Raw genomic sequence first — 56780 nt, forward strand, 5'->3', positions numbered from 1 at the left:
TTTCTATTTCGTTACTCTATCAAGTGGTAATCATCATGGACTTATTATAACACAATTACTTTCAAATTTTCACACTTTACTTTGTGAAAGATATTAATTCGATATATAAAAATCCGCTAGGATACCATAGTTAAAAACTATATCCTAGCGGATGTATAGCAAATATTATTTTAATACTAAATCAGCACTACAGAAATAACTAAAACTAGGTGCACCATTAGAGTACTAGTACCAATTAGGTATCTCTATAAAATAGTTCCCATACTAGACTAATGCCCCAGTATAAATTTACGGATAGATTTAGGCATATAATTAAGAGCCACCGTAGACAAATAGGATAATCCCAACGCCATAATATACATAATTAACACGTTGGCCACCGTATACAAGAGATTATATTTAGCCATCACACCCGAAATGATTAACAACCAAAATGGATGTGATAAATAAATACCATACGATTTATCGCCTATCTCAGACCAAATGGACTCCATCGTCACATTCATAGGTAGCCTTTGGAATAGGAACAAACTAAACATCGTTCCCAATCCTGTATAAAGAACGCCCATAGGACTCATTTGATGTACCGTGTAAATTGCTTCCAACACAGTGTAATGCCATACGTCCATGACATAGTAATAGGAGCCAAGCATCAACAATACGGAGCTTACCGCACTGACGCCTAAAAGGTAACGATAACGCCACATATATTCGCAGACGGTTTCATATCGTTCAGCACATACGGCACCTAAAAGGAAAATCCACACATAATGAATAACCCAATAGTTGAGTCGCATATCAAAAAGATATTTAAGAACTGGCTGATTGCTTAGATTTTCCATTACCCAACGGCCAAGCATGTAAGACGAAACATAATCGATACCAACTTGGATGACAAATAGTAAAACCATCCAAAATATAGGCCGTTTTAAGATGACTTTCACCATTGCCCGCCATAATGGCATCATCACGTAGAACCATAGCAAAATAACCATAAAATATAAATGATACATAGAAGTACCAAAGAGTAGATTTATCGCCAACGGCCCTGGATGTAAATTGCCAAAATTATGAGCTGTCATCCCTGTATATAGCAGGTAAAAGATGGACCACGTAATATATGGAAATAGCACCACCTGAATGCGGCGGTGCATAAATTCCTTATATGAGAATGGTCCCTCTACCGAAGTATGATAAAACAAGCCAAATGCAGAGAGGAAGAAAAACGCAGGCACTCCAAAGCGAGATAGAATTTCTAACACGCTGATGAGTTCTAAATTTACAAAAGGATTTTGCAATGCATAAGATCCTACATGAATGCCAATAACACCGAGCATACAGAGGCCTCGCATATAAGTAATTTCCGGTAAAAACGCTTTTTTCATAGCCATTCCCTATTCACTATTGACCAGGTACAGCGGCAGGTGTTGGTACCACACGTGGACCTTGAGACTCTGTAGCTGGTTGTTTAACTACCGGAGGTGTAGATGCAGGTGTTTGAGGCGTTGCAGCTTTTTCAGGTTGCGCTGCTTGTGCTGGTACAGCCTGACCATTTGCTTTAGCAGCCGCTTCTGCCTTAGCCTTAGCTTCTGCTTCAGCCTTAGCTTTTGCTTCAGCTTCTCGTTTCAAGCGTAATTCTTTTTCAAGAGGTACCACTGGTTTGTCGTAAACGGTAATATCCGTTTCAAATAGACGGCCCCATGGGAATGTAGCTTTTACTGTACGAGGATTAATTTTAAGGTATTTTTCAGCGAAATCTTGAATACGTTCACCTAAATAACTTTCAAGACGTTCATTTAATTCACCAGAGTAACGAACATTGTCTGTTCTGATAGAATCTTGCATACGATAAATATCTTTACGGATATTTGCTTGATATGCCCAGTTGTCCAAATATTGTTGCGTCAACATATCACGATGACCTTCTGGACTCATAGATTTAAGCAATAATCCTTGAGCAATAGCGTAACCTACGGTGTTACTTGCTGTATTCCAACCATTATACGCACCAATTTTGTACAACAAATCTCGTTTGTACATAGCGGATACCAATGTATTATCTGCACCATTATTGAAAGCAATATCTGCAACGCTTACGTTCACACCAGAGTCAACAGCTTGTTGAATACGATCTACGAAAGCATTTGTAGAGTTAGAGATCATTGGGAAGTTTTCGAAGTTTTCAGACTCGCCTGTGCTCGTAGTAAGAGGTGTATTAACAGCCAATAATACAGTTGGTTTGCCTTGTGTCACCATCGTGCCACCTACGGCCTCAACGTGTTGAGCAATTGTTTTATCAATCGTTTGATCTTCGTAACCTGGCAATGTTTTACCGCCACCACCGAGTGGATAAATTACGGAGAATGTAGGTTTTTCTGTGCTCACATCGGTACGGGAACGCGCCATCAACAAGAGACCAAGTTGGTCAGCACCAGGGAAGCTACCGTATTTTTCAACAGAAATATCCTTGGAATATTTGTTGAGGTAACGACCTTCTAATGCGGATTGAGATAATTGAGATGTATCATCATGACCTAATGCAAAGTAGTCGAATACACCACTGCGAGTTTCATCAATCAACTCTTTGTTGATTTTCATATTTTTTTGACGGCGATCAAACCAGTCTTGCAAGTATTCCACAGGAACAGAGGCTTGTAGGCTCATCAATTTTTGAGTTTCTTCTTGCGTTAAAGAGCCAGAATCTAATTTATCTTGTAATGCAGCGATTTGGAAGATAGTTGGGCCATATTCCGCATAGTAGGCCGGTTCAGTGCCGCCACCACTCGCACGTGGGGAACGCATTACGGTACCAAAGCCATAGATGCGTACATTTTTATTACGCGCTTTTAAACCTTCAATACGTTTCAAGCGATTTTGCAATGTGCTAAGAGGAATATTATGTTTACGAGAATCTACAAGACCTCCATAAATAAGAGTATCTGTACTTAATACCATAACATCAGCACGACCTGCATTTTGCTCTACCCAAGCCATAATTTGATCAGCTTGACCTTGGTACGTCTTACCAGAAATCAAATGTTGAGGTGGTGTCAACACAGTCATACCCGCTTCACGAGCTGTATCAACTGTATACTGCAAGCTTACAGGGCGATCATCTTGAGGTACATATAATACGGTTTCTGCATCAATTTTGATGGATGTACCTGTAGCAATGGCTGTAACCATTAATGCTACTTTCAACCATTTATTTGTCATAAAGCAAATCTCCTTCTGTGTACACGAGTACTCTCGACTCGAAAATTAACTCTTATATAATACTCTTTTTTTCTGACACTTTTATGAAATACTTAATAGTATAATTATATCATTTACCTGTTATTTCTCAAATGCAGTGCCTTTAGCTTTAGCGCACTTTGGGTAAGCTCCAATTATATTTAATAGCTAGTAAACGGATAACTAGTACAACGGTAAAAGCACCATATACAGCCTCTCCAACCCAGTTAGAAATAACCATTAAGTAATAAACGATGCCCCCAATAACACTAGGCAGAGCGTACACATCTTCTTTCAAAACAGACGGAATCCGTTGAGCCAGCATATCTCGGATAATACCACCTCCAACGGCAGTAATAGTTCCTAATAAAACAATGAAAATTGGCAACTCTGGATATAGTTTAAACCCTGCAGATGCTCCGGTTACTGTAAAAGATGCCAACCCCACAGCGTCGGCTAATAAATAGCTTGCTCGGCTACGAGGACCCATAGCATGCTTGCGATAACGACTATTATACATAATAAATACGATAATTGTTACGGAAATAACCACAGTTACATATACAATATTGCGTAATGAATTCGGCGGAAAATACCCCAAGAGAACATCCCGTACAATTCCACCACCGATTGCCGTGGCCAGTGCCAATACAGCCATACCAAATATATCCATTCTCCGCGCCACCCCAACAAGTGCTCCGGAGATAGCAAAGGCAATAGTGCCAATCATATCAAATATGTACCAAATAATATCCATAATACCCTCACACAATCTATTCGCATAACTTCGCACACTATGATAGACTTTATGTAAGATATTATACATTAAGAGGTATGAGAATGACAAAAGACATTACACCTATAGAGATTAAAAATATGGATGAGCGCACTCGGGACGAGTATTTCATGGGTTTTGCCCTAGAGGAAGCTCGCAAGGCCTATGACCTAGGAGAAATTCCTATCGGTGCCATCTTGGTACAAGATAACACTATTATTTCACGTCATCATAATCGCCGTGAACTAGATCACGATGCAACGGCTCATGCAGAAGTGCTCGTCATCCGCGAAGCATGCGATGTACTCAAGCGCTGGCGGTTGACTGGTTGTACCCTGTATGTTACGATAGAGCCGTGTCCGATGTGCGCTGGAGCCATCATCAACAGTCGTATTGACCGTGTTGTATATGGTGCAAGTGATTACAAAGGAGGCGCTGTAGAGTCTCTTTTCAATGTACTCTCTCACCCTGGTTTAAATCATGAACCTGAATTAGCATCGGGTGTCCTTGGTGATGAATGTAGTCAAATCATGAAAGACTTTTTTAAAGAGCGCCGTAAAACACGGAGGAGTACCCAAGAGGCTGAAGGGTCCGCACTCGAAATGCGGTAGGTCGGGCAACCGGCGCGGGGGTTCAAATCCCTCCTCCTCTGCCATATAAAATATATAAAGCGCTAACCATGGTTAGCGCTTTTTTGCGAAGGGACCACTACTATGAAAAAATATTACCCTTATCTCATTACGGTGAGTCATATGATTAATGACTCCTGTCAAAGTGTATTGCCTGCCCTCTTACCACTGTTCATCTATACCTATGGACTCAGTTTAGAACAAGCGGGCTTTCTCATCTTAGCCAATACAGCATTATCTTCATTGTTACAGCCATTATTAGGTTATGTCTCTGACAAGATCAATCAGCCACGGCTCATCGCCTTAGGGGTTCTGCTCTCAGCTTGTAGCACAGGTGCCATGGGGTTTGTAACCTCCTATGAAAGCTTGCTTATTTGTGCTACCTTAGCTGGTGTAGGCTCCTCTATCTTCCACCCTGAAGGAGCGAAAATCATGAATCGCCTCGGAGGTGGTAAAAAAGGTAAAGCCATGGGCACCTTCGCCATCGGCGGTAGCTCTGGTTTTGCCATCGGCCCACTCTTTGCGGGCTCTATTGCCTATACAGTAGGTCCTCATGGACTAGCAGCTTTCACCATAGTAGGTCTTATTATCTCAACGGTTTTATTCGTCCTCATGCCGCGCATAGTAACTTGTGCACACACTATCGACCAAGCAGTAGCTATGGAAAACCCTACACTAGTGGCAAAACCACTCAAAAATTACTGGAAATACTTTGGCATCTTGTTTATTATCATCCTAAGCCAATCAGTAAACTTCCGTGTTATCAATGCATTCATTCCTATCTTCTGGACTCGTGAACTCGGCACTAGCCCAGAGCAAGGTAGCTTTGCATTAACCATATTCTTTAGTATCGGTATCTTCATGACATATATTGGCGGTCTATTAGGCGACAAATATGGTCCCATCAAAATCATTAGACTATCCCTATTGATTTGGTTACCAGCCATGTTCCTATTAACAGAAGTGCCAACCTTCTCCCCTGTTATCATGATGCCTATAGCCTATATATTACTACTCATGATTGGCGCTGCTAAAGCTCTTAGCTACAGCCCCGTTATCGTACTAGGCCAAACCTACCTTGCTAAAAGCATCGGCTTTGCGTCCGGTATTACCCTCGGGGTGAGCCAAACTATCGGCGGTATCATCGCACCTGTAGTAGGTAACCTTGCGGATACCTATTCTTTACCTGCCGCTATGATGACACTCGTACCATTCCTAGTAGTAGGTCTTGGGGCTTCATTGATACTTAAAGATCCTAAAAAATTACAATAAACAAAAAAGAACCCTTCACGTGAACTGTACCCCAAAAATTGGACACAATTTTTGAAGGTACAGACCAACGAAGGGTTCTTTTTATATTCAGCTAACCACGTCACTTGCAGTTTAGTGTTTTAGCATTTCATTCAATATAACTACGTCCGTTTCTTTCATGCCTTGTGCCACAGCACCAATACTGCGGATAGTTTCATCAACGGAGTATGCTACAAGTCCATCGCCTTTTTGGTAGTTTTTGTTAAGGCGAGCTTGTTTATATCCCATAAAGGCGCCATCAAGGGAAATTGCAATTTTACCTGCACAGGATGGTTTCGCACCATCACATACGATACCAGATAAACTTGCAAGACCATTTACAAGAGTGTTCTCGATTATATCTTTACTATCACCCTTCAAGAAGGCAATACCTGCTACACTTACCACACCGGCAGATACAACGCCACAGTATGCAGACAATTTACCAATACCAGATTTAACGTAAAGCGTTAGCAAGTTAGCAAAGACGAGAGCGCGATACAATTCATCTTCACTTTTACCAAGTTCCTCGGCAGTCGTAATGATTGGCACAGATACGGTTAAACCTTGGTTACCGGAGCCAGAGCAAATAACAACAGGCAATGGGCAGCCACTCATACGCGCATCAGAGCCAGCTGCGGCACGAGCCTTACATTTCGTTTCGAGAGATGGATTTTCTTCATCTAACAATAACAATTGTCCAATATTAGATCCATAATCATTGGACAGACCTTCCTTAGAAATTGCAGTATTATACTCAACTTGCTGTTTAATTTGAGGTAGGATACCAGAAATATCACCTGTTAAGGAAAATTCGTAAATACTATCGAAGGTCATGGCATATTCTGTTTTAGCCGCTTTCTTGATTTCATTGACTGTTTCAGAGACAATCTCGCCATCTACTGATACATAGGTTACATTCGTATGGTCATTTTCAATGCGAACAACCGCTGTATGTTCATCTGTTTCTGCAGTGATTTCTATATATAGATTATCTACGCCTTCAGCAAGTGAAACGGTACAGAAGTTAGCATCAAGCAATGTACCAAGCCATTTGCGATCTTCGTCTGTAGCAGATTCCAACACCTCAAGTTCACGCTCTGGATGACCTACAATAGCACCCAGTGTAGCGGCCGCCGTTAGTCCTTTTCGCCCCCCAGAATTTGGAATGACTACAGATTTTACATTTTTAATAATATTCGCGCTGCATCTTGCATGAATATGGTTAGGAAACTCATCTAAAACAGAGACTGCCTTCGCAGCCGCATAAGCCAATGCAATTGGCTCAGTACAACCGAAGGCAGGACGCATCTCTGACTGTAACAAAGAAATATAATCCATCTTATACTTCCGCAATAATTTCCACTTCTACAATAACGCCTAATGGAAGGTCTTTTACTGCTACACATGAACGAGCTGGTTTAGAAGTGAAATATTTAGCATACACTTCATTAAATGCTTTGAAATCACCAATATCAGCTAAGAAGCAAGTTGTTTTAACAACCTTGGAAAAGTCTGTACCAGCTTCAGTCAATACGGCTTCAATATTTTTGCATACTTGTTCAGTTTGCTCTACAATGCCCCCTTCAACAACTGTACCAGTTGCAGGATTGAGTGGAATTTGACCAGAAGCAAATAATAAACCGCCAACCACTTTAGCTTGAGAGTAAGGGCCTACTGCTGCTGGTGCTTTGTCTGTAGAAATTGTTTTCATGATAAATCTCCTTTTATAAATAAATATAAATTAATATGACTATATTTAAGGTGCGAAACTCATGTTGATGCCTCGATATATATGACTTACCTCAATATATCACATATTACATAAAAGTACGTATATAACCAATTATTTAATTGATTTGAATGCATTGTCAAATATTGGTTTGAAATAATCACGTTGTACATCAGTTGTTATACCTACATACAACACTGGTTTTCCTGGCTTCAACACAAATGCAGCATTTGCATAGAGTGGAGTTTGTACATTTCCATCTGCATATAACAAGCGAGAGCTTGCTGCATATGTTTGATATTTTGTACCACCCACCGGATGTACTTGTTCTGCATTTTCTACGGTTAGAGTTTTAAGTGTTTTAGGCATAATCGTTGCTTTTTGGGGATCACGACTAGACACATTAATAGGCCCATTCAAAGGAACTACTGTTGTGCTAGTGGGAATCTGTTTATTTATTGTTCCTAATAGAAGTTGCTCTGTTACAGGATCAATTTGACCTTTATCAAGAGCGGCCATTGCCGCTATAAACATAGGGTCATTAGCCTTTTCTTTAGCCACTTGTTGCGCTATTTGTTTAACATCTACAGCTACTACGAATGCATCTTTTTGACCAGTTTTATCTGCCCCTTGCAATTGGTATACATCAAAATTGGTGCCAAAGTTTTGGAAAAATTCCTTTGCCATCATATTCGACATCGTAGATTTTGAAGATTCCTCATTTAATTGTTTTTCTACAAAATCACGTGTATTTGTTTTGGATGCAGAAACAACAGTTACATTGTTAGGCACTACCATGGATCCTGCAATTGTTTGTACATCCTTAGCAAAACCTACGCCAGATACAGTACCCATTAGGCAAGCTGCACAAGCCAATACTTTCAAAGATTTCATATTATTTACCTCCCTTGAGAGATTGTGTTTGATACATATGATTCAACTCATTAGCCCAATAATCATGGCTAGAGTCATCAGACATTAAAAGCTGTAAAGATACACCTTTATCTATAGGAACAGCATAACCAATTAAGGAATAAGTATTTCTAAAGCCATCATATTTTAGACTACCGCGTAAATCGCCTGTCACAGCTGTACCATATCGTGTTTGAACAGGTTTATAGGCCACATGCGTTGCATCTAGGCTTACTTGTTTTGCCATAAAGTCTACATAAGAACGGATCTCTTCTATACTTTTAGGAGATGATTTCTTATCTGTGGCAAGCATTTTATCAAAGACACCTATAATTTGAGAAGGTAACTTATCATTTATCGTTTTTAGATCTTTAGCTAATTTAGCACCTTCAATAGTATTGCTCTTCAGGTCTTGTAATTGTTGTTGGGCCGTCTCTTTGGAGTAAGATTCTACATATTTAGAGATAGAATGCTTTAATGCGGCTTTTTCCGCATCTGACCCCTTCTCTAAAATAGTCTTATTCATACCTATAACTTGATCAATTGCATTTTTAGAATAGTTAATAACAATTAAACCACCTATATGATGACCTTGTTTATCAGTACCTTGCAGTTGATAGAAGGAGTAACCATCAAGAAAATCCCCCTTCACTGGTTCAACAGCTACACCAGTCTGTGCTTTCACAACATTATTAATAGTATCAACAGCAGATTTATTTGCTACTTTGAGAAATTTATCTTGTTCTTGATTACGCAATCTTGCATCAGTAGAAATATGCACAACTTCTACAGCTTTCACAGTTGGGGAAGTACTGCCGTACATACCATAACCTAAATCTACCGTATCAGCACATGCCACTGCCCCCATACCCACAGTTAAACAGGTGGCACAAGCCAATGTCATCAACTTTTTATTGAGAGTTCTCATAAGACACCTCACCTTTTTAACAATACACTATGTATAGATTGTTAGATAATCCGTGCAGTATATATTAAGAGTTTAAAAGATAATCTATACTGCATATATTAATTATTATACTATATCGACATATATAACTGTATAGTATAATTTACAAGCTTACCTTTCTGCTATACAATACATAAATAGACATGTAAAGATGATATATGTATGAGAAATGGAAAGGAGTGCACACTCGGTGTGCTTTTAACATGATACAAGAATTAATTCCCCTCACTAGGCCTCGCACATTAGCGGCTGCATTGGGGCCTACCATTTTAGGTGCCGCCTTTAGTTATTACGCATTTGGTGCTGCTCAGGGTACAGGTCTTGCCATTTTACATACAGTGCTCATATTTTTAGCTGTTGTAACAGCCCAAATTGTAGCTAATTTATGGAATGAATATAAAGACTTTAAATCTGGACTTGATGCTGGTCAAAAGGTAGGTAATGCTGGTTCTATCACACGTGGCGTTATAACACCAGAGCTCATTATAACGATGATTAAAGTACTCATGTTTGTACCCATTATCATTGGTCTTTATTTATCTGCTACTATAACTTGGTACTACATTCCTGTAGGCTTCCTATGTATTCTAATTAGTTTCCTTTACTCTGGCGGTCCAAAACCAATTTCTCGAACACCATTTGGGGAAATTTCCTCTGGTATCGCCATGGGTTTTGCCATCGTACTCATTACAGGCTATGCTTGGACACGAGAATTATCCTTAGCCCTGTTAATTCCTGCAATTCCATCTACATTGCTAGTTGGTTCCATCATGTTGACGAATAATATCCGAGATATTCGTAATGATGAAAGCCATGGACGTCACACGTTGCCAATCGTGCTTGGTCGTGAAAGAGCACTCAGCTTAATGAGTATCTCATATATTTTCAATTTTATTTGGATCATTGCTTGGATTATAGTAGGCCATATGACATGGTTCACCTTATTAGCATTCCTTGCAGCACCACTGGCTTTCAAAACAATTCATACATTATCTACCAATACAGATGAGTTCCAATTAGATAAGGCTATGGGAACTACCGCTGGGGCCGCTATGATTTATCAACTAATGTGGGCGATTGGACTTATCATGGGCAAATTATTTTAAAAATGAACATACTTATATTATAGGTTCTCCATAGTTTTTAGTTATGGAGAACCTATAATAATTCCTTCTTGATAGATAGGAAATTATTTAGTACTATAGATTTAATATTTTATATGTAATTATTGTATAAGGAGTGTGTCTAATGAGAAAATTTTTAGCATTGGCAGCTACTGTAATCCTTGGCGGCGCTTTATTAATCGCAGGCTGTGGTAACGACAACAAACAAGCTGCTAGCGATGGCAAACAAGTATTAAAAATAGGGGCAACAGCAGTACCTCACGCAGAAATTTTGGAACAAGTTAAACCAATCTTAGCAAAAGATGGTATCGAATTAAAAATCACAGAATTTACTGATTACAACACACCTAACTTGGCTTTAGGGGACAAAGAAATTGATGCCAACTTCTTCCAACACGTACCTTACATGGAGGAATTCGCAAAAGCTCACAAACTTGACTTAGTATCTGCCGGTGGTGTTCATCTTGAGCCAATGGGTTTATACTCCCGTAAAATCAAAGATTTGAAAGATCTTCCAAAAGGCGCTAAAATCGCTATTCCTAATGACCCTACAAACGGTGGCCGTGCATTATTGTTATTACAAAAACAAGGTCTAATTACATTAAAAGACTCTACAAACATCTTATCTACAGTGCAAGATATTACTGCGAACCCTAACGAATATCAATTCGTAGAATTAGAAGCAGCACAAGTACCTCGTTCCCTTGACGATGTAGCCTTAGCCGCTATCAACACTAACTTTGCATTAAACGCAGGTCTTAACCCTGGCAAAGATGCATTGGCAATTGAAAATAACGATTCCCCTTACGTAAATATCGTAACTGTACTTAAAGGCAATGAAAATGACCCTCGCATTAAAAAATTGATGGCTGCACTTCATAGTCCTGAAATTATCAAATTCATCCAAGAAAAATACCAAGGTGCTATTGTTCCTGCATTCTAAGGTATACCAAAAAGAGACCACATCAACGTGGTCTCTTTTTTACATGTTATCGGCCCCAAATCTAAAAGGTAATAAACCTTCTAATTCAACAACTGTATAGTCCCCTCTTAAATTCGCCATTATAATACGAGGTATTTCAAATTCAGAAATCACCTGACGACAAGCACCACATGGTGCACAAGGCCCTTCCGTATCAGCAACTACGGCAAGAGCCTTAAAATTTGTATGCCCTTCTGATACAGCTTTAAATATAGCGGTTCGTTCTGCACAGTTCGTTAAGCCATAAGAAGCATTTTCTATGTTACACCCTTCATAAATAGTCCCATCCTCACAGAGAATAGCTGCACCTACGCCAAAATGGGAATACGGACTATAAGTTTTCTCACGAGCAACGATGGCGCGATCTATAAGGTTTTGAATTTCCTGTTCTGTCATATGAGTTTCCTTTTCTATCATATGGATCTCCTCATTCCACTATATCAAGAATCGTATCCGCCATGATTGGTGCAGTTTCGCCAAAGGTAATCGCCTCTAAATATGTCTTTGCAGCATTAGAAAGCAAGCTCTCATCAGAAGCATACAAGGTAGCTATACATTCACCTACTGTAACTGAGTCGCCTGTTTTCTTGTGCATCAAGATGCCCGCACTATAATCGATAGGACCATCCTTAACAGTGCGACCGGCTCCAAGCATAACGGATGCAATCCCACATTGTTCTGTATTCATATGGATAATATAACTATCTTGAGGTGCTATCACATCATAGGTAAACTGGCCGATTATCAATATACTTTCATCATCGATAACGCGGCTATCTCCTCCTTGAGCATCAACCATTAATCGTAATCGTTCTAAGGCTGTACCAGAATCTAGTGCTTGTTGCACACGATTAAGAGCAGTTTCATAATCACACATATGGCTCAATACGAGCATATGAGCAGCCATGATAATACATTCATGCGTTAAATCCTCTGGACCATGACCTTTCAACGTATCAATAACCTCGCGAATCTCCAAAGCATTTCCAATAGCATGGCCTAGCGGTCGATCCATATCCGTCAAAATAGCCTTAATTAAACGGCCATTTCCCTTTCCAATATCTACCATTGCTTTAGCCAATTCACGAGCATCCTCTATGTTTTTCATAAAGGCACCACTGCCAACCTTTACATCTAACAAAATTGCTTGAGCACCAGAAGCCAATTTTTTGCTCATAACAGAGGATGCAATAAGAGGGATACTATCCACAGTTCCCGTCACATCGCGCAAAGCATATAGCTTTTTATCAGCAGGTGCAAGCCCTTCCGACTGACCAATAACAGCAAGACCAATTTTATTAACTTGATTGATAAAAGCATCTTTCTCTAAAGATACCTTTAAATTTGGAATAGATTCCATCTTGTCGATAGTGCCGCCTGTATGACCAAGTCCACGTCCAGACATCTTAGCCACCTTGCCGCCACAAGCAGCTACGAGAGGCGCAATAATAAGTGTGGTCTTATCTCCTACGCCACCTGTACTATGTTTATCTACGGTGATCCCATCAATATTCGATAAGTCTACCATATTACCTGATTGAGCCATAGCCAAGGTCAAAGTTCCTAATTCGCGAGCATTCATACCATTAAAAACTATGGTCATCAAGAGCGCACTCACTTGGTAATCAGGGATTTCTCCATTTACATAGCCATCTATGACAAAGCGGATTTCCTTATCTAATAACGGCAAGTTCGCCCTTTTCTTCAGAATAATATCATACATACGCATAGTTACACCGCCATTCTAAGAAACCACCTAAGCATAGCCTAGGTGGTTTTCTATTATACTTCTTCGTTCAAGTGATTCTTTAATAACTCTACAGCTGCACTGGCTCCAATTCGGCTACAACCTTCTGCAATATAGGCTTTCATATCCGTAATAGAGCGAATACCACCTGCGGCCTTAATCTGTACATTAGGACCAATATGCTTTTTAAAGAGTCTAATATCTTCAAGACTTGCACCGCCGCTACCAAATCCAGTAGATGTTTTAATATAGTCTGCGCCACCATTTGTAATACATTTGCAAAGCGCTACCTTTTCAGAATCTGTAAGATAACAAGTTTCAATGATAACTTTTAAAATCTTATCACCACAAGCCTTCTTAAGCGCCTCAATTTCGCTAGTTACCGCTTCAAAATCACCTTGCTTTACATCTCCAAGATTAATAACCATATCAATTTCAGAAGCGCCCTCTTCAATAGCCTGTTTCGTTTCTGCCACCTTTACCTCTGTTGTTTCATATCCTAAAGGGAAACCGATAACGGTACATATGTTAAGTTCTGGATATGCTTCATGGGCGGATGCTACAAAATCTGGAGGAATACAAACGGATGCAGTTTTATACGTTATACCATCCTCACAAACTTCTTTAATATCATCCCATGTAGCTGTAGGACGCAATAATGTATGATCTACATAAGCTAATAATTCTTTCCCCAACATACTACCTCTCCTTACTAAAAGAACGACATTTGTTCTGGTTCTGGCTCTTTATGTAATGCATCTTGAGCAGAGCGATTTTTATCATCAATGAATGGTTCTAACGGTACGCCTGTAGTCTTTAATAAATCTGGTAAACTATTAACGCCTTTCAACTTAGCAGCTTCTAATACAACCTTTGCACAAGTCTCTGCATCATCCAGTGCATAATGATGTTTAAACTCAACTCCAATATATGCGGCCATTGTATTCAACTTATGATTAACCAAATCAGGCCATACCGCACGTGAAAGTTTAACTGTACATGCATAATCTAGTTCTGGCCAAGGGATTTTATAATAATCTAAAGTAGCACGCAATACGTTCATATCGAATTTCGCATTGTGAGCCACCATAATGTTCCCTTTTAAATGATTTTCATAAATGGCATTCCACAACTGATCAAAGGTCTTTTCATGAAGAACATCCTTCGGTTGGATACCATGAATTTCAATACATTCATCATCAAAACTCATAAACGGAGGCTTGATGAGGCTATATGCTTTTTTGGTAATTTGTCCGTCCTTTACGGTAATAACCGCCAAGGAGCACGCACTATTTTTAAATTTATTTGCTGTTTCAAAGTCTAATGCAACAAAATCTAACATAGGACTCCTTTCAAAATCTATATATAAGAATTATATTCATTTACTCTACTTATTATAGCATGAAATAGACTATAATCTACTGTTCAAAGGTGACCAATAATCACCTCATTCACACCAATTTTAATTGACAGATAGGCCCTCAGTATGTGAAAATTATTTAGATATGTATGTAGTATGGAGGTTGCAACATGGCAGATGACAGATTAATCGTTGCCCTTGACGTATCCACGATGGATGCAGTGAAAGAAATCGTATTATCCCTTGGTGATTCGGTTAGCTTTTACAAGGTCGGCATGGAGCTATTCTACTCCGAAGGAGCAAAAACAATTCGTTTTTTACAGGAGCAAAACAAACAAGTATTTCTTGATTTGAAATTGCACGACATTCCAAATACCGTAGCCCATGGCGTAGCTTCCTTAACACGTCTCGGCGCTAGTTTAATTACTTTACATGGTCAAGGTGGTCCTGTCATGATGAAAGCTGCTGTTGAGGCAGCTCGTGAGAGTGGCAAAGAACTAGGCGTAGAACGCCCAAAATTATTAGCCATCACCGCATTAACTAGCTTTGACGATGAATCTTGGACTGCTATTGGTGGTCAGCTACCAATTTCCGACCAAGTCATTCGCCTTGCAAAACTCGCTAAAGACTGTGGTATGGATGGTGTTGTATGTTCCGCATTAGAAGCCAAAATGATTCGTGAAGCATGTGGCGATGACTTCCTCATCGTTACCCCTGGTATTCGCCCTTCCTTTGCAACAACAGACGACCAAAAACGGGTTGCTACACCAGCTAGTGCATTACAAGATGGAGCATCTCGCCTTGTTATCGGTCGACCTATTACACAAGCCGAAAACCCTCGTGAAGCGGTTCGTTTAATTATTGAAGAAATGGAGAAAGTATCCAAATGATGACAGAACAAGAAGTAAAACAATTACTGATCGACACTCAAGCTATTTTAGAAGGTCACTTCCTTTTGACATCTGGTCTCCACAGTCCAATGTATGTTGAAAAATTTAATGTATTACAACATCCAAAATATACAGAAAAACTTTGTAAAGAATTAGCTGAACGCTTCCGCGATCAAAATGTAGAACTTGTTATTGGACCTATGACCGGCGGCATCTTACTCGCTCACGAAGTAGGTAAAGCGCTTGGCACCCGTGCTATCTTCACAGAACGCGAAAAAGGCGTTATGACATTACGTCGTGGTTTTAAAATCGAGCCAGGCACAAGAGTACTTATCGTTGAAGATATCGTAACTACTGGTGGTTCTGTACAAGAAGTAGTAAATGTTGTAAACCAATCCGGTGGTGAAATCGTAGGGGTAGGCCTTCTTGTAAACCGTTCTGGGGGCAAAGCAGAATTCGGTGTACCTCACGAAAAGGTACAAGCATTACTTAATCTTGAAGTTCCAACTTATAAACCTGAAGAATGCCCTCTTTGCAAAGACGGCGTAGCTATGACAGAACGCGGTTCTAAACACATCAAATAATTTTTTAACGACCTATATGCATGCATAGGTCGTTTTTCATTAAGAAGTTAATAAAATATTCCCAGCCCATCAAGTACAATCTATATTTATAGATAGATACAAAAAGAGCCCCTTCGCGAAGGAGCTCTTTTTGTTTGTGTGTAGTTATTGTGTGTAAGAGAGAGATTCTGATACGAATGTATCACATAGAGTGTGTGACTCTATGGTGGCCATGAATGCACTTTCATGACCACGTTCTCTATAATCTTATGAGAGAAATGGACTCATAAAGTATCATTAGTTTTGTGTAGCTTGTGGCACACCTTGTTCACTTTGTTGTTGTGGTGCATTACCATTAGTTTGTTGAGGTGGTTGGCCTTGCATAGGCATTTGACCTTGTGGAGGCATTTGACCATTTGAATGCATATGCTGGCCATTATTTGGTCCCATACCATCTTGAGGCATCATTTGGTTTTGACCATTTTGGTGCATATGCTGGCCATTATTTGGCCCCATGCCATCTTGAGGCATCATTTGATTATTTCCATCCATCATATGTTTATCCATATATTTATTAGGACCATCATGTCTATGTGGTTTTCTAAACTGTTGTTCATTTGTTTTCATCCATTCACCAAAATTAGGTAAATCATTAACGGCAAAAGATGTACATGCCCCAACAGCACAAATTACGGTTAAAATCGCTGTTATTATAATTCGTCTCATAAATCCTCCTTAGTCCACATTGCGGAAGTAACGTTCACGCACACCACGAAGCTCTGTACCAACAAAGACGCATGTAAGTCCACCAAATAAACCTACACCACCAAGTGCCACTAAAGTTACAATGGACAATACTGGAAATGCAGTAACATTCTCAAATGGTTGCCATGAGCTACCTAGCAAGAACAAGATAGCCGGTGTAATAATGAATATAAGAGCACCTACAATATAGGATAAGGCACTTCCAATAGAGAGCAAAGTCTTAGATGCTTTTTTAGCCATCCCCGGTAATTGAGGTAAAAGACGCTCTTTATAATCATCAAATCGTGCATAAATTTCCTGCATATTAACGGATTTACTTTCACTACCATCTTGATTCATTGTGTCTGTAATGATACCTGCATCTACGTAGGATGCATATATTTCCTCTGGAGTCCCTAAGGATTTAATGATCTCACTATCGGTAAGACCCTTTTCATAACCTACCGCAAAATGTTCTTCATAAACCTCTATAATACTCTCCACATCTGCAACACGCGCTTTTTTAAATATATTACGCAATGCATCCAAAAAGCTATTTTTGTTCATTATTATCGACTCCTTTCAACAGCATATTGATAACACCAGAAAAATCATCCCATTCTTGACGCATCTTGTTATATGCTGCACGGCCTTCGTTCGTGATATGATAGTATTTCCGTGATGGGCCTGTAGAAGACTCCTTTAAATACGTTTCAACATACTTTTCTTTTTTCAGTCTGTTAAACAATGGATATATCGTTCCTTCAGATATTTCAATATATTCCGAAATGGTGCTTACGATTTCATATCCGTAGCGATCATTTTGTGTTAGTAATGCTAGCACCAGCATGTCCATAACACCTTTTTTTAATTGAACTTGCATAGTTCCTCCCTTTTAGGCTGTGCTTGCCTGCCAATGTGAAAGCTCTCTTACGGTCACTATCATGTACTGACAAATACATAATAACATAAGGTACCTCGGAACGCAAGGTACTTTGTAAAAAAATATTGAAATTTAATATATTTTTCTTATTTCTAATCTATAAACACAGTTAATTTCTGCGTTTATAGGGAAAAATTTTTTCAAAAAAATTTTCTTATTTATGGTATTTTTTATACAAAATCTATTAAAGCACCCTATTATAACTAAAAATCCTCATCTAAAAGATGAGGATTTTCTAACACTACAAAAGAAAGTAGTGCATTATTGGAATACTTAATTAAGTTTTATTTACTAGATTCTAATTTGAAGACGCTTCCCCTAATTTAAGCTGTGTACTCTTCATTTTGCCGTTATGAGTATAGGATACCAAAATTGTATCTCCCGGGCTCTTAGCATCAATTTGTTCTTTTAATTCAAGTAATGTAGTAATATCTTTACCATCAATTTGTGCAATCGTATCCCCTTCTACGAGACCAGCTTGTGCAGCAGGACCATTAGGATCAAGTTGAACAACAAGAAGTCCATCACCTTCATAGGTTACATTATTGCGCGCTGCAGTTTGACGGTCTACAGCCCACACCCCAATATAAGGGCGAATGACCTTACCATTTTTAATAATAGAATCAACAATTGTCATCGCAGAATTAATTGGAATAGCAAAGCCCATACCTTCAATTCCCTCTTTAGAGATTTTAGAGCTATTGATACCAATTAACTCACCATCTGCATTAATAAGCGCACCACCTGAGTTACCTGGATTAATGGCTGCATCAGTTTGAATCAATGGGAATCGTTGACCTTGATCATCAATTGTACGTGCTAAGGCACTAATAACACCAGAGGTAACTGAACCTTTAAACTCAAGACCTAAAGGATTGCCAATAGCAATAGCTGGCTCCCCTACTTGCAAGGAGTCAGAGTCACCAATTTTGATAGGTTTAATATCTTTTGGAGGTTTAATTTTTACAACTGCTAAGTCCGTCTGTGAATCTGAACCTATAACAGTCCCCGTCACCGTACTGCCATCAGACAATGATACTGTAACCTCCCCATTTCTAGCCCCCGCTACCACATGTTTATTTGTTATAATATGTCCGTCATTATCGATAAGCACACCAGATCCGACACCTTCTCCAGCATAGATAGTACGGTTAAAAATATCCTTTTGAAATACTTGTGTTGTAATCCCTACTACAGCTGGCCCAGATTCTTTAGCTGCTTGTACTACATAGGTATTACGCGTTTCAGTAATAGGCTTAGTCTGTTTAGTTTGTTCTCTCACGTTTGTTGGTTGCGTATTAACAGGGCTGCCAAAGAAATAGTATCCTCCGCCTACCCCAATACCCAAAGCAAGAATACACGCAATTACTGTTTTCTTATATTTTGAAAATGTCATGTAGATCTCCTTATATTCTTCTTAATATTCTTCTACATCACCCATAACGTCTTAATGATGATTATAAAAGGTAAAATAAGAACCAAATCATAAATCATATAATTATGATACTTTATAAATACGCCACGTCTCACACTAATTCAAATCAGCTCAAAATTAATTTTATAAAATTGATTTTGATGAACCTATTATAGTACGCCTGCTTTTACAATGCAAGATATCAATTTATAACTTTTCTTATGAAAGTATAATTATTATAACCGTATATCCTCCACTAGATAAATACCTAGAATCCTGAAAGAAGCTGTATAGAATGTATTCAAATATCTAAAATCTAAAAAACATAAAGGGCATTTACTAGCCGTCGCTAGCAAATGCCCTTTATGCATATAGTTTGAGAGTGTAAGGACTGTTGAGAGAGAGTATATGTGATCTAGATAAGCTTTAGAGAGAACTTATTAAGAGAGAGAAGTTAAAATATTACTTATCTAGAGTCATAGTCAGCCTTACTTAAATAAGTATACATGGAATATCTAAACTATCAAAGTAACTATATAAACAATTCTTAAACCTTTGATTATATCTCTATAATAAAATCTCTATAAAGTCATATCTAATCAACAGCCACGAACAACGTGAGTATAATGTGAATGCATATTCTCGATACTAAACGAATTTATACCCTACACCCCACACTGTAATAATATGCTTACTATCAGATGGATTATCCTCAATTTCTTCACGTAAACGATTAATATGAACCGCTACAGTTGCATAATCACCATAGGAGTCAAGTCCCCATACACGAGAATACAATTCTTCTTTGCTGAATACGATATCACGGTTACGCATCAAAAATTCCAACAATTGGAATTCTTTCTTTTTGAGATGAACCTCTTTTTCATTCACCCATACTTTCATCATCTTAGGATCCAGACGGATTTCACCGGATTGAATAGCGTTAGTTTCCATTGCATCACGCTCTGTTAAACGTTTATATTGCGCCAACATAGCTTTAATCTTCGCAATTAATACAGATGGAGAGAATGGTTTTTCAATATAGTCATCGGCACCTACGCCTAAACCACGGATTTTATCGATATCATCAAGACGCGCAGTTACCATAACGATTGGTACACGAACTTTGTCGCGAATTTGGCGACAAACTTCAAAGCCATCCATTTCTGGCAACATAACATCAAGGATAATAAGGTCTACAGGAGTATTTAATGCTGCTTCAATACCATCTGTACCATTAGTCATAATAGTTACATCATAGCCCGCCACCATTAAATAATCACGCTCAATATTGGCAATATCCAAATCGTCTTCAATAATTAAGATATGTTCACTCATGATTCTTCTCCTTGCTTAGGAAACTCTAATATAATACGTAGACCATGTGGCCTTACATTTTCAATCATAACTCGGCCTTCAAAGATTTCCATAATTCGACGGATAATCGACAATCCTAGGCCACTACCTTCTTGAGGATTCGTACGAGACGAATCTACACGATAGAATGGGCGCATCAGACGCTCTAGAGATTCTGGCGGCACACCTGGTCCATCATCACTGATGACACAGTATACAAAATCATCATCACTCGTTACATCTATGACGCAGTGACCAATATCGGTCATTTTATACTTAGCACTATTGTTCAACACATTCTGCAAAACACGTTGTAACAATTGTGGGTTAGCATTGATAAAAGGTGTTTCCGTAGCTATACGGGCCTTAATCTCAAGCCCCTTCGATTGATACGGAGCTAAATGATCTTCTACAAAGTCACGTACAAACTGACCTAATTCAATTCGCTCAGATGGACGAGATTCTTTTTTATAGTTCAATGTTGTTATGAGGAATAGTTCCTCTAACATAGAATCTAAATCATTGGCCCGTTTCAAAATAATCCCCATGTATCTTTTTTGTTGCTCTTCCGTTGGTGCAATACCATCACGAACACCTTCAGCATACGCTTTAATAGCCGTCAATGGAGTTCGTATATCATGAGATATACCAGCGAGTAGCTCTTTTTGTTGCTCCTGTTCCATTTCAATTTGACGATTCGCCATTTCTAACGACTTTGTCATATTCTTAACGTGAATCATGATAAATCGTGTAACAAATCGGTTAATAGCAAAAAATGTAACAATAAAGAGCAATATGGAAACTACGATAATATAGAAAGATACGGATTCCATTAAGCTATCACTACCATGAGTAGCACGCCTAATCGCAATATGATATACATAGGAATGACGTCCATCGTACTTTCTCATTTCATAAACAAAAGTATTATTGGATTGATATACGATGCCCTGTAATTCAGGGTTAACATCAATAAGACCAACAATGGCAGAAGCACTATAGATTTGTGGATTACCGTAGTTATACACCATACTTCCTTGATCAAGTACTTCAACATATACTTCCTTTGGATCAAGTAAGCTATAGCTAGGCTTAACCAAGCTATTAATTAGATCATTTTCTAACCCATAAAAGGTAATGGTTTCAGTTATTCGACTGACACTTTTAAACTGTTGTTCCTGCTCAATACGCAAATAGTAACCGGCATTGGCCAATATGCGCAAACCTGTAAAATATAGCAAAAATAAAATAATTGCTATTAAAATAGGTACAACAAACAGCACAACATTGGATATCCAAATTCGTATTTGTAAATTCACAGGATTACCTCAATATCATAAATAGTAGATACTCTCTATAGTTTACGCTATTTTTATAACTTAACGCAAGTAAAACACGCAAATATCCAACATATTTTTCACTATTCTTTCATACGTAGTTTATAATTGACCGATTATTCAAAGGTATCTCGACCCTTTTAATATCTAATACTTTTCGTAAAAATTATATTTTCACACGCACCCATGTATCTTATGGCGATATGAAAATTGGTAATATCTGATATTTCATAGTTCCTTAGTCTCCCCTTTTAATAGGAACTCGTCTATACTGTTTATAAAAAAGCTAAAATATAAAAAATGAAACAACTATTGAATCTCTTCATTTAATAAAACAAAATATATACTGAATTATACTATTTCTCTATGAGGATAGTTTAAATATGGTCAAAAAAAAGAGGATTCCTAAGAATCCTCTTTTAAAATTTGGATTAACGACGATTTGCATCGAAGAAGTTAATAGCAACTTCTGGGAACATAGCGTAAGTCAATACGTCTTCGTCAGTGATGCCATTGTAGCCTTTAGAAGCTAAATCTTGACGGTAACCTTCCAATTCAGGTTCGATAAGATCTGCTGGACGGCAAGTAATAGGTTGTTCATCACCAATGATAGTTTGACGAATTTCATCAGAAATTGTACCAGGTAATTGACCATATTTACCACGAACAAGATCTTTAACTTCGTTAGGAACCATTTTGTAACGGTCGCCCATCATAACATTCATCATAGCCATTGTACCAACGATTTGGGATGTTGGAGTTACCAATGGAGGGTAACCCAAGTCTTCACGAACGCGTGGCATTTCATCCATAACGTCAAAGAAGCGATCGCCCATACCCATTTCGTTCAATTGGTTTTGAGTATTGGACAACATACCGCCAGGAATTTGGTAACGACGAACAGCAGGGATTACATCACTAGCTGGTTTCAAGTTGAATTCTTCTGCGATTTGTTGTTTTACTTTACGGAAGTGGTCAACTAATGGAATGTATTTATCAAGGTCAAGGCCAAGATCCCATTCAGTACCTTTGAACATTTCAATCATAGTTTCAGTAGCTGGTTGGCTAGTTGCATGAGCGAATGGAGAGATAGCAGTATCGATGATATCTACGCCAGCTTTAGCAGCTTCCCAGTATGTAGTACTAGCAAGACCGCAAGTGAAATGGCTATGCAAGTCGATTGGCAATTCGCCAAAACGTTTTTTGAAAGTAGAAACCAAATCATATGCATCAGCAGGTCCTAACAAACCGGACATATCTTTGATACAAAGGGAATCAGTACCCATTTCTACCAAAGTTTCAGCTACTTTCAAGAAGCTTTCAGTTGTGTGAACTGGAGAAATTGTGTATACCATAGCGGATTGAACGTGTGCACCAGCTTTTTTGGAATACTTAATAGCAGCTTCCATATTGCGTGGGTCATTCAATGCGTCGAAAATACGGATACGGTCGATACCATTTTTTACAGCTGCATTACAGAATGCTTCTACTACGTCGTCGGAGTAGTGTTTATAGCCCAACAAATTTTGACCGCGAAGCAACATTTGCAATGGGGTATTTTTCAAATTAGCTTTCAATTTGCGAAGGCGTTCCCATGGATCTTCATTCAAGAAACGAAGACAGCTGTCATAAGTAGCGCCGCCCCAACATTCAAGAGCTTCATAACCAATATCATCTAAAAGGCCGAGCACTGGTTCCATTTGTTCGTAGCGCATACGTGTTGCCAAAATAGATTGATGACCGTCACGAAGAACGGTTTCGCAAATTCTTAATTTTTTAGCCATGTTAATCCTCCAAATCGAAATAGTCTGTGTATGTAACTTTATACACTCATTAAACAACTATCTCATACCTATTTTTTTTACGATTTTTTCGATGTCTGCTCACACTAGCCAAACGCGCTAAAATCGTAATACATACTTATATTAGACTACTTATAAAATTCTTTGTCAACAACCACATTATGCTATTTACTCATAATCTCATGTATTCAAAGATGATTTTTTCGTGATGAATATCACAAAAAACTGCAGAGGAACTAGAGTTTAGCATGTATGTTTAATCAAATTAAATTTTCTGTAATTGCTCATTTTAATGAGAAACTAAAAATTATATCGTAATAATTTTTGGTTATTATTAAATACTTTTCAAAATATATCGGTATTTATAAATGTAGTAATTCGATAAACGTCGGTATGTTTATAAGCTCATCAATTTTATTAATAACTAAGCCGATATTTTTAAATGCATAAACATGCAAAAGAACCTGCCCATTTACGGACAGGTTCTGACCTAATCTTTAAAATTTGATAGTCTCCATTATACGGCTTACTTCTCAGGCTTAACCTTTTTAGGCGCAGTTTCAAGGACAATATTTTTACCTTCCCGTTTCACCTGAATAGAGAAAGCCCCTTCCCCTTCTTTAAAATACTCCATCTTGATATCAAGGAGCATTTTACCAATCATAGTCTCTACTTTTTCAGTTAAGAACTCACGGTAAAAAGCATCTTCTTTTTGCTTTGGACTTTGATGAACTACTGGTTTCTTAGCATCTCGCTCCATATTGAGCATAGTATCTTCGAAATTTTCTGTATCCTTAAAATTTTTCATCATATCCGCATCAGATAAACCTTTTTGAATTTTAAACTTTGCCATGTGTATCTCCTATCAGTTCAAAAATTGCTTTTTTTACGCGTACTGGATCAATACCAGACATACAATATTGATTAGGCTTAGGACAACGTCGTTTTCGGCAGCCCAAGCAATCTAATTCGTCATTTACGAGCACCTTAAAGGTCCCCGTCAGAGGGCCCCATAATTTAGGGTCCGTAGGGCCAAAGAGTGCTACTACAGGCTTATTTAAAGCTAACGCAATATGCAGAGCTCCCGTATCTGCAGTAACTAATACATCACAACTTTCAATTAAGGCCCCTAATTCTTGAAGTGTCGTTTTCCCTAACATATTCAGAACAATTTTATCAATACCCTCATCTGTCAAAGAGTCCAGCAAGGGTTTGTATTGAGCAGCCTCTTTAGGGCCACCTAAACAAACAAATTTCGCTCTATATTGAAGGGATTTAATGAGAAAATACCATTTTTCCTGAGGCCACTCTTTCGTTGCCCAAGAGGTACCTAATACCAGCCCAATGCGTAACGGAGTTTCTACCACGCCTCGATGTAAAGAAACGTCATTATCAATCGACTTCCATTGCTCTTCTGCCCAACTATGTAAATTTGTTGGCACCTGAAAATCCATGTGGTATAGCGTATTAGCATTAGATTCATTTAGTGAACAACTGCTCTCAATACCGTATTTATCAATGTTAAGCGATGTATCTAAATTTGCATGTTCAGTAATAGCCTTTGTTAACAACTGAGCTACCTCTACATAGCGTTTAATCACGTGTTCTGTACTAGGCTTCGTTTTATAGTTAGTAAACAGCCAATTCAACTCTTTTGTGCCACCAAGGCCAAGTCTAATGGGGGCTCCTGAAGCTAATAGTACTAGCCCTGTTATGAGTCGCCCTTGCACATCAACGGCTACATCAAATTTATAAGGCTCTAATTTGGCCTTAAGATCCCACCACATGCGCCACATTGTAGGAATATGTAGTTTTTTAGAATGTGCCTCGTATATATCCCGTTCCCAGGGAATAATTTTATCTACATAGGGATTGCCCTGTAAAAGCTCTGCCATACTAGGCGTTACAATCCAATGCAACTTAGCATCAGGATACTGTTCCTTAATCCACCGCGCAGCAGGTGTAGCATGCAAAACATCACCTATGTAACTAAGGCGTACAAATAATATATTCATAGATATCCTTAGGGTACATACTATTATAGGAATAAAGCCTTTATAATGAAAGAACATTATAAAGGCTTTTTCTTAAGATTTCTTTTTACTACCACTACTATTGGATGTTTTAGAAGATGTAGTATCTTCTGTTACCTTAGTAGTTTCTTCACTACCATTCTTAATGATGTTTTTTACATCTGATAATGTCAACTCATTAAATGTAGTAGGGTGGTTGTATTTGTAAACTGGATTGAATCCTACACCTAATTTACCAGTGTAAACAGTCAATGCATTATTGTCCTCATCAACACGGGCGATGTAGATGGTTTTGTCCATATCAACACCGATAAAGCGGAAACGCCCTTCAGGGTTGATAACACGCCATCCCCCTTCAATGCCGTTGAACATGAATACATCCCCAGTTCTCACATTATCGTAGAAGAAGTTATCTTCATCGTAGAATACACCGATATGACCGATATCAGTAGCTTGCATGTAAACGCGACGTGTATCGTAGTTAGCATCGGTACGATAAATGCGATATGTGTGTTCTTGAACTTTTACCTTCATATACACCACATTTGTCGCTTCAGAGTACGCAGCATCTACGATTTTACTGCCCCGAGGCAAGTCTTCAAGTTTGGTATCAACTTCGTGTTCTGGATCATCCGCATTAAGACGAGCCATGACAACATCTCTGGAGTCATATAAACCCATGACAGCATAGTTACGGTCTGGCATCCAGTTGAAGTAACTAATCGAACGGCCCTTCAAATCGATATTTGTAGGCTTACTTTCATTAGCCTTGTAAATTTTCAAAGAGTTTTCTGTAACAACGGCCATAAATTGACGGTCATAGGACACATATTTAGTGCCTTCCTTCACATCAGGAAAGTTTTTAGTATCATCTTTTGATGCGCCTGCTACGTTAAACTCTGTAGTCGGCGCAAACATATATTGATCAAGGTATAGGTATACCCCACCTTGCAGAAGAATACCTACCGCAAAGGCGCTCAGTACACGCGTAAAAGGTTTCATCTGTCCTCCTATTTCACGATAAACGCCGTTGGGATCATGCGTTCCCCTAACAAATCGGCAGGTTTATTTACGACTTTACCATTTAGGTACAAAGTTGAACTAGAACCGCCATCTAAATTTGCTGCAATGTAGCAACCTTTTTCAAATAGAATATCTTGTACGTCACGCAAGGTAGCCCCAATAGAATACCCTGGTTGGCGACCATCGATTACAAGGAATAGCACTGTACCATCTTTCTTTTGACCGATAGCAGTACGAGGGCCTACGCCCCAGCCTCCATCACCTTCGGTAATCATCTTCTTGCCATCAACGATAAGAGGTGGACCAAAGGTAATACCTTCCATGGCCTTCATATCACTAAGCTGAGTTTTATCATAGTTACCAGCGATAAGATTACCAGATTTAGAGAAACCTACAAAGTCTACGTCTTCATCAGGGCCTACATCCTTACCGATAACGTACTCACCATCATGCAAGATGAAACCATATGGCAAACGGCCTGTACCAGTACCATTAGGGTCGTGGAAACCACCGCCATTAATCGCTGCTACAGCATTATTCATTTTTGCAATATTACTTGTAGTATCGCCTTTTTCTTGAATATTAGCCGCTGTACCTACTTGAATACGACGAGGATCAGGAATTTCTAAAATATAGCCTACATAACGAGCAGACTGGATTTTTTCAAGATTTAAAGTCTTATCTTCACGAGCATTAAACTTGAACAAATCTTGGCTTTTAACAACCCCTACAGTCCCCAAAATAGATTGTAATTCGTCTTCATTAAACAACCACGTAATGTAATGAGGATGGCGAGATTGTAAGATAGCGCCAATTACAGCGCGCTTTACATTATTAAATGGTCCAAAGAGCACCACGAAGGGTGATGTGACAACGGTAAATAAGAACACCATAATGATGAACTTTACCCAATTCTTTTTGAACAATGTATTTCTCCTTATAAATCAGTGAAATGTTCGGTGCTAATGCGTTCTTCAAAATGCTTGATATCCACCGCATTGCCTACCCAAACACGCAAAATATTATATGGATTATCACCAGTATGAGCCCAGCCAGATTTCATAGCCATCCCCATTTTAATGCCAGCCTTTTTAGAGGCTGAGTCGGTGAATTCATTTTTATCTCCATATGGATAGCAGAACCAAGGATTATCCTTAATGCCTACTTCTTTAGAAAGTGCCTCTTGGGCCTTCGTAATATTTTCAATTTGTTTTGCCTCTGACAATTGGCCCATTTCTATGTGTTGGAAACCATGGTTTGAAATAGTAATACCATTTTTGTGCATTTCACGCACTTGATCCCAAGTTAGACGCGTCCCAACATCGCCAGGATTAATAAATACAGTCGCCGGGAATCCATATTCTTTCATAATTGGATATACGATAGAATATGTATCTGCATAACCGTCATCAAAGGTTAACACAACAGGTTTTTCAGGCACCGCAGCACCATTTACAACATAATCATACAATTGATCCATCGTCAATGGATTATAGCCATTATCCTTGAGGAACTTCATTTGTTCTCTAAACAAATCCTCCCGAATAACTGCATCATTATCTTTGTCGTCGCCGACTTTATGATACATAAGAACAGGAATACCCGTTGGATGTACCATCTTAACTTCTTTTGCAGGCGGTACTGAACTAGTAGGTTCTGTTTTTTGTGAAAGTAATCCACAACCTGCCACAACCATTGCCAATACCAAAACTAACAGTGTTACCAACGGAATCCGTCTCATAGGTCCTCCTCTATTAGAACACAATTATATACAGAATATTATAACATTTCCATGAAGAATAGTAAAAATTAACGCTTTATTAGTACTTCATCAATCGATTTTCGAGGTCTAGGATACATAGTTTCATCTGGAATACCTATAGCAATGATTGCCTGTACATCGTGAGGAATATTTAAAAAGGGTTTGCTTTCACACTGCATAAAATACACATCATTCATCCATAGTGTACCTAACCCAATTGCTTTTGCCCCCAATAAAATATGTTCTATAAAAGCGCCAATAGCTTGTAAGTCACTTTTCTCCCACACGCGAGTATAGTCAGGCAAGTGATCATAAGGATTAAACACAAATAGCAAGTCACTAGCAGTTTGCATAGCCTTAAGACTAATCTCTAAACTACCAAAATGTTCCTTATGTTCTTTATATTGCTCTAACACCTGAAAGCCTAAATTCACAAAATGTTCTTTCTCCACTGCCGTCACATGAATAACCTGCCAGGGCTGACGATTTTTAGGGGATGGAGCTCGCATTCCGAGAGCTACCAAATTTTGAATTATGTCTTCTCCAACCGAAGAAGATTTTTTATACCGACGTACGCTAGTTCGCGCATTTATAACATCTATTATTTCCATATTTTCACCAAAAGATCTAACATTATCTAAAGTAATAACCTATATCTCCATAAATAGTATGCAAACTATTATTATCAAAAGATTGTAAAAAAATTAAACTAGCTTTATCGACTCTTATATTGTAATACACTCAATAATGCTTTAATATTCTAATTATAATACACATTACTAGAATTATATTCATCTAATAGATAAAGGATTCTCTATGAAAAAACGCTTAAGCCTTATACAAATGGACGTCCATGTAAACGAAGTGGAATACAATTATGCGCGCGTCCAAGAATTACTTTCACAAGCCCTATCAGAAAAGCCTGACATTATCGTCTTGCCCGAAACATGGAATACAGGATTTCATCCATCTAAGGATTTAATCAATATTTCTGACAGAAATGGAGAAAGAACAAAAGCTTTATTAAGTACATTCGCAAAAGAACACAATGTAAACATTGTGGGCGGTTCTGTAGCCGTAGCAAAAGAGGATTTAGTATTTAATACCTCCTATGCTTACAACCGTGAAGGCAAGCTCGTAGGAGAGTATTCCAAAATGCACGGATTTAGTCCTGCTAAAGAGGACCAATACTTCGCTAGCGGTACGCATACCACTCATTTCGAATTGGATGGTATTCCTTGTAGTACGGTTATCTGTTACGATATTCGCTTTCCTGAGCTCGTAAGAATGGCTGCATTATCAAATACAGAGTTATTATTTGTACCTGCTCAATGGCCTACTATGCGTTTACGCCACTGGCAAGTATTAAACGAAGTGCGCGCCATTGAAAACCAACTCTTCTTATGTGCTGTCAACGGCTGTGGTACAGTAGGTCGAGTTCAAAGCACTGGTCACTCCGCTGTATACGATCCATGGGGTACAAACCTCCTCGAAATGGACACTAGGGAGGGCATCTCATCTGTAGATATCGACCTCACCGTAGTAGAAGATATCCGTAACAAAATCAACATCTTTAGAGATCGCAAACCTGAACTCTACAAACTATAAAACAAAGGCACATTGTATTGAACACCCATCTAAAATTATTTCATTGTTAGATAGCCTGTTCATATGACAATGTGCCTTTTTATTTTATTTATGGGATTCATATACATTAAAACTCAATAAGCTTCCACATCTCCTCTGGAACCTGTTCTAGAGGTTTATTTTTTGCAATTGCTCCTTTTAGAATATCAATAGTATCTTGCACCTCTTGTTTATCCTTTGTATTAGGATCATGAAGGATGACACGATTTAAAGAATCTTCACCAAATTGTTTTACATATTCTTTTTCTACTTGATTAAGTTCACGGCGTAAGTATTTCATAGATTATAACCTCCCCATATATTTAATCTAATATATTAAGAAGTACTTGTCTATAATTCAAATGTTTTCTATACGTATCTTCAGCTAATAATAAACAATTTAATGTTGCAAATTAATATTTTTATCTCATAAATCATTTACATGAATTCTATAGAAATGGTAGTATTAACAATGCAATAGGATTTAGTTATTAAGAAAGAAAGGTAATAACTATGTTTTCATTTCTACAACCCAAAGAGGCAAAATCATCAGTGCCACAAAGCATGATTATGAATCTATATTATAAATATAGATTGCAATCATTAATTGGTATTTTTATAGGTTATGCTGCGTACTATATTGTTCGTAATAACTTTGCCTTATCAACACACTTTTTATCAGATATCCTCCATATGAGCAAAACAGAAATTGGTTTGCTATCTAGTGGTATGCTTATCGCTTATGGTCTAAGTAAAGGCTTTATGAGTAGTCTTGCGGACAAAGCAAGTCCTGCCAAGTTTATGGCTTTCGGTCTCATTTGCTGTGCAATTATCAATATCTTTATGAGCTTTGCCGATAGTCTCGCCTTCTTCTTAGTTTTAGTAGTACTAAATGGCTTTTTCCAAGGATTTGGTGTAGGACCATCCTTTATCACCTTAGCTAAATGGTACCCAAAACAGGAACGTGGCCGTTATGGAGCTATCTGGAATATTTCCCATAATCTCGGTGGTGGTATCGTAGCCCCAATCGTAGCTGCCGCATTATATTTTACTACTACAGATCACTGGCAATTAGGGAGTTATGGTGTACCAGCGCTTATTGCAATTATCATAGCAATTGCCATTTCTTTCTTAATCAAAGAAAGCCCTGAACGTGAAGGCTTACCACCAACAAGTGAAATCATCGCTGACACAGCTCATAAGGCGCACAGAAGTTCTGAAGCCCCCCATATGAGCACAAGAGAAATCTTTGTAAAATACGTATTGAAAAATAAAAACGCTTGGTATGTATCATTAGTTGACACCTTCGTTTACATGATTCGCTTTGGTATGCTTACGTGGCTTCCAATTTATTTATTGCAAGTAAAGGGGTTTTCCAAAGCAGAAATGTCTGTTGCCTTTTTATTCTTTGAATGGGCGGCTATCCCTTCTACTATTTTTGCTGGTTACATTTCCGATAAATTCTTTAAAGGTTATCGCATGCCACCTGCAATCATTGCTATAAGTATTATCTTCTTCTGTATATTTGGTTATTGGCAAAGCGAGTCTCTCTTATGGGTTACTTTCTTCGCTGCTATTGTAGGTTGTTTAATCTACATTCCTCAATTCTTAGCTTCAGTACAAACTATGGATATTGTACCACCATTTGCAGTAGGTTCTGCTGTTGGTCTTCGTGGATTCATGAGTTACATTGTTGGTGCAAACTTAGGTACAACACTATTTGGTGTTTTAGCAGATAAATTTGGTTGGAATGCAGGTTTCTATCTTTTATTAGTAGCATGTGTTCTTTGTATTACATTCTGTGTATTGGCTCATTTTGGCGCCAAAGAATTAGATGCTAAAGAAGCTGAACTTGAACAACTTCAACCAGCTGAAGCTAATAGCTAACCCCTAACAAATAAATCCTATAGTAAAAAGGTCGTAATATGTATTAATACATGTTACGACCTTTTATTTGCCCCACGAAAGGGACTCCTATATAACCAATGTGTTTTCATCAACGCATAGTTCTGGAAATAATGAAAGCACAAGCCACAATGATACCAAGGACTATACTCCCAGCTACTATATAAGGCCAGGTAAGTACATCCCGTACATCATTCAATATTTTTATATCAAAGATTGGCATATAAAGTAGTAAGTTCCCCAAAATCCAACCGATTGGTCCTATGAACTTTAGCTTCTTAATCGTATCCATTTTATCTAGAATAGACTCGGTTACCTCTGAATCCTTTTCGACAGATACGTATTCTTTATTAATGTAAAAGCCTTTTGAATATTCCGTTTCAAAAGCCCACTCTTGAACAGAAAACGTAGCAGTACCATCAGCATTTTCATACTCTTTATATTTAGCAGTATCAGTAGTACCTACGTCTACCTCACCCCAAGTGCCCGTTACCATCTCATAACCACTATCTATGAGTTTCATATCGGCTGGTAGTGCTTTTCCACACAACTTGGAAAACTGGTACGCATCTCGCTTCTTATCCCAACTGAGCCAAAACTCTGCATTATTCTTATGTCTAACTAACTTATACTCATACCCAATTTTTCCATGAGTATCAATATAGCGTATTTTGCCTAAAATCGTATATAAATCCCTTCGGATACGTAATGTCTCGCCATAATTAAAAATCATAATCTTCTCTCATACTGAAAACTATATATAAATGTATATTACTAATTACTATGATTGTACACAGAATCTAGAAGTATGCCAATACAGTTATAAAAAGAATCACTTTATAAGGAAGAACAAAATAATTGATGATTAGGATTATACCAGAATATATAAGATACTCCTTAACTTACATACCCTATAAATCTCTTCTTACCTTTTAATCTCAATGGAAACATCCTATCATATTTTTCCATATATATTAGTTTATTATATCCTTTTTAGTCTTTTTACACTTCACTGGCAGAAACAGAATTATTATTTTACCCAATTGTCTTTCCGCGTAAAGCAGTTTTCACTTGACACCATAATTGAGTTTCATTAACTACTAACCTAAATATAATTTCTGAATATAATATACATCCCTCTTTTCTGCCCAGGCAATATTGGTATAAAAGCAAGCGTTAAAATATTCCACATCATACTTACTCATTCAATTTCAGCTTTTATAGTTCTAATTTTATTTTTTCTACTTTTAATTGCCGCCTCTATCCTATTAGTGATTTTTTGCCTCTACCAGATATTTGTTAAGATTAATTGACACAATTTTAAGCACTATGAACCCAATATTATATAAGTACCACTTATATAATATTGGTTACTCTTTTACTATTTTCTATCTATTTTCTTCTTAAGATCCTCTTTTAACTTTCTTTTCATATTTATTTCATGTTTATTTCATGTTTATTAATAAGTTGTTGTTATAATTCAAGCAGTGATAGACAATGAGATATGCTAATATCACTTATTTCCTTTAACGAAAGGAGGTGAAACTATGAAAATAGATTATTCTTTGTGCAGAGATATATTATTAGCAGTTCAAGATTTCCCTCTTCCAACAGTTAATAATAATGACTCAATCAACTTCCCTGATATCAACAGGCTTACTATTGACTATCACATTTATATCCTTATACAGAATGGTCTATTGTCTGGCTTAAATGCTAGCTCTAAATCAAGAGATTATTTATATTTAGAACTAGCATTAACACATGATGGGCAACAGTTTGTTGATTTATTATCTAGCGATACGATATGGAACAAAGTAAAAGATTACGCTATCCAAAAGGCAATCCCTTTAACATTTGATACTTTAATCCACATTGCACAAAGTTTGCTTTGATAGTTTCTTCAACTCCTCCTTCTCTCCATACTTGGCTAAATAATAGATTACATCCATTCTTTCTGAATTCCAATGTGGGTATTTTTTAAGATTATCTACAGTCATTGTTTTAAGTTGAACGTAAAATGCTAATCTATTAACCTGAAAGTGTTTGCTATCTTTAATTTCTCTTTCTTGTTTAATCATTTTTTCTCCATTTCTTTTAAGTTTCTAAAAGGACGTGATTATAATGGCAGTATTCTTAGTAAGTTATGATTTAAATAAGCAAGGTCAAAATTACACAAATTTAATCAATGCAATCAAAACTTATGATGCCTATATTAAGTGTTTACATTCTCAATGGTTAATTTCTACCAACGATAATATCGACTCAGTCTACGTATATTTAAGTAATAAAATAGATAACAACGATCTTTTACTTATTACCCCAATTGTGCAACCGTTTTATGCTACGCTCCAATCAGATGTTATTTCATGGCTTAAACATGAACAAAATTTGGGCCATATCCCTACAATTTAAAGGTGGTGATTATAATGGGTACTTATCGAACTGCGCAAGTTTGTAAAAATGGTCATGTTATTACATCTAATATTCATAACTCTGCTCACCTATCTAATTTCTGTCCTGAATGTAGAGCTGAAACTATAACTTCTTGTCCAAACTGTAATACCCCTATTCGTGGTGAATATGATGTTCCTGGTGTTATTAGCTTTTCAACCTATACACCCCCTAAATACTGTCATCATTGTGGATATCCATTCCCATGGACAGAAGAAAAAATAAATTCGATTTCTAAACTTCTAGACATGCAGGACCAATTAACAGAAGAAGAAAAAAAACATTTTATGTCCTACTTACCAGTTATTTTTTCTGAAACTCCTCAATCAGAGGTATCCGCTTTACAATTAAAATTATTGTTTAATAAGCTTCCTTCTGAAATCAGTTCTTTAGCTAAAAGACTTATTTCTGATGCTATATCTGAAGGTATTAGAAATATTCTTTTCCCTTGATACATTCAATTAACAACTTATAACCTTTGCATTTATCAAAACCACAATTATATTTTTTCTTTACTACCCAACAATCACATATAGCTTATAATTTTGCCCCACAATGTTCACAGAAATTTCCACCTATCACTTCTATATTACATTTGGGGCATTTTACTTTTCCTGTTTCTTGTTTCATTTGTATCACTTCATTTTTTGTAACTTATTAAGTTGCATTCTTTGCACGAAAAATAGACAAAGGAGCTCCAATTGAAAGGTAGTCAATCATAACTTCAATCTCATCAGCCCAAACACTCCTTTTTTAATTTTAAAAAGAATGTTTTAGGTGTAATTCCGAGCGCCTTAGCTACTTCATTTTGTATTTTCCCAGCACTTACAATTGCTCCTTTTAACTTATTTACATCAATCAATATATCGCCTCCTTTTTCTATTTATAACTTTTTAAGTTGCTTATAGAACAATTTAGCAATAGTAACCTATCAAGTTATTTTTGTAAATATTTTTTACAAAAATGTTGCCCACAAAGTTAAGACAGTGTAATATTAACTCATAAGGAGACTATTAAGAGCGAGGTAAACCCATGACTACTAATAAAGGAGATAGAATTAAAAATCTCAGAATTAACAATAAGATGACTCTAGAAGAAGTCGGTGAAAAAATCGGTGTTTCAAAACAAACATTATATAAATATGAGAATAATATTATTACAAATATTCCCTCTGATAAAATCGAAGGATTAGCAAGGGTTTTTAATATATCGCCTGCAGTGATAATGGGCTGGGATAAAGACGATGAGCAATACTACCAAGATAAAGAAGCTGCAGAGTATGCTGAAATATTGCACACACGCCCAGAAATGCGTTTATTGTTTTCCGCATCAAGAGAGATCTCTAAAGAGGAAATGCAAGAAGTGGTAAACTACATAGAATTTATAAAATCTAGACATAAAAATAAGTAAGATATATAGATAACAGGAGGTTTATATGTTTTTCTTTTTCCCTGAAGAGAGTCCTAGCAATGCAGACAATACTTATCAGTCCCCTTTTGAATCAATTAAACAAATAGATGATGATGGCAATGAGTATTGGTATGCTCGAGATTTACAAGAAATACTCGAATACTCAGAATGGAGAAATTTTAGTAAAATTATTGAAAAGGCTAAAAGTGCTTGTGAAACCAGTGGTCATGCAGTTCAATCCGAATTTGTTGACGTCAACAAATTGGTAGATGTTGGGGCTAACTTACAACGTAGTATACAAGATATAGTACTCTCTAGATATGCTTGTTACTTAATTGCTATGAATGGCAATCCTCGTAAAGAGGTAATTGCATTAGCTCAAACCTATTTTGCTGTGAAAACTCACGAGCAAGAGCAATTAGAATTACAAAAAGAAGATAGCTTACGTTTACAAATCCGACAAGATATTAAAGAGCATAATATATCTTTAGCTGAAGCTGCTAACCAAGCAGGTATAAAAGAACCTAAAGATTATGCTATTTTTCAAAACGAAGGCTATAAGGGTTTATATGGAGGTTTGGGCGTAAAGCAAATTCACGCTAAAAAAGGTCTAAAAAAATCTCAGAAGATTTTAGATCATATGGGTAGTACCGAACTTGCTGCTAATCTATTCCGATCTACACAAACTGATGAAAAATTGCGCCGGGAAGGAATAAAAGGAAAAGAAAACGCTAATAAAATTCATCATGACGTTGGGGCAAAGGTACGTCAAACTATCAAAGAATTAGGCGGTACCATGCCTGAAGATTTAGAAACACCGACTAAAAGCATCCAACAAATAAGAAAAGAAAGCAAAAAAGCGCTTTCAAAATAATACACAAGGAAGAGTGTTACTATTGGTTGTAAATTTGATTTACTGCGATTTACCACATGCCAACGCTGTGTCGGAGGAATGTGATGATATAGATACCTATAATATCTACATAAATAAAAATAAGGGCTTACAGAATTACCTGTAAACCCTTATTTTATTAGCTTGGTGCGGTTGGCGGGACTTGAACCCGCACGAGCGTTAGCTCACCACCCCCTCAAGATGGCGTGTCTGCCATTCCACCACAACCGCATGGAATACAAATGGTGCCTCAGGACAGAATCGAACTGTCGACACACGGATTTTCAGTCCGTTGCTCTACCAACTGAGCTACCGAGGCATGATTTTTTGTAAAAAAAAATGGCGACCCCGATCAGATTTGAACTGACGATCTTCGCCGTGACAGGGCGACATGTTAACCGCTACACCACGGGGCCGCGTATCAACTCGCGTTGACTACTTGTACATAATATCATGGATTTTAGAGCAATGCAACTATTTTTTTAAAAAATATTATTACAAATCTATGAAAATAATTGATTATATTTGATAATCGTTATTTTATAGCTTTTATAAAAGTATATCTATATTATATTACAGGAATCCACCCTTTATCGTCATAATTCGTCAGTTTTCGCAATAGTACAATTTTCTCTATAAGCTTCACTAGGTATACCCTTTACTAGAAATCATCCTATTCTTTACTCAATATGCTACAATATGTATATATTCAGTATGAAAATGCCTCTATAGAAATATGAAAGGATTCGCTATGAATAAGTTCAATTCAAAAGGTGTTATTATCGCTCTTATCATAGCTATTGTAGGAGCGATGGCCGCAGCATGGTACTTTTTATGGTATGTACCACATACACCAGCCTACACATTAAAAATCATTCACCAAGCAGTACAAGATAAAGATGCAGACGAAGCATTGCGCCACGTAGATATAAAATCCATTGTAAAAAACATTGTAGAACGAGAAGGCAATAAATATGTCGATACATCTACCCCACTTGGCAAAGCTACAATAGCAGCTACCAAAACATTTGGACCAGCTCTTCTCGAAGACGTAATACGAACATATATCGAAGATCCTGACAGCTTTAAATCTGAATCACCTACCAATAATACTACTACAGCAAATGATGATAATAAGTCTATGGTAGATCGTCTTGTAGAAGGTCGCCTATTTAAGGAACATGATGTAGAGGTTAAAAACCTAAAGTCAGAAGATAATGGTGATAAGGCTACTGTGACTGTAACGATACAAAATAATAAAAAGAATATGACAAAAGATATAAAAGTTTTGATGCGTCATTTAGGAGATGGAACATGGGTTATTTACGATATTCCTGATATCGAGGATCTATATACCATCACCAGAAAATAAATATCTTCGTCTTTTCTAACATTTTAAATTGCAGATCTTAGAAAATATAAAAAAGAGTTATGTCGTTTTTCTAGATGAGCTATTTACATTATAAAACCAACAAAGGACAGTATCTACCGAAAAGTATATACTGTCCTTTTATTATCCTATAATCTTAACAATCGTAAGTTCTCATGTAAGACGAAATTATACATAACTTAATTAGCAAATATAACTAAATCCTTTAAAAATGGGATTTTATCTATCAAAATCTACAATAGCCAAGGTTACAGTCACTTGTGAAATAAGGCGTTGTGCATCATCTATCATATCAAAGCGCCATACGTGGGATGTTTTGCCTTTCACTAGTAGTGTTCCTAATGCTGTTAAAGTTCCTTCGCATGTTACAGGACGTAGGTGATTAGCAGTTACAGACTGGCCTACGCCAAATTTATGAGAACCTACCAGCTCATTGCTCATCATGCCTGCAATAATTTCTGCAAAAGCTAAGGTAGCACCACCATTTAAATAGCCTTGCGGTTGTTTATGAAATTCATTTAAATTCATTTTTGCAATACATGTAGTGTCGCTCGTCATACGAGGTACATCGATTTGTAAGGATTCAATTAAATTCATAGTGTTCGTTTCTCCATACAATAGGCTTCTAGCCGGTCATCAAAGACTGTTACACCTAGTCCATCACCATCAGGGACCTGCATAATACCCTCTTTAAAGGTTAAATCTGGGAAAATAAGATCTTGTTCAAAATATCGATTTGAATCGGACAAATCCCCTGCCATATAGGAATCCCCTAAAGCGGATAGCTGGACATGAAGCATTTTAGAAACCCCTGACTCTACCATGCTACCAATCCAATAGGGAATATGACGTTCTCTACATAGATTAATAGCTGCTTTTGTTGGAATAAGCCCACCCATGCGCCCTACTTTTATATTAAGCACATCAATCAAACCATATTCGATAGCATAGGACAAATCATCATATCCTAAAATGGACTCATCTAAACAAATTGGCGTATAGATTTTCCAATCACCATGCTCAAGACGCTCCCACTTCCAATCTTTATAAGATTGAAGGTTTGCCATCGCAAAGGGCTCTTCAATACAAGCTAGACCTAAATCATCATACTGACGGACCTTATCTATTTCTTGATATGAATAGCTTCGATTTGCATCAGCCGCTAAAACTAAATCCGGATAATGTTTGCGAACTAAAGCTACGCGTTCATAACCATCTATAGGATTTACCTTTAATTTAATCCGCTTACAACCATTTATTACATGATGCGCTACAACATCAAGTAATTGGTCTATTGGCACATCACCGACGACGATACCACTTTCAATTGTCTCTTGTAAAGGTTGATCCATAATGTAGGAAACAGAATTTACACCTATCCGTTCACAATGAAGATGAATAAGCGCATTTTCTAGAGCCGCAATAGCCATAGGCATATTGTCTCGATTGCGCCAAAATTGTAATTGTCGTACATAGGTCATCAGTGGCTTAGGCCGCATCAAGCGCAGATTAAAGATATAATCATCTACTAAGGTTTTCCAACAGGTTTCTACGGTCTCAAATGTATAGAATGGCTCTGTGAAAGCTACGCATTCCCCATATCCTACATACCCTTGTTGGTCTTCAATGCGAACGACGATAGTCTCTCTTTCTTTCACCTCGCCCTTGGCAGTCTTAAAATTGAACTTCAGCGGCAATTTAAGGCGATATGTAGTTATACTTTTAAAGTTTAAAATATCATTCATAGGCGCCTCAATTTTCTAATTTCAATTCATTACGCAATATTTTGCCAGTTCCATTTCGAGGCAATGCGGTTAATACTTTTACATATTTCGGAATCTTATATTTTGCTAAAAAGTCTGTCATAAAGGCTAGAATATTCTCTGGTGGCAGACTTTTACCATCATGAAAGGCCACAAAGAGGGCTGGCACTTGTCCCCATTTAGTATCAGGTACAGGCACAACGGCGCATTCCTTTACCGATGGCAACGTATAGACCAAATCCTCTAGTTCCTTAGGGTATATATTTTCACCCCCAGAAATGATGAGATCCTTACGACGATTCAAAATATAAACGAAACTGTCCTCATCGATGTAACCAATATCATCTGTATTAAAGTCTCCATCAATAGGTTCCTTGTTGATGTAACCAGTCATAACCATAGGGCCCATCAAATGAATTTCGCCTACCCCATCTGTATCAGGATTATCGATACGAACCTGCATGCCAGGCAATGGCTTACCTACAGATTCTCGTTTATGAGGATAATCCAATATCGAGAAGGTCACGCTTTGACTAAAGGTTTCCGTCATACCGTAAGTCTTATAGATAGGCAGAGATTTCTTTTCACAAGCATCGATGAGCGCCATGGGAATGAATTCTCCACCGAGCAAGATAACGCGTAACGTATGATGTGTAATATGTGGCTCTAATTGAGTCAAAATGGTAGGCACTAAAGACATCATATTAATATTTTCAGATTCTATAAGTTTAAGAACTTGAGCTTCATCATATTTAGGCAAAATAGTGACAGCCGTCCCGTTGAAAAGAGACCTCATCAAAATAGATAAACCACTCACATGGAATAAAGGCAGTACCATAAGCCAATTATCCTGCTCTGTTTTTCCTAGTACCTCTTGGGAGGCTTGTACATGAGCTTTAATTTGTCCCCATCTAAGCGGCACAGACTTAAATTGCCCCGTAGTAGCGCTCGTATTCATGATAGCAGCAATGTCTGCATCCGTAAATATCCAATCAAAGAAGTCCTCGACCGATAAATCTGATAGAATACTTTCTAGAGTTTCAAACTCAATTGCAACAACTGAATTAGAGGCCTTCGAATCAACGAAATGAGATAATTGATTACGTCGTTCTTTACTATGTAATACGGTGGTAACACCTAGTTGATCCAATTGGTTTTCTATTTCCTTTGGCTTAAGATGTACATTAAGTAAAAGTACCTCTTTATGAACTAGCATAGCAGCCAACACATACATTGCCATGTTCACAGAGTTATCAGACAAGATGGCTACTCGAGAGGCTTCTAAAGACACTAAATTACGAGCTACATGGAGTACGCCACGGTATATATCGTTATAGGTGTATTCATTTATGCATATGCAATTAGGATAGTGCTGTGCACCATAACGTAACCACTCCATCATCTCACCTCGTATCTAAAGCTAATGACTAATAAGTAATCACTAAATACTAAATGCTAATTACCATTTACCAATAAGTAGTAAGTAATAAGTAATAAGTAATAGTAATAATTGAAATATGATAAATAAAGAGATATTACAAGAAAGGCGCCTCCTATAGAGGCGCACTTGTCGTTTTAACAGTTAATATAGTCCGTCATATAGGACTGTATCGACTCCCGATTAAGGGAATTTAGGGAATTGTTTGAAGTTAGGTTTCCGTTTTTCTTTGAACGCGTCACGACCTTCTTTCGCTTCATCAATTGTATAGTACATCAATGTAGCGTCCCCTGCGAATTGTTGTAAACCTGCAAGGCCATCTGTGTCGGCATTGAAGGAACCTTTCAACATGCGCAAAGCCATTGGAGATAATTCAAGGATTTCGCTACACCATTGAACTGTTTCTTCTTCCAATTTGTCAAATGGTACCACAGTATTAACCATGCCCATTTCATACGCTTGAGCTGCTGTGTATTGACGGCACAAGAACCATACTTCGCGAGCGCGTTTGTGACCGATCATACGAGCCAAGTAACCTGCGCCATAACCAGCGTCGAAGGAGCCTACACGAGGACCAGTTTGACCGAATTTAGCATTTTCAGAAGCGATTGTAAGGTCACATACGATGTGCAATACATGACCGCCACCGATAGCATAACCATTAACCATTGCAATAACAGGTTTAGGGATGACGCGAATTAAGCGTTGTAAATCGAGAACGTTCAAGCGAGGCACATTGTCTTCACCTACATAACCACCGTGACCACGTACGCTTTGGTCACCGCCGGAGCAGAATGCCTCTTTATCTTCGCCCTTACCGTGGTTAGCACCAGTCAATACGATTACGCCTACTTCGTTATCTTCACGAGCTACTGTGAAAGCATCAATTAACTCCATTACCGTTTTAGGCCGGAATGCGTTGCGCACTTCTGGACGGTTAATAGTAATCTTTGCAATGCCATTATATGTTTCGTAAATTACATCTTCATAATTACGATCCAATACTTTCCAATCAAATTTGCTCATGGACTTAACCTTTCTTCTGTAAAAAATCCAATACCGCTTGTTCAAAAATCTGCGGTTTCTCTATATGTACATTATGCCCCGCCCCGTCGACGATGACATGATTAAAACTTGGCAACTTGCCAAATACATCTCTTCCTATTGTAGTATATTTTGTATCTAATGCGCCACTCACATATAAACCTTTAACAGAGAACTTTTCTAATTTATCTCCTACATAAGGCATTACACCCTGCCCCGAGCCACGTAATGTACTGGCTAATGCATATGGGCTATTATTGGAACGGCGTAAGTATATTAATTCTTCTACCCCCTCTGAAAGCTGTTTTTGACTCTCAAAAATAGGTGCTTCCGCCCATCGTGCAGCAAACCAAGCACCATCATGCTCTTCGATATGAACTGCTAAGTCTTCATCCGCCTTGCGGCGTGCTGCTCGCTCAGCGTCAGAAGCGATGCCTACCGAGCCACTTTCAAGAATAAGACCTTTGATTTCACGTTCATACTCCAACGCATAGGAAAGTGCAATACGAGCCCCCATAGAATAGCCCATGAGGTAATAGCTTTCACCAACCATGTAATAGATAACTGTGTGTAAGTCCTTTATCATTTGAGGAATGGTGTAAGCCTGATTCTCATCAGGAATATCTGAATCGCCATGTCCGATTAAATCAATACGAACCACTCGATACCCCGGCAGATTAATAGCATCCCAAGTATAGCTTGATTCAGAGAAGCCGTGGAAACATACAATAGGTTCCCCTTCACCTACCACAGTCAAACCGTAGCGATACTCTCCCAAGTCAAAATACATACGCTGAGCTGGATTACACAAAGCATTATCTACAATACTGCAAAAATACTGACTCATAGTAATGCCTCCATATCAACTGAAACTTTTGTATATTTCCTATGTAACTGACGACTATATTCCCGGTCTGTTGGTATTTCAATAATATGAACACCAGATTCCTTACTAACTTTAGCTAATACAGAGACCAATTCATCAGGACTAGAGATTTTAGTGTACCCACAGCCATAGAGTTTAGCGGCCCCACTATAATCTAAACCTTGTGACGTAGAGAACAAGTAATCAAAATGCTTCGTTCCCTTTTGCGGTAAATATTCAAAAATACCGCCTCCATCGTTATTATGCAAAATAATCGTCAAATTGAGATTGTGCGTTTTAGCGACCGCTAAACCGTTTAGATCATGGAATAAAGACAAATCACCCGTTACGAGATATGTAGGCTGACCATTTGCGGCAAGACCTAGTGCAGTTGAAACGGTACCATCAATACCATTAACACCACGATTTCCGTAAAGAACGGCATCGGACTCCCCAGAAAACCAAAAGTAATCAAAGTCGCGAACGGTCATGCTATTCGCCACAAGTACTTGGCTATTGTCAGGAATATGCTGTTGCAACTCACGTATTGTGCGTCCTTCAAAGCAACTTGGTTCTTCTATAGCTGTACTTAGTTGAGCTTTACCAGCTACTTCTAAACGTTTCCATCTATTAAGATATGCATTAGATTCGTTCTTTACAGCGAACAAATGCGTAAACATATCGATGCTTGCTTGCATATGCATGGTGGTTTTCCCCGTTGGATTCATCGAGTCCATCGTGGGATTTATCTCAATATATTCCACATTATCCCAACTTGCCACCATTTGCTGTACCCGTTTCGATACAACGATTTGGCCAAACTGAATCACGCAATCTGGCTTTAGTACAGGCCATAGGTCTTTATCCGCTAAAAACGCATCATACGTAGAAATGACAACATCAGAGAAATGTTTTTTCTGAATCATATCTGTATCATTATTAAGATTGCTAGCAACATCATAATTGGCAACAATAGCACCAGTCTTATGACAGCGTCTTACATTGGACAATGGATCCGCCAAGATAGGAGCTTGTAAATTCTCCGCAAAGGAATGAATAGACTCAACTTCATCTACATCAATTTGTGGACCAGCTAAAATAAGGACTCTCTTATACTGTGCAAGCAATAGACTTCTATTCTGATAGCTAAACACATCACCGTAATTAGGTTTAAATACTTTGTAAGGGCTACGTTCCGCTTCAAAGTGCTTACGGTCCAGTTCAGGTACCAACGGCTCAAAGAGAGGTATATTGATATGCACGGGTCCTTTTTTAGTATCCATAGCTTTCATATATGCCTTGCGCGCTACTTGTCGTGGATATGTATAATAATGTTCCTTTTGAGGCACCGCTAATTCTTCATAATAGTTTACAGCTGTACCAAAGATTTTTTGTTGATCTACTGTTTGTGGAGCCCCTGTATGTAGCAAGGTATAAGGTCTATCGGCAGACAATACAATAAGAGGTACCCCACTATATTGAGCCTCTAAAATAGCGGGCAAATAATGAGCCACTGCGGAACCGGATGTACAAACTAACACAGTTGGTTCTTTATGAGCCTTTGCAATGCCAAGCGCCATAAAGCTAGCAGAGCGCTCATCTATATTCATATATGTTTCAAAGCCTTCATACTCCGTGAAAAGCATAGCCATCGTCGTAGAACGAGAACCAGGGCTAAACACAGCATGCCGGACGCCGAGTTGGTAAAACTCATCTACCAAGGCAGCAATATATTCGTTCATTATATTCCCTTTCAACAACTCCTAAGGGTTTGGAAATTTATTATAACGCATCCAAAATGGTGCGCATTTTATTATTAGTTTCTGCATATTCTTCATCCGCATCAGAATCGGCTACGACGCCACATCCTGCATAGGCATAAAGAACATTATCCATAATGAGGGCAGATCGAATAGCAACGATGACAATGCCGTCCCCCATATCTTTCATAAAGCCAAAAGGTGCTGCATACATGCCGCGCTCATGAGCTTCGTACTTTTGTAGCAATGCCAACGCCTTTTCTCGTGGTTCACCACCGAGAGCCGGTGTAGGATGGAGCAACTTTGCCCATTCCACGAGGGATTTTGTGCTATCCTTTGCAGTAATAATGGTGCGCAAATGATAGAGATGCGCCAGCTCCATGATACCCGTTTCACCTATTATAACCTCCGGAGTAATAGATTTCATGATCTCCACAATACGGTCACGGACGATATTATGTTCAAAGAGATTTTTCTTATCCGTTAACAGTTGTTCCTTAGTCCACGCATTTGGTCCATGTTTAGGCGCTGTCCCCGCCAAGGCATAGCTGAGAATTTCACTACCTCGATGGCGAACTAGAATCTCTGGCGATGCACCCACAAAGGTGCGTCCATCCTTTTCGTAACCAAAGATAAAGCAATTTGGATTATTATCTACTAAATTTGCTAAAATACTTGCCACATTGTATGGTGTTTCGCTAGTGAACTGTACCTCTCGAGAAGAAACGACCTTCGTCATTTCACCGCTACTAATACCATCAGCGATAGCGTTCATCAAACTATCCCAAACCGCCTTATCATCACTGGTTTCCTTGTAGTTATGGCGAACTCGAGACACCTCGAAATCCGTAATAGGGACGCTTTCACCAACGTGCAAGTAGAAAGACTCCCCATTTTCTACGATGTAGTAATGGGTGAAAGCAATCATTTCATGACCCATGCCAGCCCATTTAGGGTCCTTAGAGTTCTCAAAAAAAGTATCTCCATAAAACACGTAAGCGTAATTATGGCGATCTTCATCATCTTTGACCGTCGCCAAACGTTTAGCGCCTACAACGATGCGGTCACTTTGACGATCCACCCAAAATACGCGTTCTTCGTTTGGAAAATTCAGCCAAAAGGCTACCGGACTATTCAGTTCTAACGGTTCTTTATTATATATCATAGTTGTATATCGCTATTAAGAAATAAAATAGACTATAGTAAAAACACCTAACGTGTAGAAGATTTACTTCTACACGTCAGGCGTCATCAATAAGTTTCCAAATTTTTGAGATGAGCCTAACGCCATCACACGTCGATGGGCCCTCTTTATATCTAATTTATTATATCATAGGTAACAGTTAAAAGGTAGAAAATAAAACCTCTACACCGCATGCGTCGTGCATGTATGTAGAGGTTTTCTTTATATTCAAAATGTTGTTACTTTATTTAAAAGCCTTAGCCCCAATATCTGTACGATATTGCATGCCTTCAAAGTCGATATGCTCTATACGTCCATAGGCTCTATCAAGTGCCGTTCTAAGGTCTTTGCCAAGTCCGACAACACCGAGCACACGACCGCCATTAGTGACATAATTTTCACCAACAAGCTTTGTACCAGAATGGAATACAATGGTTGTGTCATATTGTTTAATATCCCCACTGATGACATCGCCCTTAGATGAAGTTTCAGGATAGCCCTTAGAAGCAAGGATAACGCAGGCTGCTGAGGAATCTTTCCATTTCACCATATTAGAGGTTAATGTGCCCTTAGCACAGGCCATCATAATCTCACCTAGATCACTATCCAGTAGCGGCAATACAACTTGTGTTTCAGGATCACCAAAGCGCGCATTGAATTCTACCACCTTAGGACCTTCGTCAGTAATCATAAGCCCTGCGTAGAGGCAGCCTACATACGGCATGCCTTCTTTTTCCATAGCCGCTACCATAGGTTCTAAGATGTTTTTCATCGCTTCGTCCCGCAATGCATCTGTAAGAACAGGTGCCGGTGCATAGGTCCCCATGCCACCTGTATTAGGCCCTTTATCACCATCAAAAATGCGTTTATGATCTTGAGAGGCAATCATAGGAACTACGGTCTTTCCATCTACAAAGGCTAATAAACTAGCCTCTTCACCTTCCATAAACTCTTCGATAACAACGGTGCTGCCTGCATCACCGAATCGATTACCACTTAGCATATCTTCTACGGCTACATTCGCTTCATCGACAGTCATTGCCACTACAACACCCTTCCCTGCCGCCAAGCCGTCAGCTTTAACAACAATAGGAGCTCCTGTTTGAGCAATAAAAGCTTTTGCTTCATCTACCTTGTGGAATACACCATACGCAGCAGTGGGAATATTGTATTTTTTCATGAGGTCTTTAGCAAATACCTTTGAGCCCTCTAGTTGAGCGGCTGCTTTGGATGGACCAAAAACACGAATTCCCGCCTTATTAAGTACATCTGCTAAGCCCGCTACTAAAGGAGCCTCAGGCCCAACAACAACTAAATCAACTTGATTATCTTTCAAAAAGCTAATTAAATGATCGCTTTGTTGCCAATCGATGCCAACTAGCTCTGCACAATCTGACATAGCCGCGCTACCAGGAATAGCATATACCTTTGTTACGCTAGGGCTGATGGACAATCGCCACGCCAATGCATGTTCACGGCCGCCGCTACCGATTACACATACTTTCATAAGTCCTCCATCGGCGCCTAAACGCCATCAAATCCATAATAATATAAACACATAACGGGGCCACTCCAAACATCAATAATTGTTGACCATTCAATAGATATTTTGCCCTAATAGTGTTTAACAATCCGCTAAAAATTCTTAACTAGTTAATGTTTAAAGTGACGAATATTTGTAAATACCATGGCGATGCCCGCTTCGTCAGCCGCTTTGATGGACTCTTCGTCACGAATAGAGCCACCTGGTTGAATAATAGCTGCAATGCCATGCTTTGCCGCTGTTTCTACGGTATCGCCAAATGGGAAGAATGCATCGGATGCTAATACAGCGCCTTTAGCGGCTTCCCCGGCTTGTTCAAGAGCAATTTTTGCAGAACCTACGCGATTCATTTGACCGGCCCCAACTCCAAGAGTACGTTTTTCATTAGAAATCAAAATCGCATTGGATTTTACATGTTTTACGAGTTTCCATGCAAATTCAAGAGCTTTCCATTGTTCCTCTGTTGGTTGTACCTTCGTAACAACTTTATAATTGGCGCGGTCTTCTAGGATATCGTCTTCTGTTTGCACTAATAAACCACCAGACACCTTCTTTACTGTCACTTGGCCAGATTCCGGCTTAGATAGTTCAATGAGGCGAATATTTTTCTTAGCTTCAAGGATTTCTAATGCTTCTTTTGTGAAAGCAGGTGCCATAATAACTTCTAAGAAAATTTTGCTCATTTCTCCGGCAGTAGCTGCATCTACTTCACGGTTTAAGGCTACAATGCCACCAAAGGCGGATACGGAATCAGCTTCGTACGCATTTACATAGGCATCATGTAATGTAGCTGCAGTAGCGGCACCACATGGGTTCGTATGCTTAATAATACATGCAGCTGGCTCAGTAAACTCCCATACCATATTCCATGCCGCTTCCATGTCTACAATATTGTTATAGGAAAGCTCTTTGCCATGTAATTGTTTCAAAGCCCCCATGCCATGAGCTGTTCCAATTTCTTTGTAGAATGCGGCTTGTTGATGCGGATTTTCCCCATATCTAAGATCTGTTACCTTCTCATAAGCACTCAAATATTCTGGAGGTGTAGGGCCTTCATTCAAGATTCCACTCATATAATTAGCGATGGCCACATCGTAAGCCGCCGTATGAGCAAAGGCTTCTTTGGCAAGTCCAAAGCGATATTCCTTAGTCAATTCACCTTGATCCTTGAGCATCTCTAAGATTTCATCGTAATGATTTGGATTTACTACGATACCCACAAAGGCATGATTCTTTGCTGCAGAACGAACCATCGTAGGACCACCAATATCGATATTTTCGATGGCCTCTTCTAAGGATACATTAGGTTTTGCAATGGTTTCGCGGAACGGGTAAAGATTGACTACAACAAGGTCGATTGGTTCAATACCATGTTCTGCCATAGCTTGTTGATGCTCCGCATTATCACGGATCGCCAAAATGCCACCATGCACCTTAGGATGTAATGTCTTTACGCGGCCATCCATCATTTCAGGAAAATCAGTCAAAGACTCTACCGATTTTGCCGGAATACCTGCTTCAGTTATGACTTTAAGGGTCCCACCTGTGGAATAAATGGTTACCCCTAAATCAACTAAACCTTTCGCAAAGTCTACAATACCTGTTTTATCAGAAACACTAAGTAATGCATTTTTAATCATCTAACGTCTTCCTTTGCTTACACATCAATTTTCAATATATACAACACGACCTTTTATAGTGAGCTTATCCTCACAAAATAGTCGTAATGCCTCTTTATATGTTTTATGTTCAATAGGTAATAATCTATCACTCAGGGTATCCTCTGTATCCTCCGGTAATAAAGGAACCGTATTCTGCATAATGATAGGCCCCGTATCCATTCCGGCATCAACAAAGTGTACCGTACAACCGGTTACCTTTACTCCCGCATCAATAGCTTGTTGATGTCCATGTAGTCCCGGAAAGGATGGCAACAAGGCAGGATGGATATTTAAAATTCTATGCTCATAGTGCTCAATCAATGGAGCCCCTACAATACGCATATATCCAGCCAAAACGATACTATCTACCTTATAGGGCTCTAACGCATCTAACTGGGCTTGTTCAAAGCTAGCTTTAGAATCATAGTCGCTACGCTCGATGACAATGAGTGGGATATTCCAAGGTTTAGAACGTTGAACAATCCCTGCATCACCGTGATCTGTAATGATAACTACAAACTCACCATTAATATATCCTTCTTGCATGGCTTTATAGAGGGCTTCCCCATTGGAGCCTCTACCGCTTGCGAATAGAGCTAGACGTTTTTTAACTAAGGAACTAGTCATTAAATACCGCCCCTTTTACAACAACTGGACCTTCGCCTTTAACGATATGACCAATTTCATAAACCGCTTCATTACGACTTTCAAGATTTGCCTTTACTCGATCCACATCCGTAGCGTCCACTATGAGGATCATGCCAATGCCCATGTTAAAAGTACGGTACATTTCATGCCAATCTACATTGCCCCATTCTTGTAGCTTTTCAAAAACTGGAACGCGAGGCCATGTATCACAATCGATCTCTGCTGTTACTCCCATAGGTAAGACGCGAGGAATATTTTCATAGAAACCGCCGCCCGTAATATGAACCATACCTTTAAGTAGGCTTTCTTTAATCAACGGCAATACAGCTTTAGGGTATAAGCGCGTTGGCGTTAATAATTCTTCTCCCAGTGTTTTGCCAAATTCAGGAATATCTTGACCAATGGAGAAACCCTTGTGATCAAATACAATTTTACGAACTAACGAGAAACCATTAGAATGAACCCCAGAAGATGGTAACCCAAGAATAACGTCTCCTGCCTTGATACTTTCACCAGTAATCAATTTAGGACGATCTACGATACCAACGGCAAAACCAGCTACATCATAATCCTCATCATCGTAGAAACCTGCCATCTCAGCAGTTTCACCGCCTAGTAAAGCGCAGCCTGATTCTTCGCACGCCTCAGCTACACCACGTACGATATCCGCCACTTTTACAGGCTCTAGTTTGCCAACCGCAATATAATCAAGGAAGAATAAAGGTGTAGCACCTTGTACGAGGATATCATTAACACTCATAGCTACGCAGTCTTGACCGATAGTATCATGTTTATCCATCATAATAGCGAGACGTAATTTGGTACCCACCCCATCTGTACCAGATACGAGCATAGGATCAGACATAGCATGACTAGCTAAGGAATAGATTCCCCCAAAACCACCTAGATCACCAACAACACCCGGTGTATACGTCCGTTTAACAGATTCTTTCATCAATTCTACGGCGCGATTACCTGCATCGATATCAACACCTGCATCGCAATAGGTTAAACTAGTTTTATTCGAGCACATATTTGACCCCTTCCTCTTGGTCCGCAGGAACCGCTACACTATAATCACCATTGAAACATGCAAAACATAAATCATCTGGCTTTACATCAGATACAGCACGACATAGGCCTTCACGAGACAAGTAATGTAATTTATCAGCCTTGATAAAATCTCTAATTTCATCCACAGTATGAGTAGCTGCTATAAGTTCTTTACGCACTGATGTATCAATGCCATAGTGACAGGAGTACTCAATAGTTGGAGAACTAATACACATATAAATCTCTTTAGCACCAGCCTCTTTTAGCATTTTTACAATGATACCACTCGTAGTACCGCGCACAATAGAATCATCAATAAGGACGATACGCTTACCTCCAACAATATGTGGCAATGCATTTAGCTTCATACGAACAGCTAATTCTCGTTCCTCTTGATTTGGTTTAATAAAGGTACGGCCGCTATAACGGTTCTTAACTAAACCTTCCGCAAAAGGGATACCCGATGCACGAGCATAACCTAATGCAGCTGTTGTACCGGAATCCGGAATGGACATTACGATGTCTGCATCATACTTAGTTTCGTTATATAGTTCGCGGCCCATATTTAGCCGAGATTGATATACGGATTGACCATCGATATGACTATCGCCACGTGCAAAATAGATGTATTCAAAGACGCAAAGTTTTTTGTCGATTTTTTCTGGTTCCGCATACATAGTACTACGCACACCAGAGTCATCGATGATAACCATTTCACCAGGATCTATATGGCGAATAAACTCTGCCTTAATCGCATCAAAAGCACAGCTTTCACTAGAGAGCACATAACCATTTTCTGTTTTACCTAAGCAAAGTGGTCTAAATCCTTGAGGATCTCGTACACCTACTAAGGAGTCGTTCGTAGTAATGACTAGAGAGAACGCCCCTTCAATTTGACGAGCTGCATCGGCAATCCGTTCCGCTTGTGTTTCTGCTTTAGAGCGGGCTATCAAGTTTACGATAACCTCAGAATCCATCGTCGTTTGAAAGATGGAACCATCGGCTTCGAGACATTTTCGAATAGATAAGGCATTCGTTAAGTTTCCATTGTGAGCCACCGCAATTTGACCGCCTTGGTAGTGAATAACCAAAGGCTGGATATTACGCGGATTATTGGACCCAGTCGTAGAGTACCGCACATGACCAGTCCCCATATAACTTGGCAATGCTGGTAATTCTTTGATAGCCTCGGTCAACAAGCCCATGCCTTTTTTCAGTTCTACATCATGACCATCGGTAACAGCAATGCCCGCACTTTCTTGACCACGATGTTGGAGAGCAAATAGCCCCCAATATACATAGCGTGCTACATCAACGGTCCTATCATAGATGCCGAATACACCACACTCTTCGTGCCATTTGTCAAAAACAGAATCGTAGTTCATCTTCCCCCCTATTAGGCACGCTCACCTGTAAGACGGAATAACATTTCCTTATATGCTTCTTCAATATTACCAAGATCTCGACGGAAACGGTCTTTGTCGAGTTTTTCACCAGTTGTAGCATCCCAGAAACGGCATGTATCGGGAGAAATTTCATCACCCAATAAAATTTCACCATTATGGGTACCAAATTCTAATTTAAAATCTACAAGGGTTACATTTTTAGTAGCCAAGAATTTTTTCAAAATATCGTTTACCTTTAAAGTAATTGTAGAAATTACATCAAGTTGCTCTTGAGTGGCCCAACCAAGTGCAGTGATTTGGGATTCGTTGGCAAATGGATCGCCTAGTTCATCATTTTTATAGCAGAATTCAAGAATTGGATGTTTAAGTGGAGTTCCTTCTTCAATGCCAAAGCGTTTAGCCATAGAGCCAGCCGCAATATTACGAACGATAACTTCAAGAGGAACTATTTTCAATGTAAGTACTGTTTGGTTGCGATCATCTTCACGACGAACGAAATGAGTTGGTACGCCTTCTTTTTTCAACAATTCAAAGAAGAAAGAGGAAATTTTGTTATTCAACACGCCTTTACCAAGGATGGTGTCATGTTTTTCACCATTAAATGCAGTGGCATCATCTTTGTAATGAACGATGTACTCATCTTTGTTATCTGTTGCATATACTTGTTTTGCTTTCCCTTCATACAATAATGTTAATTTTTCCAAATCGATGTTAGCCATGATCTTTCTCCTTTATCATAATTAATGATACAAACTATATAATAGATATCTAAATAAACTGTTTTTCTTAACCAACATTTAATCACCGATGATTTAGATGATTAAATATGAATAGCACCTTGTAATTCTGCATTGTCTGCCAAGACTTTTTCAGCCATATCTTTACGATATTGTTGATATTGTTCTTTCAGGTCTTTATTGAAAGCTGCTCCAATTTGTACTGCAAAGAGCGCTGCATTTTTAGCACCATCTACAGCCATGGTTGCTACAGGCATGCCAGATGGCATTTGTACAATAGCAAGTAGAGAATCAATACCTTTTAATGCGGTTGCATTAAGTGGGATGCCGATAACTGGTAGTGTAGTGAAGCTCGCCACCACACCAGGTAAATGAGCCGCTGCGCCTGCACCAGCAATAAAAGCAATAGCTCCTTCACCTTCAAGTCGTATAACAAAATTTTTTACAGCCTCTGGGGTACGATGAGCTGAGGCAATAACCATTTCATAGGGAATATTAAATTCATCAAGTACGGCAGATGCTTTTTTCATTGTGTCCAGGTCAGACTTGCTGCCCATGATAATACCGACCTTCATAGATCCTCCTAATAAAAAAGCCCAGCCAAAACAGACTGGGACAAATACGCGCAAATAGCCTCCGTAGACTTGCTTTGAGTTTGTTGATTTGCATAGTTCACGGTGCTACCTCCTTCTTGTACTCAAATTGTAACACCTAACATTTACAAAATCAATACTATTTTCGAATATTTTTTTATTAAATATTTTTATCATTCGTTATATTCCGAACTATTGAAAAAATATAGATTGCATCATATAAAATAATTTTAAATAAATCTGTAAAATAAAATACTGCCTTTTCAATCTTATAATAACACAAACTTACTCTATCGATTAAAATATTTATATGTTTTTTCTTATCCATACAAAAAGAGGATAACCCATTTATAAACAGGTTATCCTCTTTTCATAATTCCGAACATTAGATCACTTAACTTGTATCTATTATTGATTAGTGAGTACCACTTTCAAAGGCAGCTTTCAATTCACCTACAGATTCTGGAATATAATCTACAATAGAAGACATCAACGCATACATCAATGCAGGCTCGAACGCATCATCACCACACATATATACACAATCCAAGTATAGGCTAGAATCTTGTTCATCAATATATAGTTTATAATTTTTATATGTCGCATTGTCACGATTAATTAATGCATTCAAGGCATTCATATTTTGTGCTGTTACCTTTTCAGGTCCTAACACTAAACGAACTACACTATAAATACTGTTATCGAGAATGACGAATAAAGGCATATCCCATAAAGGAGACTTGATATAAGAACGATATACTACTGTACCGTCTTCATCATCAAAATCCTTCCGTTCAAAAGATATGATTTCTTCTTCTTTCAAAAACTTATCAAATAATAAGGATTTAGGATTCATAACAACCTCTATTAAGCTAAGCTAGCTACTTTAAGAATATCTTTATGTACAGCATCTAAATGCGGTTGAATAACTTCAAGCATAAGATTCACTACTACAGTAGGATCAAATTGTTCATTCAAACATGGTATAGACACATCCATATAAATGTTATTGTCTTCATTGCTCACGTAATATTTAGATATCTTGTAATCTTGATTTAACGTGTTAAGTTCTTTCAATACCGCAGGAATCACTTTTTTATCAATAGATGTTGTTGTGATAGCGATGCGTACATAGGTGAACGCAGAATCGTCTACAACGATGAACACAGGCAAGCTATGCTCATGAACATCCAAACGACCATGATATACAACTGTGTTAAGATCGTCTGTCATTTCTTCCTTTGTAAACCAAGTGTTACCGCCTTTATTAAGGTCAGCAACGAGTAAGTCGAATTTTTCTGCTTTTTTATTCATAATTCCCTCTAACAATAATCAGACTAATTAGTCTTCGATAAACACACAACCATTATCTTTGAATTCTTTAATGCGAACTAAAGACTCTACACGGTAGCCCGCATTTTCCAAGCGTTCACGACCAGGTTGGAAGGACTTTTCGATAGCAATCGCCATGCCAACTACTTCATCACCTGCGTCTTGAACCAACTTAGCAAGGCCCATAGCCGCCTCGCCAGACGCCAAGAAATCGTCAATAATCAACACTTTTTCGCCAGCTGGTAAGAATTTTTTAGAAATAGTGATATCATAATTCTCTTCTTTTGTATAAGAGTACACAACACTATGATATACATCATCTACCATAAGGATGGATTTTTTCTTACGCGCAAATACCAATGGCACGTCTAGTTCAAGCGCGGCCATCAACGCCAACGCAATACCAGATGCTTCGATGGTAACAATACGTTGTACACCTGCATCACGGTAACGATCCGCGATTTCTTTACCAATCGCCTTAAACAATTGTGGATCGATTTGATGGTTTAAGAACCCATCTACTTTCAGCACTCGATTATTGAGGACAATCCCCTCTTCACGAATGCGTTCTTTTAATAATTCCATGTGCTCATACCTCCGCATAACTATCTTTAAATTTTAACGTAAACAACCCCTTAGGGTCAACCTATATCTAGTAAAAGTCTTATAATGTAACCCATAAATATCATTGCAAATAAGACTTAAATATTTCATATATGAATTATATAACTCAACTGCTTTATAGGAATATAATATAGCACGGTAAAACTCACACTAATATATAAAAAGACACACTTTAAGAAATTTTCCTAAAGTATGTCTTTAAACATGTCTTTTTCTTATAAAACTTTATCTCGAGTACTTTCACGATTAACTAGCAAGGACGTAAATCTTGCAGCCCCTTCAGATTGAGGAACCAAGCGAGAACGCACAAGCACAATGTCGCGTGTTGGTACCGGAATATCTGTATCGATGCGCACAATAGTCCCTTCTTGCATTTTTTGTTGTACCACATGATTAGGTAACATGGAAATACCCATGTTGATTTCTACAAGATCTAGTAATACATCGACGCTACCCAATTCAAAGCGAGGCTTACGACAAGCACCATGTGTTACATCGTCAAAGAATGTACGACTAGCAGAGCCTTTATGCAAGAGTAAAATAGGCTCGTTAAGAAGGCGCCCTTGATCAAAGAATCCTGCCCCTTTATAGTCAGGACCGCCAACAAAGACATCTTGAATGGTAGCTAGCGTAGTTACCTCTAGCTGAGGATTATCTCTCAAGCCCTCATAATCATTAACCACGGCTAATTGCGCCTCTTTATTGAGTACTAATTCTACACAATCAGGAGACGGACGATTAATGATATGTAAGCCAATTTCACTTTCTTGTAATTGCCATTTGTGGAAATAAGGCAATAGGAAATGGCGACACAAAGTATCTGTGGCAGCCAAA

At 38.4% G+C, this 56780-nt stretch carries 60 protein-coding genes and 4 tRNA genes (1 of these 64 running past the window's edge); 15 read left to right on the top strand and 49 right to left on the bottom strand.

Going from position 1 to position 56780, the window contains the following annotated elements:
• Window positions 1–269: 269 nt before the first annotated feature.
• From VPHSUH08_RS07325 to VPHSUH08_RS07335, 3 genes are all read right to left on the bottom strand, one after another.
• On the bottom strand, window positions 270–1391 hold the full coding sequence (locus tag VPHSUH08_RS07325; RefSeq protein ID WP_105087103.1) for an acyltransferase: 1122 nt from the start codon (window positions 1389–1391) through the stop codon (window positions 270–272).
• Window positions 1392–1401: 10 nt separating this feature from the next.
• The gene (locus VPHSUH08_RS07330) at window positions 1402–3216 is read right to left on the bottom strand and encodes a DUF4127 family protein (protein WP_105087104.1); all 1815 of its coding nucleotides are present in this window, start codon (window positions 3214–3216) and stop codon (window positions 1402–1404) included.
• 148 nt (window positions 3217–3364) lie between these two features.
• The gene (locus VPHSUH08_RS07335) at window positions 3365–3991 is read right to left on the bottom strand and encodes a trimeric intracellular cation channel family protein (RefSeq protein ID WP_105087105.1); all 627 of its coding nucleotides are present in this window, start codon (window positions 3989–3991) and stop codon (window positions 3365–3367) included.
• Between the two features lie 83 nt (window positions 3992–4074).
• Here VPHSUH08_RS07335 and tadA point away from each other — a divergent pair, with 83 nt between their 5' ends.
• The 3 genes from tadA to VPHSUH08_RS07350 all read left to right on the top strand — a co-directional run bounded on the left by tadA (window position 4075) and on the right by VPHSUH08_RS07350 (window position 5910).
• Entirely contained in the window at window positions 4075–4620 is a 546-nt protein-coding gene (gene tadA, locus VPHSUH08_RS07340; RefSeq protein ID WP_199176060.1) for a tRNA adenosine(34) deaminase TadA, read from the top strand.
• Window positions 4574–4664 (top strand) — tRNA-Ser (locus tag VPHSUH08_RS07345). Before tadA ends, VPHSUH08_RS07345 begins: the two co-directional genes overlap by 47 nt.
• A gap of 58 nt (window positions 4665–4722) precedes the next feature.
• Entirely contained in the window at window positions 4723–5910 is a 1188-nt protein-coding gene (locus tag VPHSUH08_RS07350) for an MFS transporter (RefSeq protein ID WP_105087106.1), read from the top strand.
• A 111-nt stretch (window positions 5911–6021) separates the two neighbouring features.
• On the opposite strand, the gene VPHSUH08_RS07355 is transcribed toward VPHSUH08_RS07350, so the two are convergent.
• The 4 genes from VPHSUH08_RS07355 to VPHSUH08_RS07370 form a co-directional block, all read right to left on the bottom strand.
• Window positions 6022–7269, bottom strand: a complete 1248-nt coding sequence (locus VPHSUH08_RS07355; protein WP_105087107.1) for a serine dehydratase subunit alpha family protein — start codon at window positions 7267–7269, stop codon at window positions 6022–6024.
• Between the two features lies 1 nt (window position 7270).
• Window positions 7271–7642, bottom strand: a complete 372-nt coding sequence (locus tag VPHSUH08_RS07360) for a RidA family protein (RefSeq protein WP_004698345.1) — start codon at window positions 7640–7642, stop codon at window positions 7271–7273.
• 132 nt (window positions 7643–7774) lie between these two features.
• Window positions 7775–8554 carry a hypothetical protein gene (locus VPHSUH08_RS07365; RefSeq protein ID WP_105087108.1) on the bottom strand — a complete coding sequence of 260 codons (780 nt, stop codon included), beginning with the start codon at window positions 8552–8554 and terminating at the stop codon, window positions 7775–7777.
• 1 nt (window position 8555) lies between these two features.
• Window positions 8556–9500, bottom strand: a complete 945-nt coding sequence (locus VPHSUH08_RS07370) for a hypothetical protein (RefSeq protein WP_105087109.1) — start codon at window positions 9498–9500, stop codon at window positions 8556–8558.
• Between the two features lie 242 nt (window positions 9501–9742).
• Between VPHSUH08_RS07370 and menA the strand changes: the two genes are divergently transcribed.
• On the top strand, window positions 9743–10645 hold the full coding sequence (menA, locus tag VPHSUH08_RS07375; protein ID WP_105087110.1) for a 1,4-dihydroxy-2-naphthoate octaprenyltransferase: 903 nt from the start codon (window positions 9743–9745) through the stop codon (window positions 10643–10645).
• Between the two features lie 142 nt (window positions 10646–10787).
• Window positions 10788–11606, top strand: coding sequence for a MetQ/NlpA family ABC transporter substrate-binding protein (locus VPHSUH08_RS07380; RefSeq protein ID WP_004698373.1), 819 nt, complete (start codon window positions 10788–10790; stop codon window positions 11604–11606).
• A 39-nt stretch (window positions 11607–11645) separates the two neighbouring features.
• Here VPHSUH08_RS07380 and VPHSUH08_RS07385 read toward each other — a convergent pair whose 3' ends face one another.
• Genes VPHSUH08_RS07385 through VPHSUH08_RS07400 form a run of 4 tightly spaced genes read right to left on the bottom strand, consistent with a single transcriptional unit; the run spans window position 11646 to window position 14734 of the window.
• Complete coding sequence (locus VPHSUH08_RS07385) at window positions 11646–12062, bottom strand: cytidine deaminase (protein ID WP_158251056.1); 417 nt, start codon at window positions 12060–12062, stop codon at window positions 11646–11648.
• Between the two features lie 10 nt (window positions 12063–12072).
• On the bottom strand, window positions 12073–13374 hold the full coding sequence (locus VPHSUH08_RS07390) for a thymidine phosphorylase (RefSeq protein WP_105087111.1): 1302 nt from the start codon (window positions 13372–13374) through the stop codon (window positions 12073–12075).
• Between the two features lie 53 nt (window positions 13375–13427).
• On the bottom strand, window positions 13428–14090 hold the full coding sequence (gene deoC / locus VPHSUH08_RS07395) for a deoxyribose-phosphate aldolase (RefSeq protein ID WP_105087112.1): 663 nt from the start codon (window positions 14088–14090) through the stop codon (window positions 13428–13430).
• Window positions 14091–14104: 14 nt separating this feature from the next.
• Window positions 14105–14734, bottom strand: coding sequence for a 3'-5' exonuclease (locus VPHSUH08_RS07400; RefSeq protein WP_004693647.1), 630 nt, complete (start codon window positions 14732–14734; stop codon window positions 14105–14107).
• A 188-nt stretch (window positions 14735–14922) separates the two neighbouring features.
• On the opposite strand from VPHSUH08_RS07400, the gene pyrF reads away from it, so the two are divergent.
• A complete protein-coding gene (pyrF, locus tag VPHSUH08_RS07405) occupies window positions 14923–15642 on the top strand; it encodes an orotidine-5'-phosphate decarboxylase (protein WP_105087113.1) in 720 nt (239 codons plus the stop codon).
• Window positions 15639–16226: an orotate phosphoribosyltransferase gene (gene pyrE / locus VPHSUH08_RS07410; RefSeq protein WP_008602774.1), complete on the top strand. Its 588-nt coding sequence runs from the start codon at window positions 15639–15641 to the stop codon at window positions 16224–16226. Before pyrF ends, pyrE begins: the two co-directional genes overlap by 4 nt.
• Before the next feature lie 276 nt (window positions 16227–16502).
• On the opposite strand, the gene VPHSUH08_RS07415 is transcribed toward pyrE, so the two are convergent.
• The 13 genes from VPHSUH08_RS07415 to VPHSUH08_RS07475 form a co-directional block, all read right to left on the bottom strand.
• A complete protein-coding gene (locus VPHSUH08_RS07415) occupies window positions 16503–16931 on the bottom strand; it encodes a transcriptional regulator (protein ID WP_105087114.1) in 429 nt (142 codons plus the stop codon).
• Between the two features lie 9 nt (window positions 16932–16940).
• Window positions 16941–17516 (bottom strand): DUF1700 domain-containing protein, encoded by a 576-nt coding sequence (locus VPHSUH08_RS07420; RefSeq protein WP_008602778.1) that lies wholly within the window; start codon window positions 17514–17516, stop codon window positions 16941–16943.
• A complete protein-coding gene (locus VPHSUH08_RS07425; RefSeq protein ID WP_004693657.1) occupies window positions 17503–17832 on the bottom strand; it encodes a PadR family transcriptional regulator in 330 nt (109 codons plus the stop codon). Before VPHSUH08_RS07425 ends, VPHSUH08_RS07420 begins: the two co-directional genes overlap by 14 nt.
• A 358-nt stretch (window positions 17833–18190) precedes the next feature.
• Window positions 18191–19288, bottom strand: coding sequence for a S1C family serine protease (locus VPHSUH08_RS07430; protein ID WP_004698370.1), 1098 nt, complete (start codon window positions 19286–19288; stop codon window positions 18191–18193).
• A 666-nt stretch (window positions 19289–19954) separates the two neighbouring features.
• Window positions 19955–20644: a response regulator transcription factor gene (locus tag VPHSUH08_RS07435; protein ID WP_004693664.1), complete on the bottom strand. Its 690-nt coding sequence runs from the start codon at window positions 20642–20644 to the stop codon at window positions 19955–19957.
• Entirely contained in the window at window positions 20641–21981 is a 1341-nt protein-coding gene (locus VPHSUH08_RS07440; protein WP_077708186.1) for a sensor histidine kinase KdpD, read from the bottom strand. The genes VPHSUH08_RS07435 and VPHSUH08_RS07440 overlap by 4 nt, the downstream gene beginning before the upstream one ends.
• 449 nt (window positions 21982–22430) lie before the next feature.
• Complete coding sequence (locus VPHSUH08_RS07445) at window positions 22431–23783, bottom strand: pyruvate carboxylase subunit B (RefSeq protein ID WP_008602782.1); 1353 nt, start codon at window positions 23781–23783, stop codon at window positions 22431–22433.
• A 544-nt stretch (window positions 23784–24327) separates the two neighbouring features.
• On the bottom strand, window positions 24328–24654 hold the full coding sequence (locus VPHSUH08_RS07450; RefSeq protein ID WP_004698343.1) for a hypothetical protein: 327 nt from the start codon (window positions 24652–24654) through the stop codon (window positions 24328–24330).
• Window positions 24641–25816 (bottom strand): glycosyltransferase family 9 protein, encoded by a 1176-nt coding sequence (locus tag VPHSUH08_RS07455; protein ID WP_105087115.1) that lies wholly within the window; start codon window positions 25814–25816, stop codon window positions 24641–24643. The genes VPHSUH08_RS07450 and VPHSUH08_RS07455 overlap by 14 nt, the downstream gene beginning before the upstream one ends.
• Window positions 25817–25888: 72 nt before the next feature.
• Window positions 25889–26836 carry a hypothetical protein gene (locus VPHSUH08_RS07460; protein ID WP_105087116.1) on the bottom strand — a complete coding sequence of 316 codons (948 nt, stop codon included), beginning with the start codon at window positions 26834–26836 and terminating at the stop codon, window positions 25889–25891.
• An 8-nt stretch (window positions 26837–26844) separates the two neighbouring features.
• Complete coding sequence (locus VPHSUH08_RS07465) at window positions 26845–27783, bottom strand: phosphodiester glycosidase family protein (RefSeq protein ID WP_004693677.1); 939 nt, start codon at window positions 27781–27783, stop codon at window positions 26845–26847.
• Window positions 27784–27794: 11 nt separating this feature from the next.
• A complete protein-coding gene (locus VPHSUH08_RS07470) occupies window positions 27795–28598 on the bottom strand; it encodes a polysaccharide deacetylase family protein (protein WP_105087117.1) in 804 nt (267 codons plus the stop codon).
• Between the two features lie 68 nt (window positions 28599–28666).
• Complete coding sequence (locus tag VPHSUH08_RS07475) at window positions 28667–29230, bottom strand: nitroreductase family protein (protein WP_105087118.1); 564 nt, start codon at window positions 29228–29230, stop codon at window positions 28667–28669.
• 205 nt (window positions 29231–29435) lie between these two features.
• Here VPHSUH08_RS07475 and VPHSUH08_RS07480 point away from each other — a divergent pair, with 205 nt between their 5' ends.
• The gene (locus VPHSUH08_RS07480; protein WP_077708181.1) at window positions 29436–30227 is read left to right on the top strand and encodes a carbon-nitrogen family hydrolase; all 792 of its coding nucleotides are present in this window, start codon (window positions 29436–29438) and stop codon (window positions 30225–30227) included.
• Between the two features lie 106 nt (window positions 30228–30333).
• Here the strand turns inward: VPHSUH08_RS07480 and VPHSUH08_RS07485 are convergent, their stop codons facing one another.
• The gene (locus VPHSUH08_RS07485; protein WP_077708180.1) at window positions 30334–30546 is read right to left on the bottom strand and encodes a hypothetical protein; all 213 of its coding nucleotides are present in this window, start codon (window positions 30544–30546) and stop codon (window positions 30334–30336) included.
• 212 nt (window positions 30547–30758) lie between these two features.
• Between VPHSUH08_RS07485 and VPHSUH08_RS07490 the strand changes: the two genes are divergently transcribed.
• Entirely contained in the window at window positions 30759–32132 is a 1374-nt protein-coding gene (locus VPHSUH08_RS07490) for an MFS transporter (RefSeq protein WP_077708179.1), read from the top strand.
• Between the two features lie 109 nt (window positions 32133–32241).
• Here the strand turns inward: VPHSUH08_RS07490 and VPHSUH08_RS07495 are convergent, their stop codons facing one another.
• Window positions 32242–32883, bottom strand: a complete 642-nt coding sequence (locus VPHSUH08_RS07495) for a hypothetical protein (protein ID WP_077708178.1) — start codon at window positions 32881–32883, stop codon at window positions 32242–32244.
• Window positions 32884–33697: 814 nt separating this feature from the next.
• On the opposite strand from VPHSUH08_RS07495, the gene VPHSUH08_RS07500 reads away from it, so the two are divergent.
• Window positions 33698–34045: a DUF2513 domain-containing protein gene (locus VPHSUH08_RS07500; RefSeq protein ID WP_077708177.1), complete on the top strand. Its 348-nt coding sequence runs from the start codon at window positions 33698–33700 to the stop codon at window positions 34043–34045.
• On the opposite strand, the gene VPHSUH08_RS07505 is transcribed toward VPHSUH08_RS07500, so the two are convergent.
• Window positions 34016–34231: a hypothetical protein gene (locus tag VPHSUH08_RS07505; protein WP_077708176.1), complete on the bottom strand. Its 216-nt coding sequence runs from the start codon at window positions 34229–34231 to the stop codon at window positions 34016–34018. The two genes, VPHSUH08_RS07500 and VPHSUH08_RS07505, sit on opposite strands and share 30 nt — an antisense overlap.
• Window positions 34232–34274: 43 nt before the next feature.
• Between VPHSUH08_RS07505 and VPHSUH08_RS07510 the strand changes: the two genes are divergently transcribed.
• Together VPHSUH08_RS07510 and VPHSUH08_RS07515 are read left to right on the top strand one after the other, a co-directional pair.
• Window positions 34275–34565 carry a hypothetical protein gene (locus tag VPHSUH08_RS07510; protein ID WP_077708175.1) on the top strand — a complete coding sequence of 97 codons (291 nt, stop codon included), beginning with the start codon at window positions 34275–34277 and terminating at the stop codon, window positions 34563–34565.
• Between the two features lie 14 nt (window positions 34566–34579).
• On the top strand, window positions 34580–35056 hold the full coding sequence (locus VPHSUH08_RS07515) for a DUF2321 domain-containing protein (RefSeq protein ID WP_077708174.1): 477 nt from the start codon (window positions 34580–34582) through the stop codon (window positions 35054–35056).
• 281 nt (window positions 35057–35337) lie between these two features.
• Here VPHSUH08_RS07515 and VPHSUH08_RS09625 read toward each other — a convergent pair whose 3' ends face one another.
• Window positions 35338–35466, bottom strand: a complete 129-nt coding sequence (locus VPHSUH08_RS09625; protein WP_255401620.1) for a hypothetical protein — start codon at window positions 35464–35466, stop codon at window positions 35338–35340.
• A gap of 170 nt (window positions 35467–35636) precedes the next feature.
• Here VPHSUH08_RS09625 and VPHSUH08_RS07530 point away from each other — a divergent pair, with 170 nt between their 5' ends.
• Both VPHSUH08_RS07530 and dinD read left to right on the top strand, forming a co-directional pair.
• Window positions 35637–36014: a helix-turn-helix domain-containing protein gene (locus VPHSUH08_RS07530; protein ID WP_077708173.1), complete on the top strand. Its 378-nt coding sequence runs from the start codon at window positions 35637–35639 to the stop codon at window positions 36012–36014.
• A 25-nt stretch (window positions 36015–36039) separates the two neighbouring features.
• Entirely contained in the window at window positions 36040–36888 is an 849-nt protein-coding gene (gene dinD / locus VPHSUH08_RS07535) for a DNA damage-inducible protein D (protein WP_077708172.1), read from the top strand.
• Window positions 36889–37051: 163 nt separating this feature from the next.
• Here the strand turns inward: dinD and VPHSUH08_RS07545 are convergent.
• From VPHSUH08_RS07545 to VPHSUH08_RS07555, 3 genes are all read right to left on the bottom strand, one after another.
• Window positions 37052–37137, bottom strand: a tRNA-Leu gene (locus VPHSUH08_RS07545).
• Window positions 37138–37149: 12 nt separating this feature from the next.
• Window positions 37150–37225: transfer RNA gene (locus tag VPHSUH08_RS07550), tRNA-Phe, on the bottom strand.
• Window positions 37226–37246: 21 nt separating this feature from the next.
• Window positions 37247–37322 (bottom strand) — tRNA-Asp (locus tag VPHSUH08_RS07555).
• Window positions 37323–37657: 335 nt separating this feature from the next.
• Between VPHSUH08_RS07555 and VPHSUH08_RS07560 the strand changes: the two genes are divergently transcribed.
• Window positions 37658–38278 carry a hypothetical protein gene (locus VPHSUH08_RS07560; protein ID WP_004693701.1) on the top strand — a complete coding sequence of 207 codons (621 nt, stop codon included), beginning with the start codon at window positions 37658–37660 and terminating at the stop codon, window positions 38276–38278.
• A 237-nt stretch (window positions 38279–38515) separates the two neighbouring features.
• Here VPHSUH08_RS07560 and VPHSUH08_RS07565 read toward each other — a convergent pair whose 3' ends face one another.
• From VPHSUH08_RS07565 to VPHSUH08_RS07650, 18 genes are all read right to left on the bottom strand, one after another.
• Complete coding sequence (locus tag VPHSUH08_RS07565; protein ID WP_105087119.1) at window positions 38516–38893, bottom strand: PaaI family thioesterase; 378 nt, start codon at window positions 38891–38893, stop codon at window positions 38516–38518.
• On the bottom strand, window positions 38890–40041 hold the full coding sequence (gene menC / locus VPHSUH08_RS07570) for an o-succinylbenzoate synthase (protein ID WP_077708119.1): 1152 nt from the start codon (window positions 40039–40041) through the stop codon (window positions 38890–38892). Before menC ends, VPHSUH08_RS07565 begins: the two co-directional genes overlap by 4 nt.
• A 7-nt stretch (window positions 40042–40048) precedes the next feature.
• The gene (menE, locus tag VPHSUH08_RS07575) at window positions 40049–41461 is read right to left on the bottom strand and encodes an o-succinylbenzoate--CoA ligase (protein WP_105087120.1); all 1413 of its coding nucleotides are present in this window, start codon (window positions 41459–41461) and stop codon (window positions 40049–40051) included.
• 219 nt (window positions 41462–41680) lie between these two features.
• Complete coding sequence (gene menB / locus VPHSUH08_RS07580) at window positions 41681–42523, bottom strand: 1,4-dihydroxy-2-naphthoyl-CoA synthase (protein WP_077708117.1); 843 nt, start codon at window positions 42521–42523, stop codon at window positions 41681–41683.
• 4 nt (window positions 42524–42527) lie between these two features.
• On the bottom strand, window positions 42528–43388 hold the full coding sequence (gene menH, locus VPHSUH08_RS07585; protein ID WP_105087121.1) for a 2-succinyl-6-hydroxy-2,4-cyclohexadiene-1-carboxylate synthase: 861 nt from the start codon (window positions 43386–43388) through the stop codon (window positions 42528–42530).
• Window positions 43385–45148, bottom strand: a complete 1764-nt coding sequence (gene menD, locus VPHSUH08_RS07590) for a 2-succinyl-5-enolpyruvyl-6-hydroxy-3-cyclohexene-1-carboxylic-acid synthase (protein WP_105087122.1) — start codon at window positions 45146–45148, stop codon at window positions 43385–43387. Before menD ends, menH begins: the two co-directional genes overlap by 4 nt.
• Before the next feature lie 40 nt (window positions 45149–45188).
• Window positions 45189–46331 carry an isochorismate synthase gene (locus tag VPHSUH08_RS07595; RefSeq protein ID WP_105087123.1) on the bottom strand — a complete coding sequence of 381 codons (1143 nt, stop codon included), beginning with the start codon at window positions 46329–46331 and terminating at the stop codon, window positions 45189–45191.
• A gap of 262 nt (window positions 46332–46593) precedes the next feature.
• The gene (gene purD / locus VPHSUH08_RS07600) at window positions 46594–47856 is read right to left on the bottom strand and encodes a phosphoribosylamine--glycine ligase (RefSeq protein WP_105087124.1); all 1263 of its coding nucleotides are present in this window, start codon (window positions 47854–47856) and stop codon (window positions 46594–46596) included.
• A 146-nt stretch (window positions 47857–48002) separates the two neighbouring features.
• Window positions 48003–49532 (bottom strand): bifunctional phosphoribosylaminoimidazolecarboxamide formyltransferase/IMP cyclohydrolase, encoded by a 1530-nt coding sequence (gene purH / locus VPHSUH08_RS07605; protein WP_105087125.1) that lies wholly within the window; start codon window positions 49530–49532, stop codon window positions 48003–48005.
• 24 nt (window positions 49533–49556) lie between these two features.
• The gene (purN, locus tag VPHSUH08_RS07610) at window positions 49557–50180 is read right to left on the bottom strand and encodes a phosphoribosylglycinamide formyltransferase (protein ID WP_105087126.1); all 624 of its coding nucleotides are present in this window, start codon (window positions 50178–50180) and stop codon (window positions 49557–49559) included.
• On the bottom strand, window positions 50173–51234 hold the full coding sequence (gene purM, locus VPHSUH08_RS07615) for a phosphoribosylformylglycinamidine cyclo-ligase (RefSeq protein ID WP_105087127.1): 1062 nt from the start codon (window positions 51232–51234) through the stop codon (window positions 50173–50175). The genes purN and purM overlap by 8 nt, the downstream gene beginning before the upstream one ends.
• Window positions 51221–52639 (bottom strand): amidophosphoribosyltransferase, encoded by a 1419-nt coding sequence (purF, locus tag VPHSUH08_RS07620; RefSeq protein WP_105087128.1) that lies wholly within the window; start codon window positions 52637–52639, stop codon window positions 51221–51223. Before purF ends, purM begins: the two co-directional genes overlap by 14 nt.
• A gap of 11 nt (window positions 52640–52650) precedes the next feature.
• Window positions 52651–53379, bottom strand: coding sequence for a phosphoribosylaminoimidazolesuccinocarboxamide synthase (gene purC, locus VPHSUH08_RS07625; RefSeq protein ID WP_021147770.1), 729 nt, complete (start codon window positions 53377–53379; stop codon window positions 52651–52653).
• Window positions 53380–53480: 101 nt separating this feature from the next.
• A complete protein-coding gene (gene purE, locus VPHSUH08_RS07630; RefSeq protein ID WP_105087129.1) occupies window positions 53481–53972 on the bottom strand; it encodes a 5-(carboxyamino)imidazole ribonucleotide mutase in 492 nt (163 codons plus the stop codon).
• Between the two features lie 433 nt (window positions 53973–54405).
• Window positions 54406–54846: a hypothetical protein gene (locus VPHSUH08_RS07635; RefSeq protein WP_004693734.1), complete on the bottom strand. Its 441-nt coding sequence runs from the start codon at window positions 54844–54846 to the stop codon at window positions 54406–54408.
• An 11-nt stretch (window positions 54847–54857) separates the two neighbouring features.
• Window positions 54858–55304: a hypothetical protein gene (locus VPHSUH08_RS07640; protein WP_105087130.1), complete on the bottom strand. Its 447-nt coding sequence runs from the start codon at window positions 55302–55304 to the stop codon at window positions 54858–54860.
• Between the two features lie 27 nt (window positions 55305–55331).
• Window positions 55332–55907 (bottom strand): xanthine phosphoribosyltransferase, encoded by a 576-nt coding sequence (locus VPHSUH08_RS07645; protein ID WP_004693737.1) that lies wholly within the window; start codon window positions 55905–55907, stop codon window positions 55332–55334.
• A 254-nt stretch (window positions 55908–56161) separates the two neighbouring features.
• A protein-coding gene (locus VPHSUH08_RS07650; protein ID WP_004693739.1) for a LysR family transcriptional regulator crosses the window boundary here: on the bottom strand, window positions 56162–56780 show its 3' portion. It continues 287 nt past the right edge of the window; 619 of the gene's 906 nt are visible here — the last part of the coding sequence; its start codon lies off the right edge, out of view — the gene reads right to left on this strand; the stop codon is at window positions 56162–56164.

Origin of the sequence: Veillonella sp. S13054-11 (assembly GCF_002959795.1) — a bacterium.
In the GTDB taxonomy this organism is placed as follows: Bacteria; Bacillota; Negativicutes; order Veillonellales; family Veillonellaceae; genus Veillonella; species Veillonella parvula_E.

What these genes read in the sequence shown, in the direction of transcription:
- VPHSUH08_RS07325 (WP_105087103.1), bottom strand. Translation starts at nt 1,391, where the DNA reads ATGGCTATGAAAAAAGCGTTTTTACCGGAAATTACTTATATGCGAGGC.
- VPHSUH08_RS07330 (WP_105087104.1), bottom strand. Translation starts at nt 3,216, where the DNA reads ATGACAAATAAATGGTTGAAAGTAGCATTAATGGTTACAGCCATTGCT.
- VPHSUH08_RS07335 (WP_105087105.1), bottom strand. Translation starts at nt 3,991, where the DNA reads ATGGATATTATTTGGTACATATTTGATATGATTGGCACTATTGCCTTT.
- tadA (WP_199176060.1), top strand. Translation starts at nt 4,075, where the DNA reads ATGACAAAAGACATTACACCTATAGAGATTAAAAATATGGATGAGCGC.
- VPHSUH08_RS07350 (WP_105087106.1), top strand. Translation starts at nt 4,723, where the DNA reads ATGAAAAAATATTACCCTTATCTCATTACGGTGAGTCATATGATTAAT.
- VPHSUH08_RS07355 (WP_105087107.1), bottom strand. Translation starts at nt 7,269, where the DNA reads ATGGATTATATTTCTTTGTTACAGTCAGAGATGCGTCCTGCCTTCGGT.
- VPHSUH08_RS07360 (WP_004698345.1), bottom strand. Translation starts at nt 7,642, where the DNA reads ATGAAAACAATTTCTACAGACAAAGCACCAGCAGCAGTAGGCCCTTAC.
- VPHSUH08_RS07365 (WP_105087108.1), bottom strand. Translation starts at nt 8,554, where the DNA reads ATGAAATCTTTGAAAGTATTGGCTTGTGCAGCTTGCCTAATGGGTACT.
- VPHSUH08_RS07370 (WP_105087109.1), bottom strand. Translation starts at nt 9,500, where the DNA reads ATGAGAACTCTCAATAAAAAGTTGATGACATTGGCTTGTGCCACCTGT.
- menA (WP_105087110.1), top strand. Translation starts at nt 9,743, where the DNA reads ATGATACAAGAATTAATTCCCCTCACTAGGCCTCGCACATTAGCGGCT.
- VPHSUH08_RS07380 (WP_004698373.1), top strand. Translation starts at nt 10,788, where the DNA reads ATGAGAAAATTTTTAGCATTGGCAGCTACTGTAATCCTTGGCGGCGCT.
- VPHSUH08_RS07385 (WP_158251056.1), bottom strand. Translation starts at nt 12,062, where the DNA reads ATGATAGAAAAGGAAACTCATATGACAGAACAGGAAATTCAAAACCTT.
- VPHSUH08_RS07390 (WP_105087111.1), bottom strand. Translation starts at nt 13,374, where the DNA reads ATGCGTATGTATGATATTATTCTGAAGAAAAGGGCGAACTTGCCGTTA.
- deoC (WP_105087112.1), bottom strand. Translation starts at nt 14,090, where the DNA reads ATGTTGGGGAAAGAATTATTAGCTTATGTAGATCATACATTATTGCGT.
- VPHSUH08_RS07400 (WP_004693647.1), bottom strand. Translation starts at nt 14,734, where the DNA reads ATGTTAGATTTTGTTGCATTAGACTTTGAAACAGCAAATAAATTTAAA.
- pyrF (WP_105087113.1), top strand. Translation starts at nt 14,923, where the DNA reads ATGGCAGATGACAGATTAATCGTTGCCCTTGACGTATCCACGATGGAT.
- pyrE (WP_008602774.1), top strand. Translation starts at nt 15,639, where the DNA reads ATGATGACAGAACAAGAAGTAAAACAATTACTGATCGACACTCAAGCT.
- VPHSUH08_RS07415 (WP_105087114.1), bottom strand. Translation starts at nt 16,931, where the DNA reads ATGAGACGAATTATAATAACAGCGATTTTAACCGTAATTTGTGCTGTT.
- VPHSUH08_RS07420 (WP_008602778.1), bottom strand. Translation starts at nt 17,516, where the DNA reads ATGAACAAAAATAGCTTTTTGGATGCATTGCGTAATATATTTAAAAAA.
- VPHSUH08_RS07425 (WP_004693657.1), bottom strand. Translation starts at nt 17,832, where the DNA reads ATGCAAGTTCAATTAAAAAAAGGTGTTATGGACATGCTGGTGCTAGCA.
- VPHSUH08_RS07430 (WP_004698370.1), bottom strand. Translation starts at nt 19,288, where the DNA reads ATGACATTTTCAAAATATAAGAAAACAGTAATTGCGTGTATTCTTGCT.
- VPHSUH08_RS07435 (WP_004693664.1), bottom strand. Translation starts at nt 20,644, where the DNA reads ATGAGTGAACATATCTTAATTATTGAAGACGATTTGGATATTGCCAAT.
- VPHSUH08_RS07445 (WP_008602782.1), bottom strand. Translation starts at nt 23,783, where the DNA reads ATGGCTAAAAAATTAAGAATTTGCGAAACCGTTCTTCGTGACGGTCAT.
- VPHSUH08_RS07450 (WP_004698343.1), bottom strand. Translation starts at nt 24,654, where the DNA reads ATGGCAAAGTTTAAAATTCAAAAAGGTTTATCTGATGCGGATATGATG.
- VPHSUH08_RS07455 (WP_105087115.1), bottom strand. Translation starts at nt 25,816, where the DNA reads ATGAATATATTATTTGTACGCCTTAGTTACATAGGTGATGTTTTGCAT.
- VPHSUH08_RS07460 (WP_105087116.1), bottom strand. Translation starts at nt 26,836, where the DNA reads ATGAAACCTTTTACGCGTGTACTGAGCGCCTTTGCGGTAGGTATTCTT.
- VPHSUH08_RS07470 (WP_105087117.1), bottom strand. Translation starts at nt 28,598, where the DNA reads ATGAGACGGATTCCGTTGGTAACACTGTTAGTTTTGGTATTGGCAATG.
- VPHSUH08_RS07475 (WP_105087118.1), bottom strand. Translation starts at nt 29,230, where the DNA reads ATGGAAATAATAGATGTTATAAATGCGCGAACTAGCGTACGTCGGTAT.
- VPHSUH08_RS07480 (WP_077708181.1), top strand. Translation starts at nt 29,436, where the DNA reads ATGAAAAAACGCTTAAGCCTTATACAAATGGACGTCCATGTAAACGAA.
- VPHSUH08_RS07485 (WP_077708180.1), bottom strand. Translation starts at nt 30,546, where the DNA reads ATGAAATACTTACGCCGTGAACTTAATCAAGTAGAAAAAGAATATGTA.
- VPHSUH08_RS07490 (WP_077708179.1), top strand. Translation starts at nt 30,759, where the DNA reads ATGTTTTCATTTCTACAACCCAAAGAGGCAAAATCATCAGTGCCACAA.
- VPHSUH08_RS07495 (WP_077708178.1), bottom strand. Translation starts at nt 32,883, where the DNA reads ATGATTTTTAATTATGGCGAGACATTACGTATCCGAAGGGATTTATAT.
- VPHSUH08_RS07500 (WP_077708177.1), top strand. Translation starts at nt 33,698, where the DNA reads ATGAAAATAGATTATTCTTTGTGCAGAGATATATTATTAGCAGTTCAA.
- VPHSUH08_RS07505 (WP_077708176.1), bottom strand. Translation starts at nt 34,231, where the DNA reads ATGATTAAACAAGAAAGAGAAATTAAAGATAGCAAACACTTTCAGGTT.
- VPHSUH08_RS07510 (WP_077708175.1), top strand. Translation starts at nt 34,275, where the DNA reads ATGGCAGTATTCTTAGTAAGTTATGATTTAAATAAGCAAGGTCAAAAT.
- VPHSUH08_RS07515 (WP_077708174.1), top strand. Translation starts at nt 34,580, where the DNA reads ATGGGTACTTATCGAACTGCGCAAGTTTGTAAAAATGGTCATGTTATT.
- VPHSUH08_RS07530 (WP_077708173.1), top strand. Translation starts at nt 35,637, where the DNA reads ATGACTACTAATAAAGGAGATAGAATTAAAAATCTCAGAATTAACAAT.
- dinD (WP_077708172.1), top strand. Translation starts at nt 36,040, where the DNA reads ATGTTTTTCTTTTTCCCTGAAGAGAGTCCTAGCAATGCAGACAATACT.
- VPHSUH08_RS07560 (WP_004693701.1), top strand. Translation starts at nt 37,658, where the DNA reads ATGAATAAGTTCAATTCAAAAGGTGTTATTATCGCTCTTATCATAGCT.
- VPHSUH08_RS07565 (WP_105087119.1), bottom strand. Translation starts at nt 38,893, where the DNA reads ATGAATTTAATTGAATCCTTACAAATCGATGTACCTCGTATGACGAGC.
- menC (WP_077708119.1), bottom strand. Translation starts at nt 40,041, where the DNA reads ATGAATGATATTTTAAACTTTAAAAGTATAACTACATATCGCCTTAAA.
- menE (WP_105087120.1), bottom strand. Translation starts at nt 41,461, where the DNA reads ATGATGGAGTGGTTACGTTATGGTGCACAGCACTATCCTAATTGCATA.
- menB (WP_077708117.1), bottom strand. Translation starts at nt 42,523, where the DNA reads ATGAGCAAATTTGATTGGAAAGTATTGGATCGTAATTATGAAGATGTA.
- menH (WP_105087121.1), bottom strand. Translation starts at nt 43,388, where the DNA reads ATGAGTCAGTATTTTTGCAGTATTGTAGATAATGCTTTGTGTAATCCA.
- menD (WP_105087122.1), bottom strand. Translation starts at nt 45,148, where the DNA reads ATGAACGAATATATTGCTGCCTTGGTAGATGAGTTTTACCAACTCGGC.
- VPHSUH08_RS07595 (WP_105087123.1), bottom strand. Translation starts at nt 46,331, where the DNA reads ATGATATATAATAAAGAACCGTTAGAACTGAATAGTCCGGTAGCCTTT.
- purD (WP_105087124.1), bottom strand. Translation starts at nt 47,856, where the DNA reads ATGAAAGTATGTGTAATCGGTAGCGGCGGCCGTGAACATGCATTGGCG.
- purH (WP_105087125.1), bottom strand. Translation starts at nt 49,532, where the DNA reads ATGATTAAAAATGCATTACTTAGTGTTTCTGATAAAACAGGTATTGTA.
- purN (WP_105087126.1), bottom strand. Translation starts at nt 50,180, where the DNA reads ATGACTAGTTCCTTAGTTAAAAAACGTCTAGCTCTATTCGCAAGCGGT.
- purM (WP_105087127.1), bottom strand. Translation starts at nt 51,234, where the DNA reads ATGTGCTCGAATAAAACTAGTTTAACCTATTGCGATGCAGGTGTTGAT.
- purF (WP_105087128.1), bottom strand. Translation starts at nt 52,639, where the DNA reads ATGAACTACGATTCTGTTTTTGACAAATGGCACGAAGAGTGTGGTGTA.
- purC (WP_021147770.1), bottom strand. Translation starts at nt 53,379, where the DNA reads ATGGCTAACATCGATTTGGAAAAATTAACATTATTGTATGAAGGGAAA.
- purE (WP_105087129.1), bottom strand. Translation starts at nt 53,972, where the DNA reads ATGAAGGTCGGTATTATCATGGGCAGCAAGTCTGACCTGGACACAATG.
- VPHSUH08_RS07635 (WP_004693734.1), bottom strand. Translation starts at nt 54,846, where the DNA reads ATGAATCCTAAATCCTTATTATTTGATAAGTTTTTGAAAGAAGAAGAA.
- VPHSUH08_RS07640 (WP_105087130.1), bottom strand. Translation starts at nt 55,304, where the DNA reads ATGAATAAAAAAGCAGAAAAATTCGACTTACTCGTTGCTGACCTTAAT.
- VPHSUH08_RS07645 (WP_004693737.1), bottom strand. Translation starts at nt 55,907, where the DNA reads ATGGAATTATTAAAAGAACGCATTCGTGAAGAGGGGATTGTCCTCAAT.